Annotated in this window: 51 protein-coding genes (1 of these 51 running past the window's edge); 25 read left to right on the plus strand and 26 right to left on the minus strand. The window is 51.8% G+C overall.

Features of this window, described 5'->3' with window-relative positions; genetic code table 11:
- Both rplY and FDW94_RS09275 read right to left on the minus strand, forming a co-directional pair.
- Window positions 1-275, minus strand: a 275-nt coding sequence (rplY, locus tag FDW94_RS09270) for a 50S ribosomal protein L25 (protein ID WP_137345692.1), incomplete at its 3' end; no start/stop codon positions are given.
- A gap of 124 nt (window positions 276-399) precedes the next feature.
- A complete protein-coding gene (locus FDW94_RS09275) occupies window positions 400-2160 on the minus strand; it encodes a DEAD/DEAH box helicase (RefSeq protein WP_137377474.1) in 1761 nt (586 codons plus the stop codon).
- A 151-nt stretch (window positions 2161-2311) separates the two neighbouring features.
- Here FDW94_RS09275 and rsuA point away from each other — a divergent pair, with 151 nt between their 5' ends.
- The 3 genes from rsuA to FDW94_RS09290 all read left to right on the plus strand — a co-directional run bounded on the left by rsuA (window position 2312) and on the right by FDW94_RS09290 (window position 4903).
- A complete protein-coding gene (gene rsuA, locus FDW94_RS09280; protein ID WP_137377475.1) occupies window positions 2312-3019 on the plus strand; it encodes a 16S rRNA pseudouridine(516) synthase RsuA in 708 nt (235 codons plus the stop codon).
- 15 nt (window positions 3020-3034) lie between these two features.
- Complete coding sequence (locus FDW94_RS09285; protein WP_003834584.1) at window positions 3035-4225, plus strand: Bcr/CflA family multidrug efflux MFS transporter; 1191 nt, start codon at window positions 3035-3037, stop codon at window positions 4223-4225.
- Between the two features lie 333 nt (window positions 4226-4558).
- On the plus strand, window positions 4559-4903 hold the full coding sequence (locus FDW94_RS09290) for a YejG family protein (protein ID WP_085951589.1): 345 nt from the start codon (window positions 4559-4561) through the stop codon (window positions 4901-4903).
- Window positions 4904-4906: 3 nt separating this feature from the next.
- Here the strand turns inward: FDW94_RS09290 and yejF are convergent, their stop codons facing one another.
- From yejF to FDW94_RS09335, 9 genes are all read right to left on the minus strand, one after another.
- Window positions 4907-6496, minus strand: coding sequence for a microcin C ABC transporter ATP-binding protein YejF (gene yejF, locus FDW94_RS09295; RefSeq protein WP_137377476.1), 1590 nt, complete (start codon window positions 6494-6496; stop codon window positions 4907-4909).
- Between the two features lies 1 nt (window position 6497).
- Window positions 6498-7523, minus strand: coding sequence for an ABC transporter permease (locus FDW94_RS09300; RefSeq protein ID WP_003834577.1), 1026 nt, complete (start codon window positions 7521-7523; stop codon window positions 6498-6500).
- Window positions 7523-8617 (minus strand): microcin C ABC transporter permease YejB, encoded by a 1095-nt coding sequence (locus FDW94_RS09305; RefSeq protein ID WP_137377477.1) that lies wholly within the window; start codon window positions 8615-8617, stop codon window positions 7523-7525. Before FDW94_RS09305 ends, FDW94_RS09300 begins: the two co-directional genes overlap by 1 nt.
- Window positions 8618-10432 carry an extracellular solute-binding protein gene (locus FDW94_RS09310; protein ID WP_137377478.1) on the minus strand — a complete coding sequence of 605 codons (1815 nt, stop codon included), beginning with the start codon at window positions 10430-10432 and terminating at the stop codon, window positions 8618-8620.
- A gap of 100 nt (window positions 10433-10532) precedes the next feature.
- Window positions 10533-12092: a cyclic di-GMP phosphodiesterase gene (locus tag FDW94_RS09315; RefSeq protein WP_137377479.1), complete on the minus strand. Its 1560-nt coding sequence runs from the start codon at window positions 12090-12092 to the stop codon at window positions 10533-10535.
- A gap of 167 nt (window positions 12093-12259) precedes the next feature.
- Window positions 12260-12829 (minus strand): bifunctional murein DD-endopeptidase/murein LD-carboxypeptidase, encoded by a 570-nt coding sequence (gene mepS / locus FDW94_RS09320; RefSeq protein WP_003834567.1) that lies wholly within the window; start codon window positions 12827-12829, stop codon window positions 12260-12262.
- Window positions 12830-13242: 413 nt separating this feature from the next.
- Window positions 13243-13956: a phosphatase PAP2 family protein gene (locus FDW94_RS09325; RefSeq protein WP_137377480.1), complete on the minus strand. Its 714-nt coding sequence runs from the start codon at window positions 13954-13956 to the stop codon at window positions 13243-13245.
- Window positions 13957-13989: 33 nt separating this feature from the next.
- Complete coding sequence (locus tag FDW94_RS09330) at window positions 13990-14976, minus strand: GTP-binding protein (protein ID WP_003834563.1); 987 nt, start codon at window positions 14974-14976, stop codon at window positions 13990-13992.
- A gap of 119 nt (window positions 14977-15095) precedes the next feature.
- The gene (locus FDW94_RS09335; protein ID WP_128316799.1) at window positions 15096-16562 is read right to left on the minus strand and encodes a fructuronate reductase; all 1467 of its coding nucleotides are present in this window, start codon (window positions 16560-16562) and stop codon (window positions 15096-15098) included.
- A gap of 202 nt (window positions 16563-16764) precedes the next feature.
- Here FDW94_RS09335 and uxuA point away from each other — a divergent pair, with 202 nt between their 5' ends.
- On the plus strand, window positions 16765-17955 hold the full coding sequence (gene uxuA, locus FDW94_RS09340) for a mannonate dehydratase (protein WP_032944021.1): 1191 nt from the start codon (window positions 16765-16767) through the stop codon (window positions 17953-17955).
- A 45-nt stretch (window positions 17956-18000) separates the two neighbouring features.
- Here the strand turns inward: uxuA and FDW94_RS09345 are convergent, their stop codons facing one another.
- A complete protein-coding gene (locus FDW94_RS09345) occupies window positions 18001-19473 on the minus strand; it encodes a PLP-dependent aminotransferase family protein (RefSeq protein ID WP_060683525.1) in 1473 nt (490 codons plus the stop codon).
- A gap of 165 nt (window positions 19474-19638) precedes the next feature.
- On the opposite strand from FDW94_RS09345, the gene torC reads away from it, so the two are divergent.
- Genes torC through torD form a run of 3 tightly spaced genes read left to right on the plus strand, consistent with a single transcriptional unit; the run spans window position 19639 to window position 23902 of the window.
- Complete coding sequence (torC, locus tag FDW94_RS09350) at window positions 19639-20772, plus strand: pentaheme c-type cytochrome TorC (protein WP_137377481.1); 1134 nt, start codon at window positions 19639-19641, stop codon at window positions 20770-20772.
- Window positions 20773-20781: 9 nt separating this feature from the next.
- Window positions 20782-23280: a trimethylamine-N-oxide reductase TorA gene (gene torA, locus FDW94_RS09355; RefSeq protein WP_137377482.1), complete on the plus strand. Its 2499-nt coding sequence runs from the start codon at window positions 20782-20784 to the stop codon at window positions 23278-23280.
- Window positions 23270-23902, plus strand: a complete 633-nt coding sequence (gene torD, locus FDW94_RS09360) for a molecular chaperone TorD (RefSeq protein WP_137377483.1) — start codon at window positions 23270-23272, stop codon at window positions 23900-23902. The genes torA and torD overlap by 11 nt, the downstream gene beginning before the upstream one ends.
- Window positions 23903-24221: 319 nt before the next feature.
- Here the strand turns inward: torD and yeiP are convergent, their stop codons facing one another.
- A complete protein-coding gene (yeiP, locus tag FDW94_RS09370) occupies window positions 24222-24794 on the minus strand; it encodes an elongation factor P-like protein YeiP (protein WP_003027452.1) in 573 nt (190 codons plus the stop codon).
- A 157-nt stretch (window positions 24795-24951) separates the two neighbouring features.
- Here yeiP and FDW94_RS09375 point away from each other — a divergent pair, with 157 nt between their 5' ends.
- Window positions 24952-25206, plus strand: coding sequence for a YkgJ family cysteine cluster protein (locus tag FDW94_RS09375; RefSeq protein WP_008785278.1), 255 nt, complete (start codon window positions 24952-24954; stop codon window positions 25204-25206).
- Here the strand turns inward: FDW94_RS09375 and setB are convergent.
- Window positions 25203-26384, minus strand: a complete 1182-nt coding sequence (gene setB, locus FDW94_RS09380; protein ID WP_008785276.1) for a sugar efflux transporter SetB — start codon at window positions 26382-26384, stop codon at window positions 25203-25205. The genes FDW94_RS09375 and setB overlap by 4 nt on opposite strands.
- 368 nt (window positions 26385-26752) lie before the next feature.
- Between setB and fruB the strand changes: the two genes are divergently transcribed.
- From fruB to fruA, 3 genes are read left to right on the plus strand one after another with little or no spacing between them, the layout of a single operon-like run.
- Window positions 26753-27883, plus strand: coding sequence for a fused PTS fructose transporter subunit IIA/HPr protein (gene fruB / locus FDW94_RS09390; protein WP_137377484.1), 1131 nt, complete (start codon window positions 26753-26755; stop codon window positions 27881-27883).
- Window positions 27883-28821 carry a 1-phosphofructokinase gene (gene fruK / locus FDW94_RS09395; protein ID WP_003834544.1) on the plus strand — a complete coding sequence of 313 codons (939 nt, stop codon included), beginning with the start codon at window positions 27883-27885 and terminating at the stop codon, window positions 28819-28821. Before fruB ends, fruK begins: the two co-directional genes overlap by 1 nt.
- A gap of 16 nt (window positions 28822-28837) precedes the next feature.
- Window positions 28838-30526, plus strand: coding sequence for a PTS fructose transporter subunit IIBC (fruA, locus tag FDW94_RS09400; RefSeq protein ID WP_048215908.1), 1689 nt, complete (start codon window positions 28838-28840; stop codon window positions 30524-30526).
- A gap of 107 nt (window positions 30527-30633) precedes the next feature.
- Here fruA and FDW94_RS09405 read toward each other — a convergent pair whose 3' ends face one another.
- Window positions 30634-31932 carry an anaerobic C4-dicarboxylate transporter gene (locus FDW94_RS09405; RefSeq protein ID WP_008785273.1) on the minus strand — a complete coding sequence of 433 codons (1299 nt, stop codon included), beginning with the start codon at window positions 31930-31932 and terminating at the stop codon, window positions 30634-30636.
- A gap of 75 nt (window positions 31933-32007) precedes the next feature.
- Entirely contained in the window at window positions 32008-32727 is a 720-nt protein-coding gene (locus tag FDW94_RS09410; RefSeq protein WP_048234902.1) for an amino acid racemase, read from the minus strand.
- Between the two features lie 353 nt (window positions 32728-33080).
- Here FDW94_RS09410 and hypT point away from each other — a divergent pair, with 353 nt between their 5' ends.
- On the plus strand, window positions 33081-33992 hold the full coding sequence (gene hypT / locus FDW94_RS09420) for a hypochlorite stress DNA-binding transcriptional regulator HypT (RefSeq protein WP_020996669.1): 912 nt from the start codon (window positions 33081-33083) through the stop codon (window positions 33990-33992).
- Window positions 33993-34024: 32 nt separating this feature from the next.
- On the opposite strand, the gene nfo is transcribed toward hypT, so the two are convergent.
- On the minus strand, window positions 34025-34882 hold the full coding sequence (nfo, locus tag FDW94_RS09425) for a deoxyribonuclease IV (protein WP_032944004.1): 858 nt from the start codon (window positions 34880-34882) through the stop codon (window positions 34025-34027).
- 71 nt (window positions 34883-34953) lie between these two features.
- The gene (locus FDW94_RS09430) at window positions 34954-36003 is read right to left on the minus strand and encodes a YeiH family protein (protein WP_008785269.1); all 1050 of its coding nucleotides are present in this window, start codon (window positions 36001-36003) and stop codon (window positions 34954-34956) included.
- Between the two features lie 119 nt (window positions 36004-36122).
- On the opposite strand from FDW94_RS09430, the gene yieE reads away from it, so the two are divergent.
- Both yieE and lysP read left to right on the plus strand, forming a co-directional pair.
- Window positions 36123-37004 carry a DNA-binding transcriptional regulator YeiE gene (yieE, locus tag FDW94_RS09435; protein ID WP_003834519.1) on the plus strand — a complete coding sequence of 294 codons (882 nt, stop codon included), beginning with the start codon at window positions 36123-36125 and terminating at the stop codon, window positions 37002-37004.
- Window positions 37005-37199: 195 nt separating this feature from the next.
- Window positions 37200-38669, plus strand: a complete 1470-nt coding sequence (gene lysP / locus FDW94_RS09440; protein WP_003834517.1) for a lysine-specific permease — start codon at window positions 37200-37202, stop codon at window positions 38667-38669.
- 71 nt (window positions 38670-38740) lie between these two features.
- Here lysP and FDW94_RS09445 read toward each other — a convergent pair whose 3' ends face one another.
- A complete protein-coding gene (locus tag FDW94_RS09445; protein WP_103014201.1) occupies window positions 38741-40726 on the minus strand; it encodes a ligand-gated channel protein in 1986 nt (661 codons plus the stop codon).
- Between the two features lie 279 nt (window positions 40727-41005).
- Complete coding sequence (fghA, locus tag FDW94_RS09450; protein WP_008785267.1) at window positions 41006-41842, minus strand: S-formylglutathione hydrolase; 837 nt, start codon at window positions 41840-41842, stop codon at window positions 41006-41008.
- A 322-nt stretch (window positions 41843-42164) separates the two neighbouring features.
- Between fghA and folE the strand changes: the two genes are divergently transcribed.
- The 6 genes from folE to mglC all read left to right on the plus strand — a co-directional run bounded on the left by folE (window position 42165) and on the right by mglC (window position 49085).
- Entirely contained in the window at window positions 42165-42833 is a 669-nt protein-coding gene (gene folE, locus FDW94_RS09455; protein ID WP_003027410.1) for a GTP cyclohydrolase I FolE, read from the plus strand.
- Between the two features lie 14 nt (window positions 42834-42847).
- Window positions 42848-44005: a DUF418 domain-containing protein YeiB gene (gene yeiB, locus FDW94_RS09460; protein WP_137377486.1), complete on the plus strand. Its 1158-nt coding sequence runs from the start codon at window positions 42848-42850 to the stop codon at window positions 44003-44005.
- Between the two features lie 144 nt (window positions 44006-44149).
- A complete protein-coding gene (gene galS / locus FDW94_RS09465) occupies window positions 44150-45175 on the plus strand; it encodes an HTH-type transcriptional regulator GalS (protein WP_032943995.1) in 1026 nt (341 codons plus the stop codon).
- A gap of 293 nt (window positions 45176-45468) precedes the next feature.
- A complete protein-coding gene (mglB, locus tag FDW94_RS09470) occupies window positions 45469-46467 on the plus strand; it encodes a galactose/glucose ABC transporter substrate-binding protein MglB (RefSeq protein WP_003027399.1) in 999 nt (332 codons plus the stop codon).
- Between the two features lie 71 nt (window positions 46468-46538).
- Window positions 46539-48059: a galactose/methyl galactoside ABC transporter ATP-binding protein MglA gene (gene mglA, locus FDW94_RS09475; protein WP_003027396.1), complete on the plus strand. Its 1521-nt coding sequence runs from the start codon at window positions 46539-46541 to the stop codon at window positions 48057-48059.
- A gap of 15 nt (window positions 48060-48074) precedes the next feature.
- Window positions 48075-49085, plus strand: coding sequence for a galactose/methyl galactoside ABC transporter permease MglC (gene mglC / locus FDW94_RS09480; RefSeq protein ID WP_003027393.1), 1011 nt, complete (start codon window positions 48075-48077; stop codon window positions 49083-49085).
- A 50-nt stretch (window positions 49086-49135) separates the two neighbouring features.
- Here the strand turns inward: mglC and FDW94_RS09485 are convergent, their stop codons facing one another.
- The 6 genes from FDW94_RS09485 to FDW94_RS09510 all read right to left on the minus strand — a co-directional run bounded on the left by FDW94_RS09485 (window position 49136) and on the right by FDW94_RS09510 (window position 53430).
- The gene (locus FDW94_RS09485; RefSeq protein WP_003834502.1) at window positions 49136-49375 is read right to left on the minus strand and encodes a DUF2542 family protein; all 240 of its coding nucleotides are present in this window, start codon (window positions 49373-49375) and stop codon (window positions 49136-49138) included.
- 2 nt (window positions 49376-49377) lie between these two features.
- The gene (gene sanA / locus FDW94_RS09490) at window positions 49378-50097 is read right to left on the minus strand and encodes an outer membrane permeability protein SanA (RefSeq protein WP_003027383.1); all 720 of its coding nucleotides are present in this window, start codon (window positions 50095-50097) and stop codon (window positions 49378-49380) included.
- 163 nt (window positions 50098-50260) lie between these two features.
- Complete coding sequence (cdd, locus tag FDW94_RS09495) at window positions 50261-51145, minus strand: cytidine deaminase (protein ID WP_048234909.1); 885 nt, start codon at window positions 51143-51145, stop codon at window positions 50261-50263.
- Window positions 51146-51293: 148 nt separating this feature from the next.
- Window positions 51294-51989: a CidB/LrgB family autolysis modulator gene (locus FDW94_RS09500; RefSeq protein ID WP_003027380.1), complete on the minus strand. Its 696-nt coding sequence runs from the start codon at window positions 51987-51989 to the stop codon at window positions 51294-51296.
- The gene (locus FDW94_RS09505) at window positions 51986-52390 is read right to left on the minus strand and encodes a CidA/LrgA family protein (RefSeq protein ID WP_003834497.1); all 405 of its coding nucleotides are present in this window, start codon (window positions 52388-52390) and stop codon (window positions 51986-51988) included. Before FDW94_RS09505 ends, FDW94_RS09500 begins: the two co-directional genes overlap by 4 nt.
- Window positions 52391-52521: 131 nt before the next feature.
- Entirely contained in the window at window positions 52522-53430 is a 909-nt protein-coding gene (locus tag FDW94_RS09510) for a LysR substrate-binding domain-containing protein (protein ID WP_071444684.1), read from the minus strand.
- A 126-nt stretch (window positions 53431-53556) separates the two neighbouring features.
- On the opposite strand from FDW94_RS09510, the gene FDW94_RS09515 reads away from it, so the two are divergent.
- The 5 genes from FDW94_RS09515 to FDW94_RS09535 all read left to right on the plus strand — a co-directional run.
- On the plus strand, window positions 53557-54915 hold the full coding sequence (locus FDW94_RS09515; RefSeq protein WP_128611991.1) for an aromatic acid/H+ symport family MFS transporter: 1359 nt from the start codon (window positions 53557-53559) through the stop codon (window positions 54913-54915).
- A gap of 11 nt (window positions 54916-54926) precedes the next feature.
- The gene (gene gtdA / locus FDW94_RS09520; protein WP_048234914.1) at window positions 54927-55964 is read left to right on the plus strand and encodes a gentisate 1,2-dioxygenase; all 1038 of its coding nucleotides are present in this window, start codon (window positions 54927-54929) and stop codon (window positions 55962-55964) included.
- Window positions 55965-55979: 15 nt separating this feature from the next.
- Window positions 55980-56681: a fumarylacetoacetate hydrolase family protein gene (locus FDW94_RS09525; RefSeq protein WP_137377487.1), complete on the plus strand. Its 702-nt coding sequence runs from the start codon at window positions 55980-55982 to the stop codon at window positions 56679-56681.
- An 8-nt stretch (window positions 56682-56689) separates the two neighbouring features.
- The gene (gene maiA / locus FDW94_RS09530) at window positions 56690-57334 is read left to right on the plus strand and encodes a maleylacetoacetate isomerase (RefSeq protein ID WP_003834489.1); all 645 of its coding nucleotides are present in this window, start codon (window positions 56690-56692) and stop codon (window positions 57332-57334) included.
- Window positions 57335-57348: 14 nt separating this feature from the next.
- Window positions 57349-57671 carry part of the coding region annotated (locus tag FDW94_RS09535) for a 3-hydroxybenzoate 6-monooxygenase (RefSeq protein WP_249358373.1) on the plus strand (this coding region is incomplete at its 3' end). The annotated region continues 510 nt past the right edge of the window, so 323 of the 833 annotated nt are shown.

Genomic DNA, 57671 nt, shown 5'->3' on the forward strand with positions numbered 1-57671 from the left:
ACGAAGTCGATGTGGGACAGCTTCGGCTTGAACGGGTGACGCTGTACAGCCTGAGCTTTAACTTTAACTTCTTTACCGTCAACAACGATGGTCAGAACTTCGCTGTAGAATTCAGCTTTAGCTTGCATGTTCATAACTGCATCGTGATCCAGTTCGATAGCAATCGGGGCTTCTGCGCCACCGTAGATGATTGCCGGGAACTTGTTAGCGGCACGCAGGCGGCGGCTCGCACCCTTACCCTGCTCTTTACGTACTTCAGCGTTGATAGTAAACATTTAAATCTCTCTTTAATAATTCCTGCTACAGGCGACCCAGCAACAGGTAAGTGATCTGCTTTGCGTATGCAAAAGCGGGCGAGATTCTATACTCAAACGGCTGGTACATCAATCAAAAGTACGATTAACCGCGTAATTCATGTGCCCGACGAAAGCGTCCTTCATAATCGAAGACCTTTTCACGGACCTGCCAGTACTGACCTTTCATGCGCGCCACCACGAAATCAGGATGCCGTAACAACGCCTGCTGATTAAGGATATCGGCGGCGGTTATCCAGCGAAAGGGTATACCGGGTGTTCGGGTGTGTGGGCGAATAAACAGTTGTTCGAAGGCCGTACGCTGCGCGGGAGTGTGCAGGCGAAAGCGTTCGCTGACGTCAGCGCCATCTTCATCGTAATAGGTGATTTTCAGCCATTCGCCTTTTTCATCCTGGCCATTTTGTAACACCATACCGCTACAGCGCAGGACCAGCGCATCTTTGAGCCTGAGCGCGGCTTTCAGCATGTCATCCGGGTCAACCAGCACCGTGTCGCACTCCCGACAACGGCGGGCAGCAATGTCATTTTCCGCGTTGCACTGTGGACAGTTTTTAAAACGGAAACGAAAATCGCACTGTTCGCGATGGCCGTCATCATCTTCAAACCATCCCTGGCAGCGGCGGCCAAAATGTTCAATCAGCGTGCCGTCTGCCGTGGTTTTGCCCCAGAAGGTGTTTGCAAATCCGCAGGCAGGACAGAACACCTGTACCGGAACGTTGTCGCTTTTCCCTTTCGGAGCACCCACTTCCGGTGCGTACAGATCGTGCGGGTTGCCGGCGTAATCGAGGATCAGACAGTCGGTTTTACCCGGTGTAAGGCGCAACCCGCGACCGACAATTTGTTGGTAAAGGCTAACTGACTCTGTTGGGCGCAGAATAGCGATAAGGTCAACGTGCGGGGCATCGAAGCCGGTGGTCAGGACCGACACATTCACCAGATAGCGAAAGCGCTGGGCTTTGAACTCTTCAATCAGCGTGTCGCGCTCAGCGCCTGGTGTATCTCCAGTGATTAGCGCGGCGTCGTCAGCGGGCAGCAGGCCCAGAATTTCTTTGGCGTGCTCAACGGTAGCGGCGAAAATCATCACCCCTTTGCGGGTTTGGGCAAACTCGACAATCTGGCTGATGATATGCGGCGTTATTCGCTGCTGCTTTTTCAGCTCCTGATTCAGATCTGCTTCGCTAAACAGGCCGTTACTCTGCGCCTGCAGGCGGCTAAAGTCATACTGCACGACCGGCATGTCGAGGCGTTCTGGCGGCGTCAGGTAGCCGTGTTTAATCATGTAGCGCAGCGGTAATTCATAAATGCAGTCGCGAAACAGCGCTTTTTCATCGCCGCGCACCATACCATGATAATGAAAATGATAAATCCAGCCCTTGCCCAAACGAAAAGGCGTGGCGGTAAGCCCGAGCAGACGTAAGTGGGGATTTACTTTAGTCAGGTGAGTGAGGATTTGCTGATACTGACTCTCTTCATCATCGCCAATACGATGGCATTCATCGACGATCAGCAGTGAGAATTCTCCCTGAAAGGCCTCCAGATTACGCGCTACCGACTGTACGCTGCCAAAGACTACTTTCCCGTGGCTCTCTTTACGCTTCAGGCCTGCGGCAAAAATATCGGCTTCCAGCCCCAGCGCACAATATTTGGCATGGTTTTGTGCGACCAGTTCTTTGACGTGCGCCAGTACCAGTACGCGACCACGTGCCACGCGGGCCAGTTCTGCAATCACCAGACTTTTGCCCGCGCCGGTTGGCAGGACGATAACCGCCGGGGTGCGGTGGTGGCGAAAATGGTTGAGCGTGGCGTCCACGGCTTCTTTTTGGTACGGGCGAAGAGTAAAAATCATGAGCTCATTAAGGTAAACAGCAACAATGTATAGTATGCCATGAATCATTTCCCTTGAGGGATGGTGTAACACCGCTATACTGGGCGGATAATAGTCCCACTTTTCGGGCGTAAACCCGCTTCTCGTATTTTTACAGGCAAAAATCACACTCATGCGACTTGATAAATTTATCGCTCAGCAACTCGGCGTCAGCCGCGCTATTGCCGGGCGTGAGATCCGTGCTAACCGCGTTACCGTCGACGGTGAAATCGTTAAAAACAGTGCCTTTAAGCTGTTACCAGAACACGACGTCGAATATGACGGTAATTCCCTGGTTCAACAAAATGGCCCGCGCTATTTTATGCTGAATAAGCCTCAGGGTTATGTTTGCTCAACGGATGACCCGGATCATCCGACGGTGCTCTATTTCCTTGATGAACCGGTTGCCTACAAACTGCATGCGGCAGGGCGTCTGGATATCGACACCACCGGACTGGTACTGATGACCGATGACGGACAGTGGTCGCATCGTATCACCTCTCCTCGTCACCATTGTGAGAAAACCTATCTGGTGACGCTGGAGTCGCCAGTGGCAGACGATACCGCCGAGCAGTTTGCCCATGGCGTACAGTTGCATAATGAAAAAGACCTGACCAAACCGGCTGTTCTGGAGATCATTACGCCAACTCAGGTGCGATTGACCATCAGCGAAGGGCGCTATCATCAGGTAAAACGTATGTTTGCCGCGGTGGGTAACCACGTTGTGGAACTGCACCGTGAACGAATTGGTGACATCAGGCTTGATGACGATCTGGAGCCGGGTGAATACCGTCCATTGACCGAAGAAGAAATCGCCAGCGTTAACTTAACCCCGCGTTAATTTCAGGAGCTAAATGTGACCACCCGGCAGAACTCGTCAATTGCCATAGTCTTTATCCTTGGCTTGTTAGCCATGCTGATGCCGTTGTCGATTGATATGTATCTTCCGGCGCTACCTGTTATCTCAGAACAGTTTGGTGTGCCTGCGGGTAGCGCGCAGATGACCCTCAGTACCTATATTCTGGGGTTTGCAGTGGGGCAGTTGCTCTATGGCCCAATGGCTGACAGCATTGGGCGCAAGCCGGTGATTCTGGGCGGAACGCTGGTGTTTGCGGCGGCGGCAGTGGCCTGTGCCCTGGCGCAAACTATTGATCAACTGATCGTGATGCGTTTCTTCCACGGTCTGGCTGCCGCGGCGGCGAGCGTGGTTATCAACGCCCTGATGCGCGATATCTATCCGAAGGAAGAGTTTTCGCGCATGATGTCATTCGTCATGCTGGTGACCACAATTGCGCCTTTGTTGGCACCTATCGTGGGTGGTTGGGTGCTGGTATGGCTTAGCTGGCACTATATCTTTTGGATCCTCGCCATGGCGGCTGTTCTGGCGTCGGTGATGATCTTTACGCTGATCAAAGAGACCCTGCCTGTAGAGCGTCGCCAGCCGTTTCGCCTGCGTACCACTATTGGCAACTTTGCCTCGCTGTTTCGTCATAAACGAGTGCTGAGCTATATGCTGGCCAGTGGGTTCAGCTTTGCCGGGATGTTCTCGTTTCTGAGCGCCGGACCCTTTGTTTACATTGAGATCAACCACGTTTCACCGCAGCATTTCGGTTATTACTTCGCACTGAACATCGTATTCCTGTTCGTGATGACTATCATCAACAGTCGCTTTGTGCGTCGGGTTGGGGCATTGAATATGTTCCGTACCGGTCTGTGGATCCAGTTCGTGATGGCGGGATGGATGGTCTTTAGCGCACTGTTTGGGCTGGGGTTCTGGGCTCTGGTCGTTGGCGTTGCGGCGTTTGTTGGCTGTGTATCGATGGTGTCATCAAACGCCATGGCGGTTATTCTGGATGAATTTCCGCATATGGCGGGAACGGCGTCATCGCTGGCTGGGACATTCCGCTTTGGCATTGGCGCCATTGTCGGGGCCCTGTTGTCTCTGGCGACCTTTAACTCGGCCTGGCCAATGATATGGTCGATCGCATTTTGCGCTACCTGCTCAATTCTCTTCTATCTTTACGCCAGTCGCGCTCAAAAACGGTGATCTATTACACAACCTGGGGGCCATAAGGTCTCCAGAGTTGATGTACATCAACCGCAAATCTATCATTTCCCCCGCTTATGTTTATTTTATGTAAAATCAATTTATGTAAAAAGTCACATCATTGTAGTTAAAAAGGTTGAGTTAGATCGCAGAAACGAGTACATATAGCCCGGAAATATGCCAGAACCGTTGAATAAATTTAATTACTGGGTTCTGTAAGCAGCATAAGTACTGGATGTAAGCGTTTACCAACTGTCTAAAGACGTATTGTCAATGATGTGTTAATATTGATGTAAAATAATTGTGAAGTGATTGTGCTTCCAGGGAAAGAAAGTGATGACATTACAACTCTCAATCGTTCATCGTCTGCCGCAGAGCTATCGTTGGTCGGTGGGTTTCGCAGGTTCGAAAGTTGAACCGATTCCGCAAAACGGTCAGAGTAATGAGAACAGCCTGGTGGCACTCAAATTGCTCAGTCCTGATGGTGACAGCGCGTGGTCAGTCATGCATAAGCTCAGCCAGGCCCTCAGTGATATCGAGGTTCCTTGTTCCGTACTGGAATGTGAAGGGGAGCCGTGCCTGTTTGTGAATCGCCAGGACGAATTTGCCGCGACCTGCAGACTGAAAAACTTCGGCGTGGCTATCGCAGAACCGTTTTCAAACAACAATCCTTTTTGAGCGTCAGCTTAGCGCGAGCAGCTGACGCGTATAGGCCTGCTGTGGTGCGTTAAAGACGTGCTCGCATTGCCCTTGCTCCACGACCTCTCCCTGACGTAGCACAATAACCTGATGGCATAATGCGCGTACTACGTGCAAATCATGGCTGATAAAAATATAAGCCAGCCGATGCTTTTCCTGTAAGGATTTTAACAACGTCAGGATTTGCGCCTGTACGGTCCTGTCGAGCGACGATGTTGGTTCATCCAGAATGATCAGGGAAGGTTTGAGAATCAATGCTCTCGCAATAGCAATGCGTTGGCGTTGTCCGCCAGAAAACTCCGCAGGATAACGATGTCGCGTTTCGCTATCCAATCCCACTTCCGCCATTACCGCTTTCACCTGTGCCTCGCGTTGTTCGGCTGACAGGGTAGGCTGATGAACGCGCAACCCCTCCTCGATAATCTGTAGCACGCTCAGGCGTGGGTTCAGCGAGGAGTTGGGATCCTGAAATACCACCTGAATACGGTGACGGACCGGCAACAGCTGGCGTCGATTTAAGGTATGCAGTGCCAGACCATCGAACACAATGCTTCCCTGCGAGGTGATTAACCGCAGAAGCGCCAGTCCGGTAGTGCTTTTTCCGGAGCCTGACTCTCCAACCAGCCCCAGCGTTTCACCGGGCCGGAGGGAAAAACTGACGTCGTTAACGACGATGTTGTGGTCCACCACGCGTTTCAGGATACCTTTGCGGATAGGAAAGGCGACGCGGAGTTTTTCCACTTCCAGCAACGGAGCTTGCCCGACAGGCAAATGTACCGGGTCGCCGGAAGGTTCGCTGTTTAATAATTTCTTCGTGTAGGGATGCGTTGGCGCAGTGAGCAACTGTGCTGCTCTATTTTGCTCAATGCACTGGCCGTTTTGCATGACCGCCACGGTATCGGCCAGTTTTTTCACAATACTCAGGTTGTGGGTGATGAACAATAATCCCATGTTCAGCTCGCGCTGTAGTTCCCTCAGCAGTTGCAGGATCTGTGCCTGGACGGAAACGTCCAGCGCGGTAGTCGGTTCATCAGCAATAAGCAGCTCAGGTCGTGTCAGCAGTGCCATGGCGATCATCACACGCTGGCGTTCACCGCCGGACAGCTGGTGTGGGTAATCTGCGAGACGTTTGGCCGCCTGACGGATGCCAACGCGATCCAGGCAGGTCAGGATTTCTGCCCGCGCCGCCTCCCGACGCATTCCCCTATGCAGCGACAGCACTTCATAAAGCTGTTTTTCCAGATTGTGGAGCGGGTTCAGTGACACCATCGGCTCCTGGAAAATCATGGCGATTTTATTCCCCCGTACGCCGCGAAGCGTCTGCTCGTTGGCGTGAAGTAATGATTCACCGTGAAAACGGATGTCCCCGGAAGGGTAAACTACCGGAGGGGACGGTAACAACCGTAGGATAGAAAGCGCGGTCACGCTTTTCCCCGATCCAGACTCGCCCACCAGCGCTAGCGTTTGTCCGGCATCAACCCGTAGTGAGAGGGCATTGACTACGGTGCGCACGGTCTCTTGTTGACGAAAACCTACCGATAAATTCTCAATGGCTAACAGAGGTTGTGTCATTTTAAATCGCCTTGTTGGGATCAAACGCATCGCGTACCGCTTCACCAATAAAGATCAGTAGCGATAGTAGCAGGGCAACGGAGATGAACGCGGTGATGCCAAGCCACGGTGCCTGCAGGTTGTTTTTACCCTGTAACAGGAGTTCTCCCAGTGATGGCGAGCCAAGCGGTAAACCGAACCCAAGAAAATCCAGTGAGGTCAGAGTAGTTATCGAGGCGCATAAAATAAACGGTAAAAAAGTCAGGGCCGCGACCATCGCGTTAGGCAGCATATGACGCAGAATAATACTGCGATCGCTTACGCCTAGCGCTTGAGCGGCTCGAATGTAATCAAAGTTTCGGGTACGTAAAAATTCCGCGCGCACCACGCCAACCAGACTCATCCAGCCAAACAATACGGTAATGCCCAACAGCCACCAGAAGTTAGGCTGGACCACGCTCGACAATAGAATGATGAGAAACAGCGTTGGCATTCCTGACCAAACTTCAATGAATCGTTGCCCCCACAGGTCCACCTTGCCGCCATAATAGCCCTGAATTGCGCCAGCCATAATGCCCATCACGCTCGAACAGAGAGTGAGCATTAGACCAAACAAGACAGAAATACGTGTGCCGTAGAGGATGCGTGCCAGTACATCACCGCCGTTGGCGTCTGTTCCCAGCCAGTTTTGTGCGGAAGGCGGGGAAGGGAAGGGCTTATCGGTGGCAAAGTTAATGCTGGTGGCCCCAAAGCGTATTGGTGCCCACAGGATCCAGCCCTGGTTTTCCAGGCGCTGTTGTAGCCACGGGTCCTGATAATCAGCCTGAGTCGCCAGCGGTCCGCCGAAGTCGCTTTCACTGTAGTTTTTGAACAGGGGGAAATACCAGCTATTGTCGTAGCGCACCAGTAGCGGCTTATCATTGGCAATCAGTTCTGAACACAGGCTAAGACCGAACAGCACCAGAAAAATCCACAGCGACCAGTAGCCGCGACGGTTGTGGCGAAAGCGCGCCCAGCGGGCCTGATTGACGGGGCTTAATCGCGACATTAGCGTCCCTCAAAATCAATACGAGGATCGACCAGCGTATAGCTGATGTCGCTGAGGATATTCAGCAGCAGACCGATCAGGGTGAAGATATAAAGCGTGCCAAACATTACCGGGTAGTCGCGTGATACGGTGGATTCATAACCCAGCAATCCCAGGCCGTTAAGCGAAAACATCACTTCAATCAGCAGTGAGCCGGTAAAAAACATGCTGATAAACGTTGCCGGGAAGCCGGCGATCACCAGCAACATGGCATTGCGAAACACATGTTTCCACAGAATATTTTTCTCGCTGACCCCTTTAGCGCGTGCGGTGACGACATATTGTTTGCGCACCTCATCCAGAAATGAGTTCTTGGTCAGCATAGTCAGCGCGGCAAACCCACCAACCACCGTCGCCAGCACCGGCAGGGTAATATGCCAAAGGTAGTCGGTTACTTTCTGATACCAGGGCAGGGAGTCAAAATTGGCCGAAACCAGCCCGCAAAGCGGGAACAGGTCGTAGTAGCTTCCTCCGGCAAAAAAGACGATCAGCAAAATGGCAAACAGAAAGGCCGGTATGGCATAGCCGATAATAATAAATGCGCTGCTCCAGACATCAAACCGGCTGCCGTTATGCACCGCTTTGCGGATCCCAAGCGGTATCGACACCAGATAGATGATAAGCGTACTCCACAGCCCCAGCGTGACGGAAACAGGCAGGCTGTCTTTGATAAGCGTCAGCACCGAGGCGCTACGAAACAGGCTGTCACCGAAATCGAAACGAATGTAATCCCAGAGCATTTTGAAGTAACGCTCATGAATGGGCTTATCGAACCCATAGCGGCGAGTGATTTCGGCGATCACTTCCGGGTCCAGACCCCGTCCGCCTCGATAATTACTGTCGCTGATGTTACCAACGCCGGTTTGCGCGTGGCTGGCGCGAACGCCTTCGCTACCCGCGCCGGGTAATGCCCCGCTTTGCCCGAACTCAATGGCAGCGACGGCCTGTTCAACCGGGCCGCCTGGGGCAATTTGCACGATAAAAAAGTTGATGGTGATGATGGCCCAAAGCGTTGGGATCACCAGCAGTAGACGTCGAATCAGATACGCGCCCATTTATTCTCCCTGTCGTCTGGCTGCGGGCAGTTTCGCCGCTTTGTTGACGTCATACCACCAGTTGTCGAGGCCAATGGTGTAAATTGGGCGAATAGCAGGATGCGAAAATTTTTCCCACCAGGCGATGCGATCCTCTGCCATAAACCACATCGGCAACATGTAGTAGTTCCAGGTTAATACCCTGTCCAGTGCTCGGCCCAGTGGGATCAATTTGGCTTTATCACCTTGTGCCGCGATGATTTGGTCGATCAGTTTATCAATCACCGGGCTTTGTACGCCGGGGGCGTTGTAGCTGGAATCAATATATTGAGAGGCCCACAAAATTTGCAGGTCCGAACTCGGCCACGGCATCGCGCGATACAACCTCGGCATCATGTCATAGTCGCGACTGCGCAGGCGGTTCGTGATTTGTGAGTTATCCACCTGGCGGATATTCATGGTAATACCTAAGCGCTGCAGGTTGTGCTGGAACGGCAGCACCCATTGACTGTTGCTGCCCGCCGGGAGCAACAGTTCAAAGCTCAGTGGTTTACCGCTGGCGCTATTTACGCGCTGCTGACCCTTTAGTACCCACCCGGCCTGCTCCAGTAAGGTATCGGCTTTCAACAGGTTGTCGCGATCGTAGCCATCGCCTTTTGATTTTGGCGGCTGATAGATTTGGCTAAAGACCTCAGGGGGGAGATCTTTTTTCAAGGGCGCGAGTATCACCAGTTCATCTGCGTCGGGGTATTTTGTCGCGGCATATTCGGTATTCTGAAAATAGCTGTTGGTCCGGCTCCAGGCATTATAGAACAGCGCTTTATTCATCCATTCAAAATCAAAGGCCAGCGTGATGGCTTCCCGCACCCGTCGGTCGTTGAATACCGGGCGCTGAATATTAAATGCCAGCCAGCGGGTATCCTGCGCGGATTCGTTCTTTTGTTCATCTTTGATGATGTAGTGATTCGCGAAATTTTTCCCGGTATAGCGCGTCGCCCAGTTTTTGGCATCATTTTCAAGACGCAGATCAAACGCACCGGCCTTAAACGCTTCAAAGGCGACGTTATCATCCAGATAGTAGTCGTAGCGGATGGTATCAAAGTTCCAGCGTCCACGATTGACGGGCAGATTAGCGGCCCAATAATCTTTGACGCGCGAATAGACAATATACTGGCCCATCTTCCATTTCGTAATACGATAAGGGCCGCTGGCGAGCGGTGGCGATGATAAGGGATCGCTGAGCTTATGATCTTTCCAGTACTTCTCTGGCATCACGGGTAACGAAAACAGGCTGAGCATGTCCTCTTTACCCGGTTTGGCTAATTCAATGCGTACGGTTAATGGCGCGATGGCTTTTACCGTTGTTCCCTTGTAGACCAGACGAAACTGCGGCACGCCTTCAGTCATAAATTTGTGGAAGGTGAATGCGACGTCGCGGGCGGTAATGGGTGAGCCATCATGAAAACGCGCTCGTGGATTAATGGCAATTTCTACCCAGGAATAGTCGTCAGCATAGCGCGCGCTGTCGGCAATGAGCGGGTAATAGCTACCAGGTTCATCGTCAGAGGTCGTAAACAACGTATCGTAAAGCGTTTCGGTACGTGCGCCAGGGTTACCGCGCATCGCATAGCGGTTAAAGTTGTCAAATGTGCCAATGGCGGACAGGGTAATTTGACCCCCTTTAGGGGCTGCGGGATTCACATAATCGAAGTGATTAAAGTTAAATGCGTACTTCGGTTCACCCAGTACGGCAAAAGCATAGCTTTCTTTGATGGATTGCGCCTGGGCGCTAAACCCGATGAGGGTAATAAACAGAAGCAGTACGCGAGGGATCATATAAAAGCGATTTCCTTTTCCTGCCACAACCCGACGGGCATCATGCCTGAAAGATAAGGGATGTAGCGGCGAGTGAGAGTATATGAATCGCATACTGCGATCACCACGTCGGCTTATTGGGCTGTGCCATCCAACGCACAAAATCAGCAAGCTTTAATGGTCGGCTAATCCAGTATCCCTGGAAAAAATGCACCCCACGATCGCGCAGCCAACGGGCTTGCTCAGGAGTTTCTACCCCTTCCGCAACCGTCAGCATATTAAGACGTTTAGAAAGTGTCAACACGGCGTCCAGAACCGGAGAGGTCAGGGTTTCCGTCCCGATGGCGTTAATAAATCCGCGATCGATTTTCAGGTAGTCAACGGTAAAGCGTTCCAGATAAATAAGCGCGCTATGGCCGGTGCCAAAATCATCAATCGCAATTTCAAAACCTGCGGAATGCAGCCATTCAAATAGCTTTGTGGCCTCGTGCTGATTGAGCATATCTCGTTCAGTGATTTCCAGCACTATCTGAAAATAGTTTGCGGGAAGTGAAGCGTGCAGGTGCCGGATGTCGTCTTTAAATGTCTCGCCATGCAGATGCGATGGCGCGATATTGATCCCCAATTTTGCGCCAGCGGGTAACACTTTTTGCAGCGCCGGGGCATCCTGGGCGATCAACTTAAAGAGATGCTGAGTCAGCGGGACAATCATTTTCTGTGATTCAGCGTAATGAATAAAGGCATCCGGTGGGATCTCGCCCGTTGTTGGGTGATTCCAACGTAACAGGACCTCGACGCCTTTCACTTCCAGCGTTTGCATCTCTACGACGGGCTGGTACACCACATAAAACTGGTTATGCTTGATGGCGTTGAGGATATCTTTGCCTGGGCGTAAACGGATGCTGTAGATGTAGTACCAGAGGAGAAGGGCGGCAATAATCCCGGCCATACATCCCAACAAAATAGAATACCAGACGTCGGTATAGCTCCACTCTTGTGCGTATAAGCGAATTTTAAGCGGGATCCCTTCAAGAGCGGCCTGCCGCCAGGAGGTATGAGGAAGAGCGGAGACATCGATGATTCGCGATGAGAATGTCGAAATTGCGGTATTACCGACGATAATCGCAATACCGTCAAAATCATCCTGCCGGGCGGTATAGAGCAGATAAGGTGCCAGATTGATATTCAGTGAGGTAAATACGCCGCTATCATTGAACGACGCGTTTCGGTGCCAAATCATGATCGCTGGCTTATCCGGCATCATGGGCGTACCGGGAAGTAATTCCACATCAATATTTCTGCTGATATCGAGGTTTGGTATCAAATCCAAAATCGGAGTGAACATGGAACCTGTCGCGGAAGAGCAGAAAGCGATGCCGTCTTTTACCAGCAAGAAAGCGCGAACGTTCAGGCTAAATGCTGCACTGGAGGTCAGCTTAGCGCCGACTTGTTGGCAACTGTTGGCAACCAGCGGCTGAAGGGCATCGGTGGTGGTTTTGAGGTCGGTGAAGTAGCTGCTGACGTAATTCTGGATATCGGCAAGGAGCGTGTCGTACTTAACTTCTCGTTTATGCCAGGTGACGAAAAACTGCAGGGTACTCACGAGTATTGCGACGATAAGCCCCGTTAACATACAGGAAAGCAGGATTTTCCGACCGGATGAAGAAGAGCGTCTGAACATAGATCCTTATTTTACCTGATTTAACCGCTTACTCTGTATGAATATAACCTGAAATGACTCATGTTGTGAGATTTTTCTTAGTCGCAGGGGGAAACAAAAAAGCACCGCCGAAGCAGTGCTTTTGGAATGTCTCATCAGGATAGCCAAGGGATAGCTGCCAAACGAAACTAACTGCGGCTCAGAACCCGGCGAGCTTCGTTGTAGCGTTTTTTCCAGTAAGGCTCGTTCATGCTGGAAATGATAACGCCACTGCTGGTCGAGGCATGTACAAACTGGTTGTTACCGATATAAATACCGACGTGACGGCCAGTAGAACCAGCACGGAACAGAACCAGATCGCCTGTGCGCAGATTAGTGCGCGAAACGGATTTTCCCGTTTCCTGTTGTTCATAGGTTGAGCGCGGAAGCTCTAAACCAAATTGCTCGCGGAATGTACGCTGCACAAAGCTTGAGCAATCAATACCTTTTTTGGTGCTGCCGCCAAGGCGGTAACGCACGCCTTTCCAGTCAGCATATTGGTCCATAATACGTGATTTAACATCGATATTACGTACCATATTTTCAAATTCATCCTGAGAGGCTTGCAGTGAAGAGTTATCTCCATTGCCCACAGCATGCGTCTCAGAATGCATATTCTTGGCGGTGTTCGTTGTGCTACATGCAGAAAGCAGAACCGCAACTGCTATCGCGGGTATGCCCCGCAAGATATATCTCAAAATCGGTTGAGATTTGACCATTTTGTTTGTTTTCCCTTGAAGTCCTTAACGATAAATATCGTTATAAAAAATGCCAAACGTGACGAGACTAATTACCATCGCACGATGAGACAATTCCTTAAGGTCAAATCTGTGGCAGAACGCACAAATTTATTCTGAAAGGGAATAATTATCCCGCGAGGCAAAACGAGTTCGAGATTACCCGATCGTTCCGGTCAATGCGAGTGATTTTACGTGATTTCTTATAAGAAAAATTGATACAGAAAGTGAATAAACGGCATTGTCTAAATTAAGAACAATTAGGGTAAAAAATACGCAACCTACTCATTTTAAACATGAATAAGATGACAGGGGAATGACAATCAGAATGATGAAATATTGCCCGGCATCATCAGGGAATCAGAAGTATCCCTGATGATGTTAATTACTCTGCGTTATTTGTTTGAAAATTGTTTGTTTTTGCCGGGAAGATAATTCACGAACAGAGTGACTAATCGGTCGCTTAATGGCGTCATTAGCCACCAGGGAAGGCCAATCAAGACCACCGTCATGGAACCAACCACGATATCGGTGAGCCAGTGGGCGCCAATCATCACGCGCGGGAAGGCAAAAACCACAGCAATAATAAGGCCGATTATTCCTGCGACTTTTCCGAAATAACGCAGCATGAATGCGGAAAAAATAAGCAGCATCATGCCGTGATCGCCAGGAAAACTGTCTTTCGACGCATCTTTGGTCGGAATATGCAGCAGTTCGCTGACGCGATAAATATTATCCAGCATAAGCGTGGGGCTGGCGCGTTTAACGGGAATAAGCGCCTGGCCCAGCTGGTTTAATACCACTGCAGTGAGCAGCATAACCAAACCAATTGCCACAATGCGTCGGCGACCTTCCGACGTCTCTTTGAGCCAAAAGTGCAGCATCAATGCGCCCATAGCCAGCAATGAGCAGCCATCAAATGCCCGGTTATTGGTAATAGCAACAATCCACAGGAACAGCGGGCTTTCAATCAATTTGTGATTAAAAAATCGGAAGACGCCCGTATCGAGTGAAGACCAGAACCCATGCCCGGCTGGAATATACCAGGACAGAAACAGTGCCAGACCAGCAATATTAAGCAGGAGGATTAAAGGGTATCGGGTTTTCATCGTCGTTTACCATTGCTAAAAACGAAGGCAACCTTACGCGCTAGCGTCTAAACGAAGTCTCAACAACGCGCTCTGTAACGCATTCCAGTCGGTCTCGGTATCGGCGATGAGTTCAATACGGCTATCCGGTGGCGCGACGTTTTGCGTTTCTATATGCCAGTCGTCTCCCTGGCGGTTAATGCGTACCAGCCCTTCCTTAATACGCATTACCCCCTTCACACGCCCAACAGGAGCAAGACGCGACCATTCCAGCAGACCGATGGTATCGAACACCGTATCGGCGTCAAAAATCCAACCGCAGGCCTGATGGCCCTGACCGCTGTTCAGGCTACGCCGCCAACGCTGCTGTGCGGGTAAGCTCAACGCTGCCAGCCCCTTTTTGTTGGCATGGCTATGGGCGTGCTCCGCGCTTGCAGGAAGCTCCGCCAGGTTTAGTCGGGGCAAATCCAGTAGCTGACCGTCAATTTGCCCATGGTCGGCATGAACTAACTGGCGATTACCACCGTAGTGTTGCCACCAGCTTTGCAGGGCGTTTTCGCTTTCCGTCGTGGCACGGTCGGTTTTGTTGGCAACAATGATATCAGCAGCGGCCAGCTGATCGCGGAAATTGTCATTGGCGACGCTTTTCTCATCCAGTAACAGGCGAGGATCAAGGATACAGAGGGTTGCGCGCAGATCGATCCACGGCTCATAAACCGGTGCGGTGAGTAAATCCAGAATCTGTTTGGGATGCCCGAGGCCGGTGGGTTCAATCAGCAGGCGGTCGGGTTTCCCCTGACGCAGCAGCGTATTGAGGCCAACCTGCATTGGCAGACCGTTAACACAGCACATACAGCCGCCGGGGATCTCTTTTAGCAGCGCACCGCTGTCGGCCAGCAACGCGCCATCAATGCCAACTTCACCAAACTCATTAACCAGCACGGCCCACTTCTCAGCAGGATCTTTGTTTGCCAATAAATGAAGAATAGAGGTGGTTTTGCCACTGCCGAGAAAACCGGTGATGAGATTGGTTTTAGTCACATTTACTCCAGAATCATAAATTACCGTAATGGCATTTAACAATCCTGGCGAAAAACGGGGAAAAAGAGAAGGGGTGAGAGGACGAAGAGGCGCTTCGTCCTGCTTAATGGCAGAAATCGTTAACTTTTTAACGTCTCGATGACAGCCTGATGCGCACCGTATTGGGCAATGCGTTGCCAGGCCTGCTGAATGGCCGCGACAAACTGCGGATTCTGTACGAGATCGGTGGCGAAAATCTCGCGCAGCGAAAGCAGGGCGTTGACGCGTTCTGACTCTGTGCTCTGTTTAACCAGAGCGGCAATTTTTTCACTCAACGGGTCACGAACATCAATAGCGGTGCCTGAATCATCCACGCCACTCACATAACGCATCCAGCCTGCGACGCCGAGCGCCAGCAGTGGCCACTCGCTTTGGCGGGCTAAATGTACGCGGATCCCTTCCAACATGCGCTGGGGTAATTTCTGGCTACCGTCCATCGCGATTTGCCAGGTTTTATGTTTCAACGCTGGGTTGGCAAAACGCTCCAACAGGCTTAGGGCATACTGGTCTAAATCAACATCGGTAATTTGCAGCGTAGGTGCCTGTTCGTTGAGCATCAGGCGGTAAGCGGCTTCACGAAATGCGCTGTCCTGCATACAGTCGCTGATGTGCTGGAACCCGGCCAGATAGCCGAGATAAGCGAGAAACGAATGACTGCCGTTCAGCATCCGCAGTTTCATTTGTTCCCACGGCAACACATTTTCGACCATCTGGACGCCCGCCGTTTCCCATTGTGGGCGGCCACACACAAAATTATCTTCAATCACCCACTGGATAAACGGTTCGCAGCTGATTGCGCAAGGATCGGCAACCCCCAGCTCGCGGGCAATTTCGGCCAGTGACTCTTCAGTGGCGGCAGGGACAATGCGGTCGACCATGGTGCCTGGGAAACTGACATGCTCCTGAATCCAGGTTGCCAGTTCTGGCGAACGTTTCTCCGCCATTCCAAGGACGGCGTTTTTTACCACATGACCATTGTCCGGGATGTTATCGCAAGAGAGGACGGTAAACGGCTGTAGCCCGCGTTCACGTCGGCGGTGTAGGGCTTCAACAATAATTCCGGGGGCAGAGTGCGGTTCAGTCGGTGTTTGCAGATCGTGAGCAATACGTGGATTACTGAGGTCTAACGAACCTGTCGCCGGATCGATGCAGTAGCCTTTTTCTGTGATGGTTAGCGAGACAATAGCCACCTGAGGTTCGCAGAATTTTTCGATAATAGCCGCCAGCGAATCCAGCCTGGCGTTGAGACATTCGTTGACGGCGCCGATAACAATTGGCTGGTTGCCGGTGGCCCCTTTTTCCAGCACGGTAAATAAATGATCCTGTTCGCGCAGTTGGCTCATCAGTCGATCGCCGCTGAACAGACTGATCTCACAAATACCCCAGTCTCCACCCTGCGCATTCAGCACCCTGTCGGTTAGTAACGCCTGATGGGCGCGGTGAAAAGCACCGAAACCAAAATGCACAATCCGCGTTTTTAATTGCTGGCGGTCGTATTGCGGCATCATGACATTTTCCGCCAGTGGCGCTGAGGCAATAGTTTTCATTTAATACACCTGATTAACCATAAATTAACAATGGCAGTATAAAGTTATATGACAACAAATTGAATTGGTGTGCCTCATTTATCCGGGGAATGTGAGCTTGATCAACCAATCATCGGCAATGTGTTGATCAGTTGACGGATGCCTGTATGGTAGTCGTCATTAAGATGATTTGATTTGGTATAACAACTTGTGAGGTGAAACAATGGAACAAACCTGGCGTTGGTACGGACCTAACGATCCGGTATCGCTTGATGATGTGCGTCAGGCTGGCGCAACGGGTGTTGTGACCGCCTTGCACCATATTCCTAACGGTGAAGTGTGGCCGGTAGAAGAAATTCAGCAGCGTCAGGCCATTCTGGCTGAAAAAGGGCTGACCTGGTCGGTAGTGGAAAGTATCCCTGTCCACGAAGATATCAAAACGCGTTCAGGTCAATATCAAACGTGGATTGCCAACTATCAGCAGAGTATCCGTAATCTGGCGACCTGTGGTATCGATACGGTGTGCTATAACTTCATGCCGATCCTCGACTGGACGCGTACCGACCTCGAATATCAGCTGCCGGATGGTTCCAAAGCGCTGCGTTTTGACCAGATTGCTTTTGCGGCCTTTGAACTTCACATTCTGCAACGCCCGGGAGCTGAAGCGGATTATACCGCCGAAGAACAACGCCAGGCGATGGACTACTTCAATGCCATGAGTGATGCAGAAATTGAAAAACTGACCCGCAATATCATTGCTGGCCTGCCTGGTGCAGAAGAGGGCTATACGCTGGATCAGTTCCGTGCGCGTCTCGCTGAATACGACGGCATCAGCAAGGACGATCTGCGCGATAATATGGCGGTATTCCTGCGGGCGATTGTGCCAGTGGCAGAAGAAGTCGGCGTGCGTCTGGCCGTGCATCCTGACGATCCGCCGCGCCCGATCCTCGGCCTGCCGCGTATCGTTTCGACTATCGAAGATATGCAGTGGCTGAAAGAAACGGTCGATAGCATTAATAATGGTTTCACCATGTGCACCGGTTCTTACGGCGTGCGCGCTGATAACGATCTGGTGAAAATGATCGAAACCTTTGGCGATCGAATCCACTTCACGCACCTGCGCTCAACCTGTCGTGAAGATAACCCGAAAACCTTCCATGAAGGTGCGCACCTGCAGGGCGATGTGGATATGGTATCGGTGGTGGCTGCCATTTTGAGCGAAGAGCAGCGGCGTAAAAAAGCGGGCGACCTGCGTCCTATCCCGATGCGTCCGGATCATGGACACCAGATGCTTGACGATCTGCACAAGAAAACCAACCCGGGCTACTCTGCGATTGGTCGCCTGAAAGGCCTGGCAGAAGTCCGCGGCGTTGAGCTGGCGCTGAAACAAACGCAGTTCCGCGACCTGCTGTAAGTCTAACAACAGGGATTGCGCGACAGGCGCGATCCCTGTTTTTCATCAAGGCTGCGCGAGCGCCTGCTCCAGCACTGTCAGCACTTTATTGATCTGCTGTATCTGCAATCCACCAAATCCAAAAAACATAACAGCATCGCTGTTCTCTTTGCGCCATGCTGCTTCTGATCCATTTTCTATATCCGGCAGAGTGTCGAAACGGATCCCGGCCAACAGGCAGCATTGTTGCAACCTGGTGATGAATTCTGCGTGTCTGGCAATGCGTAATGAGAGGTGCAGACCTGCCGTTGCGCCAGCGATTTTCCCTTCGGGAAACAGAGTGGAAAGGCCATCGCGTAACAGGGTGAGGCGCGTCGCATAGCTGCAGGCCAGCTTGCTGATATGCGTATAAAACACCTGATTTTGCATCAGTTCGGCCAAAAATTGCTGCAACAACCACTGGCTGCCGTTGTTATTGAGCGCTTTCATATTCTGTACCGCCGGAAGCAATTCATCAGGGCAAATAAGATAGCCAAGCCGTGCGCCTGGCCCCAGCGTTTTAGAAAATGTCCCCATGTAGATAACCCGGTTGTGATAATCCATGGCTTTCAGCGCGGGAAGGGGATTTTCCCCATAGGTAAAAACGGCATCGTAATCATCTTCAATGATGTAAGCGCCGACGCGTTGCGCCCACGTTAATAATGACTGACGGCGCTCCAGTGAAAGCACGCTTCCCATCGGATACTGATGCGCTGGAGTAACATAACAAAGCTGGGTTTCATACTCGGGTAAATTATCTGTTTGCAGCCCGTGGTTATCTACGGCAATTGACGTAATGTCTGCACCGTAATAATTAAAAAGATGCCATGCGCCAGAATAACAAGGGGATTCGGTCACAATATGGCACTTTTTTTGCTGACTGACAGCATGATGAATAATAAATATTTGGCTGAGCAGTGATAATCCTTCCTGAATCCCGTTGGTAATGATGATGTTCTCTGCTCGGGTATTAATTCCGCGGGATAAATTAAGGTATCTGACCAATTGCTCACGCAGTGAAAATAATCCACTTGGTGAATGGTATCGGGTAAATAATTGTTCTTTAAGTATGCTTGGAGCATTATTCCATTTCCGCCAACTTGACCAGGGAAAAGCGTTGGGATCGGGGACGCCCATCCGACAGTAGCACTCTCGTCCAGGCTCGGCGTAAACATCGGTTGAGACTCCGGCAGCTTTAGGTTTTGTCGGCGGAGAACCCTGGGTAACGGGCACATGCGTTGGTGTTATACGTACAGGCGTGGTGAATATCACTTCATAGCCAATGCCGTGTCGGCTCTTGATTAACCCTGCAGCCATAAGCTTATCATAGGCCATCACTACCGTTATTTTGGCTACGTTCAATACCTGAGCCTGCTCGCGAATAGAGGGAAGCTTATCGCCACAAAGCAAATCTCCCCGCTGAATAGCCTGGAAATAAAATTGAAAAATTTGCAATTGCAGCGGAGTGCGGAGTTCTCTATTGAGCGTTAATGTAAGCATGAGGAATTCCTTATTAATATATAGCCACTATATTACGAATTTCTCGTTTTTACTATTTGATACACCTCATGGAGTAGCGGCTGTTCCTATAGCTTGCCATCGCTGTCTCTATTTTTGGTTTTTATTATCCCTTAGCGTGTCGCTATTAAAAAAATGGAGGCAAGCATGTCGTGGATAAGAAAGAACGCATTGTGGTGCGTATTGGCTGGGGCGGTGGCAATGGCCTTGGCTATTTGGGGAACGTGGCAAGGCGTTCATTACACCAGTACCACCGAATTTTGTTTATCGTGTCACTCGATGCGCACGGCTGGAGAGGAATATAAAACCAGCGTGCATTTTCGTAACGCATCTGGCGTGCGGGCTGAGTGTAAGGATTGTCATATCCCCCCGGGCGTTGTTCCAACGCTTATTCGTAAAACTGAAGCCTTAAACGACCTCTATCACACCTTTATTTCTCCTTCTATCGATACTCCTGAAAAGTTTGCTGCCAAACGCCCGGAGCTGGCCCAGCGGGAGTGGGCACGCATGAGCGCGAATAATTCAGCGGCGTGTAAATCCTGCCATAGCTATGAGGCAATGGATCATGGCAAGCAATCGGCAAACGCGGCGGCGCAAATGACCGCAGCGGCAGCAAAAGACAGTAACTGTATCGATTGTCACAAAGGAATAGCCCATCACAAACCCGATATGAGCAGCGGTTTTCGCGATCGCTATAAGCAGCTACAGCGTCAGGGAGATATGCCAACAGATGCGACCACACTGTTCTCATTAAGCGAAAAATCACTGGCGGCAACGGCAGGGAGTCCGGCCGGGAAGGCGCTGTTATTTCCTGCTACCGAGGTCAAGGTGCTGAAAAAAGAAGGCAGTAACGTGCAGCTCGAAATCACGGGCTGGCGAGAAAGCAAAGGGCGTGGACGGGTGATCACCCAGTATATGGGGAAACGCGTTTTCTCCGCCGTTCTCGATGAGCCCCTGATGGCGAACGTAAAAGTGCTACAAACCCAGGTCGATCCTGACTCACATCAGGAATGGCAGCAGGTGAGCGTCACCGCCTGGGCCACCGATCAGGACTTTATCAACACGCTTGCGCCAATTTGGGAGTACTCAGATCAAATGCTGCAATCCACCTGTAGCGCCTGTCATAGCACTCCTCCTACAACCCGATATACCGCTAACGGCTGGATCGCCGGACTGAAAGCCATGTCGACCTATTACCGGCTTAATCCGGTGGAGGAACGTACGTTGTTGAAATACCTCCAGACCCACGCCAGCGATGTGTCTGAAACCAACAAAAAGTAAGGATAATGTATGGATATTCATGACTTTAATCCGTCCCGTCGCCGTTTTCTCAACGGAATGCTGGCGGTGGGGGCTGCCAGTGCACTGGCGCCTAATCCGCTGATATCAAAAGTGTGGGCGGCGGGGGAAAATCCCGAACAGTGGATCCAATCTGGTTCGCACTATGGCGCTTTTGAAGCCAAAGTGGTCAACGGTGAGTGGACCGAAACCCGTCCGTTCAAACATGACAAATACCCCTGCGATATGCTGAACGCGGTGCGTGAAGTGGTCTACAACCCGTCGCGGGTGCGCTACCCGATGGTGCGTCTGGACTGGCTGCGTAAGCGTGAGAAGTCAGATCGCAGTCAGCGCGGAGATAACCGTTTTGTACGGGTCAGTTGGGATCAGGCGCTGGATCTGTTTTACGAAGAGCTGGAGAGGGTGCAAAAAACCTATGGCTCATCAGGCGTATTTACCGGGCTTGCCGACTGGCAAATGGTGGGCAAATACCATAAAGCGGGCGGGGCGATGGATCGGGGACTTGGCCTGCATGGTAGCTATGTGACAACCGTCGGCGACTATTCTGCGGCAGCGGCACAGGTCATTTTACCGCATGTGATTGGTTCGCTGGAAGTTTATGAGCAGCAGACGTCGCTTCCGCTGGTGATTCAAAACAGCAATACCATCGTGCTGTGGGGCTGCGATCCGATCAAGAACTTGCAGATCGAGTTTTTGGTTCCCGATCACGATGCGTTTGGCTACTGGCAGCAGATTAAAGAGGCGATAGCGCAGGGTAAGATGCGCGTTATCAGTGTTGATCCGGTGCGTAGCAAGTCGCAAAATTATCTTGGCTGCGAGCAGTTGGCGTTGCGGCCACAAACCGATGTGGCGTTAATGCTGGCGCTGGCGCATACCTTGTACGAAGAAAAACTGTACGACACGGCGTTTATTACCGATTACACCGTCGGCTTTGAGCAGTTTTTGCCGTATCTGCTGGGCGAAACCGATAAACAGCCGAAAAATGCCGAATGGGCGGCAGAAATCTGCGGCCTGACGGCAGAGCAGATCCGAGACTTCGCCCGCCTGTTGGTGAAAGGCCGGACACAGTTTATGGGCGGTTGGTGCGTACAACGCATGCACCATGGTGAGCAGTATCCGTGGATGCTGGTGGTGCTGGCCAGCATGGTCGGTCAAATTGGTTTGCCCGGCGGCGGGGTAGGATTTGGCTGGCACTACAACGGCGGTGGTACGGTAACATCCGCCGGGCCTGTGCTCTCTGGGCTGGGAGGGATCACGAATCCCCCGCAGGCAAAGTACAACGCGGATTTTCGCGGCGTATCGGAGCATATCCCCACTTCGCGTATCGTTGACTGCCTGCTTGAGCCGGGCAAAAAGGTTGCCTTTAACGGCGAGACGTTAACCTGGCCTGACATCAAAATGGCGATCTACAGCGCGGCGAATCCATTTCATGCGCAGCAGGACAGGAATCGCATGATCGACGCGTGGAAGAAGCTGGAAACCGTGGTGGTGTTGGATCACCAATGGACCGCGTCGTGCCGTTTTGCCGATATCGTCCTGCCCGTTACCACCCGCTTTGAACGTAACGATATTGAGCAGTTCGGTACGCATTCGAATAAAGGGTTGATGGCGTTGCATCAGATCGTCAAACCGCAATATGAAGCGCGACATGATTTTGATGTATTTGCCGGGCTGTGTAAGCGCTTTGACAAGGAAGCGGTGTACCGTGAAAACCGTGATGAAATGCAGTGGATACAGACGCTTTATGACGAAGGCGTGAAGATGGGGGCATCGCTCGGCGTCTCATTACCGGATTTCACAACGTTCTGGCAGGGTGACGGATATATTGAATATCCGCCGGGTCAGCCGTGGGTACGTCACGGCGAGTTTCGCGACCAGCCAGACCTGAATCCGCTGGGAACGCCATCAGGTCTGATTGAAATCTACAGCAAAACCATCGCGGGCTTTGCCTATGAGGATTGTCCGGGGCATCCGGTGTGGATGGAACCCTTTGAGCGTACCCATAGCGGCAAAAAAGATAAATACCCGCTGCATCTGCAATCCTGCCATCCGGACAAACGTCTGCATTCCCAACTGTGCTCTAGCGAGGCGTTTCGCAACACCTATGCGGTTGCCGGAAGAGAACCGCTTTATATCAGTGAACAGGATGCCACCGCTCGTGGCTTAAAAGCCGGTGATATCGCCCGCGTTTTTAACGCTCGTGGTCAGGTACTGGCTGGCGTAGTTGTCAGTCCGGATTTTTCCCCTGGCGTGGTCCGTATTCATGAAGGTGCATGGTACTCCCCGCAGGAAGGGGGGAAAGCCGGGACATTATGCACCTATGGCGACCCGAACGTGCTGAGCGCGGATATCGGTACTTCACAGCTGGCCCAGGGGCCTTCAGCGCATACCGTGCTGGTGGAGGTCGAGCGTTATCAGCAGAAAGCCCCGCAGGTGACGGCTTTCGGTGGTCCGCAGATTGTGAAAGAGGAGGGGACCAGTGCAGCATAAGCAAATTCATCAGCAGCGGGCAGCTGTGTACCAGTGGTTTTCGCAACTGCTATTTCGTGAACTGGATGAAAAACAGCTCGCCAGTCTGGAAAACGGCGATAGCCAGGCTTGGATTGCCTCACTGGCGGCGGTTCCTGGAGTGTCTGCCGAGGTTAAACGTTTTGAGCGCAGCCTGGGCCGGGTTTTGCGGCGCGACTCCCGACAGCTGGAGCTGGCAGCAGATTTTGCCTCGCTGTTTCTGCTGGCCCCGCCGGCAAGTGTTTCTCCCTATGCAGGGCACTATCCACACACGACAGCGGCAGAAGAACGTCGGCAAATGAATGTGCTGCTGATTGAGCAAGGTCTGGCAGCGCGAGAGAATGAACCCTCCGATCATATTGCTGTGCAGTTGGCATTAATGGCGAGGATGGTTGCTAAAGAGGAGAGGCTATCGGCGCAATATTACTTTTTGCATCATCATATTCTGTGCTGGGCACCGTTATTTCGCGACGCTTGTCTGGTGCGGGATAACGAGAGGTTTTATCCTCAGGCGGTGAATCTGATAGTGCGTTTTATGCAAGAGGATGAACAGTATCTGGAGTCATTGCTGATGGATGATTTTTATTTCAGCAGCCAGCGCTGAAAATGAAAAAAGGGACAGCCTGCGTTGTAATGCCAGTCAGTTAAGCATTATGGAGCATATTTTATTGCGGCATAGGGTTCCGTTCACCTCAGCGGAGTCATTTCTCTGAAGCGCAGATACCCGTGAACGTGCAAGGGAGGCTCACCGCCGCCTCCCTTGCAACCCTGGCTCCCGGCAGGATTGTTAAGGGTACGGCGATAGTACCCTTAACACGTTCACAGGCAGTATCGTTTCAGAGAAGTGATATCACTAAAGTGAACGGAACATTTTGCCAGAGACAACATGTCATTATCTTTGGTTCACCTGTAACGACAGGAGCTTAATCTGCACGGCCCATATAGCGACGTTCTTCGATATGAATACGGATTTTTTCACCCGCACTCAGATACTCAGGAACCTGGATCACCAGACCGGTGCTCAGGGTTGCTGGTTTGTTGCGCGCACTCGCTGAAGCACCTTTAATCCCCGGTGAAGTTTCAACGATTTCCAGGTCTACGGTCTGCGGCAGTTCAAGCGCCAGCAGTTGGCCGTCCCAGGTCAGTACCTGCATGTCCGGCATCCCGCCTTCCGGCATGAACAGCAGCTCTTCTTCAATCTGGTCTTTGGTGAAGGTATACGGGGTATAGTCTTCTTTATCCATAAAGATGTATTCGTTGCCATCGACGTAGGAGAAATCAACGCCACGACGGCTCAGAGTGACGGTATCCACGATATCGTCACCTTTGAAGCGCTCTTCAACTTTCAGACCGGTACGCACATCAGAAAAACGCATTTTGTACAGCGTGGCAGCACCACGTGCAGACGGTGATTGAATATCGATATCTTTTACAATCAGCAGTTTGCCGTTGTAGTTCAGTACCATACCTTTTTTAATTTCGTTCGCTCTTGGCATCGAAAAAATCCTGTAGTGAGGAGTGTCTAAAATATCGCGTAAAACTACTCGCGCCGGGGCATTCAGGCAAGCGGAATTCATGCTTTTGCTGGTGCAAAAAAGGTGGTACTGTGCCCTTCCCGCACAATCCGATGGTTTACGATAAAGAGAGTACTGTATGGAATGCCGTCCGGATTGTGGTGCATGCTGCACCGCGCCTTCAATCTCCAGTCCCATCCCCGGTATGCCTGATGGCAAGCCCGCTAATACGCCCTGCGTTCAGTTGGATGAATCCCTGCGTTGCAAAATTTTTGCGTCGCCGCTACGACCAAAGGTGTGCGGCGGTTTACAGCCCAGTGCGGAAATGTGTGGGCGGACGACGCACCAGGCCATGGTTTATCTCATCGAGCTTGAAGCGCTAACCGCGCCTTAAACGTCCTTGATGCGCACCAGGCACGCGACGGTGGCGACGATCATCACTAGTGCAAACCAGAACACCGCGTGATAGTTCCAAATTTCAGCGGCAATCCCCGCCAGCGATCCGGCAATAATCCAGCCCACGCGAATGGTATTCGTATAGAGGGTGGTGGCTGAACCTGCCTGTCCCGGCATCAGGTCCTGGAAATAGAGCATACCAATCCCGCCGAGAATACCGATGTAAATCGCGTTCAGCAGCTGTAAGCCAAGCAATATCGCCGGAGAGTGAGCCAGCAGCATACCGGCATAAAAGAAGAATCCGGCAACGACGGCAATTCTCATCAACAGACGTTTACCCAGACGCTTTGCAAAATAGCCAGCAATCAGCATGGTTGGGATTTCCAGTCCGGCTGCGGTGCCCATCATGATGCCAGCCAGTTTTTCTGGCAGATGCAGTTCGTTGATGATAAACAGCGGCATATTAATGATATAGAGACTATTGGTTCCCCACATTAATGTGCAGATAACAAACAGCAGCAACGTGTCGCGTCGATTGCGGCGCGGGGCCTCAACTGCGCCTGTCGCGAGAGGCACGTTTTTACTCATTGAGGGTAAAAACAGCCAGACCATTACACCGCAGACAACAAACGCCACCGCCGCGCTGAGATACATCACCGTAAAGCTGAATCCCATGGCCAGCGCGTAGGCCAGCGGCGGGCCAATTACCCAGGCCAGCGAAACCTGTGCGCGTAATATTGAGCTGAACATGACGGCTTCCCGACCTGTGCGGTCGGCGTGTTCACGGGCGAGAGCAAACATTTGCGGGTTGGCGGTCGATCCAAAGCTGCTGAGGAATACCCCGACAAAAAGCAAGATAAAATAATTACGGTTCCAGGCGAACAGCACGCAGGCCAGCATCCCCAGCACGCAGCAAAACACAATCAGGTTCTTGCGATCGCCTTTTCTATCTGAACGTCCGGCCAGAAACTGACTTACCAGAATACCGATCACAGCGCTACCGGTAAAAAAGAACCCGACCATGCCGGGACGGGCGTGGACTTCATCCGTCAGAAAAAGGCTGAGCGTTGGCGTCTGCAACGCGCCGGCGATACCCGTCAGAAATGCGACAAGCAGGAACGCCGAAGACGTTAAATCAAACGCCTTGGGTGTGGCGGCTACGGGGGTGTTATGCATGTTTTGATATCAATGATGTGAAGAGACGCGGAGTTTACGCCGCTTGTCAGAAAATAAACAGGGAGCCAAATCAAAATCGGCATCAAAAATCAAAATAGCATTTCAGTCAAAGAATGCTGTTTGCTGACGTTGCTGAATCTGACAAGCTGACGGCGTTTTTGCGTCAGCATTTTTTTCTCCTCCGCAGAGAAAATGTGCGTTATCTCTAAATTCAGCAAGTAATTTGTCAACTTTACTTGTGTGCTGAAGAAAAAAGAGCAAGACTTCTTGAAACGTTTCAGCGTCATCTTGCCTTAACTGATGGAGTCGGGTGACGCCTTTTTTCTCATGTTGGCTGAATCGTTTCAATTCAGCGGGAGAGGAGAATCATGTTCCAGTTATCTGTTCAGGATATTCACCCGGGCGAACAGGCCGGGAATAAAGAAGAGGCTATTCGCCAGGTTGCCGCTGCCTTAGTGCAGGCGGATAACGTCGCGGAAGGCTACGTCGATGGCATGCTGGCGCGCGAACAACAGACGTCCACGTTCCTCGGCAACGGTATTGCGATTCCTCACGGTACGACGGACACGCGCGATCAGGTACTGAAAACCGGTGTGCAGGTATTTCAGTTTCCACAGGGCGTGACCTGGGGCGAAGGGCAGGTTGCTTATGTGGCAATCGGTATAGCCGCAAGCTCTGATGAACACCTCGGTTTACTGCGTCAGCTGACACACGTGCTGAGCGATGACTCCGTCGCTGAACAGCTGAAGTCCGCGACCACGGCGGAAGAACTGCGTGCGCTGCTGATGGGTGAAAAGCAAAGTGAACAGCTGAAGCTTGATAACGAAACGCTGTCGCTGGATGTCGTGGCCAACTCGCTGGTGACGCTGCAGGCACTCAACGCGGCACGGCTGAAAGAAGTCGGTGCGGTTGATGCCACCTTTGTGGCCAGAGCAATCAATGAGCAGCCGATGAATCTTGGTCAGGGGATCTGGCTGAATGACTGTGCTGAAGGTAACGTGCGTAGCGCCGTTGCGGTCAGCCGTGCAGCAACAGCGTTCGATGTACAAGGTGAAGTTGCCGCCCTGTTGGTGACCGTCGCCATGAATGACGATCAACCGGTTGCTGTGCTGAAGCGCCTTGGCGATCTGCTGCTGAATAATAAAGCTGACCGTTTGTTGAAAGCTGATGCGGCAACGGTGCTGGCGCTGCTGACCAGCGATGACGCCTTAACTGATGATGTACTGAGCGCCGAATTTATTGTGCGCAATGAGCATGGTTTACATGCCCGCCCGGGCACCATGCTGGTGAATACGATTAAACAATTTAACAGTGAAATTACCGTGACAAATCTTGATGGAACCGGCAAGCCGGCGAATGGACGCAGTCTGATGAAAGTTGTGGCGTTAGGCGTGAAGAAAGGACATCACCTGCGCTTTACTGCACAGGGTGAAGATGCTGAACAGGCGCTGAAGGCGATTGGCGAAGCCATCGCGGCAGGTCTTGGGGAGGGCGCGTAATGAGCAGACGTGTTGCTACTATCACCCTTAACCCGGCCTACGACCTGGTGGGTTTCTGCCCAGAAATTGAACGCGGTGAAGTGAACCTGGTTAAAACCACCGGTCTGCATGCGGCAGGGAAAGGGATCAACGTCGCTAAGGTTTTGAAGGATTTAGGTATCGATGTCACTGTGGGCGGCTTCCTGGGTAAAGACAACCAGGATGGTTTTCAGCAGTTGTTCAGCGAGCTGGGCATTGCCAACCGTTTTCAGGTCGTGCAGGGCCGTACCCGTATTAACGTCAAGCTGACCGAAAAAGACGGTGAAGTATCTGACTTCAATTTCTCTGGTTTTGAAGTCACCCCGGCTGACTGGGAACGCTTTGTAAATGATTCGCTGAGCTGGCTGGGCCAGTTCGACATGGTGTGCGTCAGCGGCAGTTTGCCAACCGGCGTGAGCCCGGAAGCCTTCACCGACTGGATGACGCGCCTGCGTAGTCAGTGTCCTTGCATTATCTTTGATAGTAGTCGTGAAGCGTTGGTAGCAGGTCTGAAAGCGGCACCATGGCTGGTGAAGCCAAACCGTCGTGAGCTGGAAATCTGGGCCGGTCGTAAGCTGCCGGAAATGAAAGATGTGATTGAAGCGGCGCATGCGCTGCGTGAACAGGGGATCGCTCATGTGGTGATTTCACTCGGCGCGGAAGGTGCGCTGTGGGTTAACGCCTCAGGTGAGTGGATTGCTAAACCGCCGTCAGTTGAGGTGGTCAGCACCGTCGGCGCGGGTGATTCAATGGTTGGCGGTCTGATTTACGGTCTGCTGATGCGTGAGTCCAGCGAACATACCCTGCGTCTGGCGACGGCTGTTGCCGCCCTGGCGGTAAGCCAAAGTAATGTAGGCATTACCGATCGTCCTCAGTTGGCCGCAATGATGGCGCGTGTCGACTTAAAACCGTTTAACTGACAGCAGGAGAGGCATAATGAAAACGCTGCTGATTATTGACGCTAATCTCGGCCAGGCTCGCGCTTACATGGCGAAAACCCTGCTTGGAGCGGCGGCACAGAAAGCACATCTGGAAATTATTGATAATCCGAATGATGCCGAACTGGCAATTGTTCTGGGCGATACGCTTCCTGCCGACAGTTCGCTGAACGGCAAAAAAGTCTGGCTGGGCGACATTGGTCGTGCGGTTGCGCATCCTGAACTCTTCCTCAGCGAAGCTAAAGGCCATGCAAAACCCTACAGCGCCCCGGTTGCAACAGCACCTGTGGCCAGCAGTGGTCCAAAACGCGTGGTGGCGGTGACGGCGTGTCCGACCGGTGTTGCTCATACGTTTATGGCCGCTGAAGCGATTGAAACAGAAGCGAAAAAACGTGGCTGGTGGGTGAAGGTTGAAACCCGAGGTTCTGTTGGTGCAGGTAATGCCATTACGCCGGAAGAAGTGGCTCAGGCTGATCTGGTGATTGTGGCAGCTGACATTGAAGTTGATCTGGCGAAGTTTGCCGGCAAACCGATGTACCGCACCTCTACCGGTCTTGCGTTGAAGAAAACCAAGCAGGAGCTGGACAAAGCGCTGGAAGAAGCAACACCGTACCAGCCAACCGGTAAAGCGCAGACTTCAGCAACCGAAAGTAAGAAAGAGAGCGCGGGGGCGTATCGTCACCTGCTGACGGGCGTCTCTTACATGCTGCCGATGGTGGTTGCTGGCGGTCTGTGTATTGCACTCTCGTTCGCTTTTGGTATCGAAGCGTTTAAAGAGCAGGGGACGCTGGCGGCGGCGCTGATGCAGATTGGCGGTGGTTCAGCCTTCGCGCTGATGGTGCCGGTACTGGCAGGTTATATCGCGTTTTCCATCGCTGATCGTCCGGGTCTGACGCCGGGTCTTATCGGCGGTATGCTGGCGGTAAGCACCGGTTCCGGCTTTATTGGCGGGATTATTGCTGGTTTCCTTGCCGGTTATGTGGCGAAGCTTATCAGCACGAAGCTGAAACTCCCACAGAGTATGGAAGCGCTGAAACCGATCCTGATCATTCCGCTGTTCTCAAGCCTGGTGGTTGGTCTGGCCATGATTTACCTGATCGGCAAACCGGTGGCGGGTATTCTGGAAGGTTTGACTCACTGGCTGCAAACCATGGGTACGGCCAATGCGGTGCTGCTTGGCGCGATTCTTGGCGGCATGATGTGTACCGACATGGGTGGTCCGGTTAACAAGGCGGCGTATGCTTTCGGTGTGGGTCTGCTGAGTACGCAAACTTATGCGCCTATGGCAGCCATCATGGCTGCGGGTATGGTACCTCCGCTGGCTCTGGGTCTGGCAACTCTGGTTGCGCGTCGTAAGTTCGACAAAGCGCAGCAGGAAGGCGGTAAAGCTGCTCTGGTACTGGGCCTGTGCTTTATCACCGAAGGGGCAATCCCGTTCGCTGCCCGTGACCCAATGCGCGTTCTGCCTTGCTGTATCGTTGGTGGTGCGATTACCGGGGCTATCTCGATGGCGGTGGGTGCGAAGCTGATGGCGCCACACGGCGGGCTGTTTGTCCTGTTAATCCCAGGCGCAATCACGCCGGTGTTAGGATACCTGCTGGCAATTATTGCCGGTACGCTGGTAGCCGGTCTCTCCTACGCGGTGCTGAAGCGCCCGGAAGCTGAGGTTGTGGCAAAGGCGGCCTGATTTAACGTCAATACCAGGGGCAGAGAATTCTCTGCCCCTTTTTTTATGCATTTACCTATACCGTTGCAGCATCGCCACAATAATCCATCCAGCCTTAATAAAACGGGTCAGGCAATCATTGGCGCAATGATAAAACCAAAGGCAACGCCAGCAATGATCCCACCCAGTCCTGGCAGCATAAACGGATGGTTTAAGACATACTTGCCCACGCGCGTTGTCCCTGTGGTGTCGAACTCCATTGCCGCCAGCGAAGTCGGGTATGTTGGTAGAACAAACACCCCGGTTACCGCCACATAGGAGGCCAGAATTGCCCATGTAGGCACGCCGAGCGCAACGGCCAGAGGGATGATCAGCGGCGTGGTGGCACCTTGCGAGTAAAGAAGCGCGCAGGTACCAAACAGTACCAGTGCCAACAGCATAGGATAAGCCCGTAGGATATCGCCTGCGATATCCTTAATCTCCGCTAAGTGGGCATCAATAAAGGTCGTTCCCAGTGTAACAATCCCGAGAATGACCGCCAGTGAACTCATCCCTGATCGAAACGTGGATGTCAGGACAATAGCATCGGTTGATGTTTTGCATAACACCACCATCAGGCAAGCGGCAGCCAACATACAGATAATGATGATATCCCGGGTATTCATTGGGTTGCCTGCATCGAATCCAGGGCGTAGCTGCGGGCAGGCGGCAAGAATAACGATGACGACCGTTGCCAGCATAAACAGGGCGACTGAGAGTTTGGCACCCGGCGTAGTGCTGTTTTGCCCTTCATATTTACGCACTAATCCTTTTTGCAGGCGTTCCAGATAGACTTCATCATCCTGTAGCTCGCATCCCTGACGTGAGGCGATAAAAGCGGCGACCATCGCGGCGACAAACGAAGCTGGCAGACATACCGCCATGACCTGAATAAAAGTGATACCGTTGCCTTCCATAATGGTCAGCATAGCCGCCATTGCGGCACTGATCGGCGAACCGGATATCGCCACCTGAGAGGCGACTACGGATCCGGCGAGCGTACGAGAAGGGCGGATACCGGACTCTTTGGCGACTTCGGCAATCACTGGCAGGGTAGAAAATACAATGAACCCTGTTCCGGCCATAATGGTCATCGACCAGGTGATAATCGGTGCAATAATATTGATATATTTAGGGTTACGCCGCATGAAATTACCGGCAACGCGAACCAGATAATCCATACCTCCTGCGGCCTGTAGCGCCGATGCTGCCACGACAACTGTCATAATAATGAGGATAACGTCAACGGGTGGCGAGCCAATTTGCAGATCAAATCCCAACGTTAAAATAGCCAGCCCCAGACCACCGCATAAACCGATACCTATTCCGCCGAGGCGGATACCAAAAAATATTGCACCCAACACGACGATAATTTCTAACCAAACCATAATGGCCTCCGCCAGAGAATAATTTGTTATTAAAATAAGTGGTTGTTTAATGCTTTATTAATCTGGTGACGGCTGTTATTGCGCCAGAAGATGATGTTTGCCAACTCGTTTTTCGTACCATTTAATACCGGCGCGAACTAATGATCCGGTTGAGTCAATATATTTATCTGGAGACTTTCTGACTGCTTCGGCAAGAATGACGGGGACTTCAGTACATCCCAGTACAATGATTTGTGCGCCGCGTGAGAAGAGCACTTCAGCCTGTTCATTCATCAGCGTTTGTGCCCGCTTAAGGTCGCCGGCTTTTAAGCAATAAATACTTTCCATGACCTTTTCCTGACCGGATGAATCAGGACTGATGCAGGTTAAACCAAGAGATTCTATGCCTTTTTGGTAGAGTCCCATGTAAAGGGTGGCGTTAGTAGCAAGTAAACCGATACGTGATTTTCCGCAGTTTTTGACCTCATTCATGGTTGTTTCAACGATACTGAGTAACTCTGTATGACAGCACTCTTTTAATTCATTAAACCAAAAGTGGGCGGTATTACAGGGGATCACAATACACTCCGCACCAGCATCTTCCAGTTTGTGCATATAATCACGCATTGCCGGAAGTGGGGAATGACCATGATGCATTAACGCATCAGTTCGGTCTGGAATATCAGGGATGGATGAAATAATTAATGGAATATGTTCCTGATCGCGTTGCGCTGCGGTAAAGGTGACGAATTTATTAAAAAGATCGACGGTTGCAGCAGGCCCCATACCACCAAGTACGCCAATTAAACCTTTCACGATATATACCTCTAATTTACTGATATTTAATATTCAGAGCTGGTGTCTATCTGGTGCTTATGTTTAACAGCAGAGTGTCGTGAGGAGAAATGCAATAATGTTTGGTTCAATGCAAAAAACGCATGAGTGTGATGTCTTTTACCACCTCAGCAGGCCGGTAATCAGCCAGAGGCCCGACATTACGCGGTGGGTGAGCGGTCGTGGTCGATGGGTAAAGAAACATGTTAATGTCAAAAACGAAGGTATTATGCAAAAAATGAATCACCAGATGCTGATGTTGAATATCATCTCCGGGAATATTCAGGCATGATGCTTAAGACTAATCGACATATTTAAACATCCGCGTGACAGGCATGAAAAATATCGAGACAAAATGGTTATATGATTTTCTGACGCTGGAAGCGTGTCGTCATTTTTCTCAGGCCGCAGAGGAGCGCAACCTATCCCAACCGGCATTTAGTCGGCGGATCAAGGCGCTCGAATCCGCTGTTGGGGTGCTTCTGTTTGACCGTACGACAAGTCCACTGCAGCTGACGGAGGAGGGTAAGTTATTCCATTCGCAGACCCGTAGCCTGCTACAACAGCTGGAATGCAATTTAGATGAGCTAAGTGGTCACAACCTGCTTGGCGTTCCCAATATCAAAATAGCGGCGGCACATTCTCTGTCGCTGACGATGTTGCCCAGATTAGTACATTCAATGTCGGCATGGGGCGAAGAATTTGTTTACCACGTCGAAGCGATTGACGTAGTCCAGGCGGTGAATACGCTGCGCGAGGGGAAAAGTGATTTTATTATCTCCTTTCGCGATGAAGACTTAATGCAGTCACCGTTCTGCGGCTTGAAGGTTTTTGAGTCTGAGCTCTATCCCGTCTGTGCTGCGGATGCACAGGGTAAGGCGTTGTTTGATATCTATCAGCCGCAGGTGCCGATTCTGAACTATACCAGCACTTCCTACATGGGAAGATTGGTTAACCGTCACCTGGCGGAGGTGGGCAGTATTTCAGCGCGTACGCTGTTTATGTCTTCGATGAGTGAGCTATTGAAGAATATGGCATTGGATGGTCATGGTATCGCCTGGCTGCCAGCGTGGACGATCGTGAACGAACTACGGGATAAGCGCCTGGTTTGTCTGGACACGCCGGAGTTGATGGTGCCAATTCAGGCCTATATTTACCGAATGGATACCCGTTTGAATAAAACGGCTGAGCATTTCTGGCGGATTTTGTACAACCATATGCCAGAGGATCTGGTTACGCTCACTTGATACGCGCCAGCTTGTCTGGCGCGCGGGGATCGTTACGCCACTGCTTTTTCTGTTTGCTGGGCTTTCAGCCAGGCGATCTCTTCGGCCCATATATCCGGATTAATGGTTTCCAGTACCAGCGGAATACCGTCAAAACGATTATCCTGCATAATCCAACGGAAGGCATCATGGCCAATATTGCCTTCACCCAGGCTGTGGTGACGGTCAACGCGACTACCAAACGCGCTCTTGGCGTCGTTCAGGTGCATACCGCGTAGATACTTGAAACCGACAATGCGTTCAAATTCCGCAAACGTCTTTTCGCACTCTTCTGCGGAACGCAAATCGTAACCCGCCGCGAAAGCGTGGCAGGTATCAATACAAACGCCAACACGGGACTTATCTTCGACGCCGTCGATAATGGCGGCCAGGTGCTCAAACTTGAATCCCAGATTACTACCTTGTCCGGCGGTATTTTCGATAACTGCCGTAACGCCCTGGGTCTGAGCGAGGACGATGTTGATGGATTCGGCAATGCGCGCCAGGCATTCATCTTCCGGGATCTGCATCAAATGGCTGCCGGGGTGAAAGTTCAGCAGGGATAAGCCCAGCAGTTCACAGCGCTGCATTTCATCAAGAAACGCATCACGTGATTTTTCCAGCGCATCGCTGACCGGGTGACCGAGGTTAATCAGATAACTGTCGTGAGGCAGTATTTGTGCGGAGGTGTAGTGGTACTTCTCGCAGGCAGATTTGAAATCATCAATGATTTCGGTGGTTAGCGGCGCAGCACGCCACTGGCGCTGATTCTTGGTGAACAGGGCGAATGCGGTCGCTTCGATTTCTGCGGCTCGAATAGCGGCGTTAGCCAGACCGCCAGCGGCGCTTACGTGCGCTCCGATATATTTCATAAATTTAACCCGCCATACTCAAATACAAAAAGGGAGAGTATAGCGGGTTAATGGAGGTGAGTCGTGATCGTTTATGCCATCAGGGCGTGGACAGCGACGTTAATCGCACCACCACCGACAATCAGCCAGACAAACAGCAGCAGGGCCATCAGTAACGGTTTGGCACCGGCTTTTTTCAGTGCGCTAACGTGAGTGGTTAACCCCAGTGCAGCCATTGCCATTGCCAGCAAAATGGTATCCAGCGTTACCAGCATGTTCACAACCGACTGCGGCAGCAGGTGGAACGAGTTAAAAATCGCGACCACAATGAACAGGATGGCAAACCATGGAATAGTGATTTTGCTTTTCTCACCGCCCGTAGCCGGAGACAACTGTTTAACGCGTGCGGCCAGGAGGATGAGGAACGGTGCCAGCATCATGACACGCAGCATTTTGGCAATAACCGCGGCGTTTTCTGCATCCGGGTTAATGGCGTGCCCGGCAGCCACTACCTGTGCTACTTCATGCATGGTGGAACCAATGTAAATGCCGTAGGTTTCTGGGCTAAACCAGTGTGCCAGCAGCGGATACATTGCCGGATACAGGAAGATAGCGATGGTACCGAAGATCACCACGGTGGCAACAGCGACGGTTACCTTACTGGCTTCCGCTTTCACTACCGGCTCGGTTGCCAGCACGGCGGCGGCACCACAAATGCTGCTCCCCGCGCCAATCAGCCAACTGGTGTGGCGGTCCAGACCAAACACTTTCTGCCCCAGGAAGCAGGCAATCAAAAAGGTACTGCTCAGCGTTAACACATCAATCACGATACCGCTGACGCCGACGTCAGCAATTTGCGCGAAGGTGAGGCGGAAGCCGTAGAGGATGATCCCCAGACGTAATAAATGTTGTTTAGCAAACAGCACGCCGCCGTCACAGCTTTTCCAGATGTGCGGATAGACGGTGTTGCCGAGGACCATCCCCAACAAGATTGCTAAGGTGAGGGCGCTGAACCCGGCACCTGCGACGGCGGGAATGGATCCACCCCATAAGGCGACCCCAGTGATAACTGCACTTAGGGCAAGCCCCGGAATAAAATGCCACGCTGTACGACGATGAGTCTGCAAGGTGAGTTCTGTCATATCCTTCTCCTTTATCTGGGTAAAAGAGTACGGCGAAGTGGTTTAAAAATAAAATTGATTATATATTTATAATTAATCTCTATAAGTGGTAAGTAACGGATATCCGGTGGAAAACGACTATGCATATCACCTTGCGACAACTTGAAGTGTTTGCTGAGGTACTAAAAAGCGGTTCAACGACCCAGGCGTCTGTCATGCTGGCATTGTCGCAATCGGCGGTGAGTGCGGCACTTACCGATCTGGAAGGGCAGCTCGGCGTGCAACTGTTTGACCGCGTCGGAAAACGGCTAGTGGTCAACGAGCACGGGCGTTTGCTCTACCCGCGAGCGTTGGCGTTACTTGAGCAAACGACCGAAATCGAACAGCTTTTTCGCGAAGATAATGGTGCCATTCGGGTCTATGCCAGTAGCACCATTGGTAACTATATCTTGCCTGCTATGATCGCCCGCTATCGGCAGGATTTTCCTGATTTGCCGCTCGAGCTGAGCGTGGGTAACAGTCAGGATGTGATCAATGCGGTGCTGGATTTTAGGGTAGATATCGGACTGATCGAAGGGCCTTGTCACAGTACTGAAATTATCTCTGAACCGTGGCTGGAAGACGAGCTGGTGGTGTTTGCCGCACCGTCGTCACCACTCACAAAGGGGCCTGTTACGCTGGAACAGCTGGCGGCTTCGCCGTGGATCCTGCGTGAGCGAGGATCCGGTACGCGTGAACTGGTGGATTACCTGCTGTTGTCTCATCTGCCGAGATTTCAGATGGCAATGGAGTTGGGTAACTCAGAGGCCATTAAGCATGCGGTACGCCATGGTCTCGGGATCAGCTGCTTGTCGCGTCGGGTCATTGCGGAGCAGCTGCAGGCGGGAACGCTGAGCGAAGTTCCCGTGCCGCTGCCGCGTTTAGTCCGCACTCTCTGGCGCGTGCATCACAGGCAAAAACACATCTCCAATGCCATTACGCGATTTTTGCATTACAGCGACCAGGTCGAGCTGGGCGAATAGGGCGCTTACAGTCGTAAGGTCATCTCTTTATAGAACGGCGGTTATATCTTAACCGCTGTGCGCCGCAAATTTTCTGCTTTACTTATAATCCGCGGCCAGTCATGAAGGTCTCTTATAACAGCGTATTTGTGCCGGAAGAATGCCATTTCGTCTGCTACAATCGCGCCTCATTTTTTGGATGGATAGCATTTTCACATGGTTTCCGAAACTAAAACCACAGAAGCGCCCACGCTACGTCGTGAACTGAAGGCGCGTCACCTGACGATGATTGCCATTGGAGGCTCCATCGGTACAGGTCTTTTCGTTGCATCTGGTGCAACTATTTCTGCAGCGGGTCCAGGCGGCGCGTTGTTCTCTTATATATTGATCGGTCTGATGGTGTACTTCCTGATGACCAGCCTCGGTGAACTGGCTGCCTATATGCCGGTTTCCGGCTCGTTTTCCACATACGGTCAGAACTACGTAGAAGAGGGCTTTGGCTTCGCGCTGGGCTGGAACTACTGGTACAACTGGGCGGTAACGATTGCCGTTGACCTGGTGGCCGCACAGCTGGTGATGAGCTGGTGGTTCCCGGACACGCCAGGCTGGATCTGGAGCGCACTGTTCCTCGGCGTTATCTTCCTGCTGAACTACATTTCCGTTCGCGGATTTGGTGAAGCGGAATACTGGTTCTCACTGATCAAAGTTACCACCGTCATTATCTTCATCGTGGTTGGCGTGATGATGATTTTCGGTATCTTCAAAGGCGCTCAGCCGGTGGGCTGGAGTAACTGGACGACCGGTGATGCACCGTTTGCCGGTGGCTTTGCCGCGATGATTGGCGTGGCGATGATCGTCGGCTTCTCCTTCCAGGGGACAGAGCTTATCGGTATCGCGGCTGGCGAATCTGAAGATCCTGAAAAGAACATTCCACGTGCGGTACGTCAGGTATTCTGGCGAATCCTGCTGTTCTATGTGTTCGCGATTTTGATTATCAGCCTGATCATTCCGTACACCGATCCAAGCCTGCTGCGTAACGATGTAAAAGACATCAGCGTTAGCCCGTTCACGCTGGTATTCCAGCATGCGGGTCTGCTGTCTGCGGCAGCGGTGATGAACGCAGTTATCCTGACGGCGGTGCTGTCGGCAGGTAACTCCGGGATGTACGCCTCCACGCGTATGCTTTATACCCTGGCATGTGACGGTAAAGCACCGCGTATTTTCGGTAAACTGTCTCGTGGCGGCGTACCGCGTAACGCGCTGTATGCGACCACCGTGGTGGCGGGGCTGTGCTTCCTGACTTCAATGTTTGGTAACCAGACCGTGTATCTGTGGCTGCTGAATACTTCCGGGATGACGGGCTTTATCGCCTGGCTGGGGATCGCCATTAGCCACTATCGCTTCCGTCGTGGTTATGTGCTGCAGGGTCACGATGTGAAGGATTTGCCGTACCGTTCTGGCTTCTTCCCGTTGGGTCCGATCTTCGCCTTTGTGCTATGTCTGATTATCACTCTCGGCCAGAACTACGAAGCGTTCCTGAAAGACAGCATTGACTGGGGCGGCGTGATGGCTACCTATATCGGTATCCCGCTGTTCCTTATTATCTGGTTTGGCTATAAGCTGACCAAAGGAACCCGTTTTGTTCGCTACAGCGAAATGAAATTCCCGGGTCGCGTGAAGAAGTAATCTTAACCAGATACGGCAGAAAAAACAAAACCCCGGCATGATGAGTGCCGGGGTTTTTTATTGCGCCTAACTTAGAAGCTGTAAGTCATGCCAACCGTGTAACGACGTCCATCAAGGACGGTGTCGTAGGTATCGTAATCGATTTGTTTATCCAGCACGTTATACACGCCAGCGGTCATCAACAGATCCTTGGTAGCATAGTAACGTAAACCAACGTCGACCTGAGTATAGGACGGAGTGCCCTGTGCCATTGAGGTACGGCTCAGGTATTCAGACGTTTTCCCGCGCAGATTCAGACGGCTCCAGAAACCGAGATCCTGCGTAGCCTGCCAGTCCAGCGTCGTGTTAAACATATGCTTCGGCATTTTGTTCAACGGCTGGCCAGAGAACTGACCGCTTTTCTGCTCAGATTCCGTGTAGGTGTAGTTCGCGGTCCAGTTGACGTCGGAGGTTATTTTCCAGCCGAAGGTGGATTCTACGCCGCGCATATTGGCTTTATCGACGTTAACGCGATCGCTGACGAAGTCATAAGTAGTATTGCCGATGGTGCAGGCCGGATCGGAACTGCTGTTACAACGGCGAACTTCGGTGATTTTGTTTTTAAAGTCGGTATTGAACAGCGTAACGCCTGCGTTGAGGTCGTTGCCGTTATCCCACAGTAAACCGATCTCTTCGCTGAGGCTTTTCTCTGGCTTCAGATCCGGGTTGCCGACAATGATTCCGTTCAGACGGCCACCGCCGGTAACCTGTCCCCAACTGGCAGAAGACTGGCGCAGATCCGGTGCACGATAGCCCGCGGAAACGCCACCTTTTAAGGTCCACTGATCGCTCAGATGCCATACGCCATAGCCGCGCGGCGTCCAGTTGTCACCGTAGTTTTCATCCTTATCCATACGCAGACCGCCGGTCAGCGTGAAGGTATCGGTAACGGCCCATTCATCTTCAGCAAACAGCGCCCAGCTCCAGCGGGTCAGTTTGTTCAGTCCATCAGCCGCTTGCAGCTGGTTGCCGTTATCGCGTAGTTTTTCATAACGGTATTGCCCGCCTAGCGTCAGGGTGTGTGCCCCAAGGAAGACCTGGTTCTGGTTATTGAAAATCGTGTTGTAAGACTTCATCTGGCGACCGGGGTTATCGGTCTCTTCCTGCTGGACATAACTGGTGGAGTTGAAGTCGTCGTAATAACCGCTGTGGGTTATTGAGTACGTGGTGTGCACATACTTGTTTTCGCTTTTACTGTTGGGCTTACAGCTTCCGTTACGGCAGTTTTCCTCTGCCATGGATTTGCCTGGCGTACTGTCGCGATCCTGCAATTCACGTGCGTAATCGAAATCGATGTCGTTTTTATCATCTGGCGTAAAGTTCAGGGTTAATCCCCCGCTACGCATACGCTGTTCATTGTAGCCATTTACGATTTCATCTTCCGCGCGGTGGGAGAATAATCCGGTCACCTTCGCGCCAAGTAATCCGTCAATCAGTGGTCCAGACGCATAGGCGTTGGTCTGGTAAATATCGCCGGAGTCTCTGTCTTCCTGGAAAGTGGCATCGCCGTGCAAAGAGCCGGTCCAGGCTTTAGTATTCGATACTTTTTTGGTGATGACGTTAATGACGCCGCCCATCGCATCAGAGCCATAGAGGGACGACATCGGGCCGCGGATTACCTCGATACGCTCGATGGATTCCAGCGGCGGCAGCCAACCTTGCTCAATACCTGAGTTGTCGCTGTTAGGACGTGTACCGCGGGTGCTGATGCGTTTACCGTTGACCAGGAAGAGTGTGTATTGCGAAGCCATACCGCGAATACTGATATCGCTACTGCTCCCCCCGCCAGTGACAACGACGCCAGGGACATCTTTTAGCGCATCGGTGACATCTCGATAGGCTTTGTCCTCAATCTGCTGCTTGGTAATAACAGATATTGAAGCCGGGGCATCCTGAATTTTCTGCTCGAAACCGGTAGCGGTAACGACCACGGTGTCTTGTTCAGCGGCATGGCCGAGTGATGGGAGGCAGGCGACGCATACTGCGGCAGCTACAGCCTTAACGTGAGGTATAGTCATTTGTATCATTCCATTTAAATGAATCAAACTGCGCGTCATGTGAAAGGCCATGACAATTGTATGTATTTGTCTTTTAAGGACTCTTTTCAGTAAAGAAGCGGGGGGATTGTACAAAAGTATGAATATTTGTAAACACAAATGATAATAGAAATCATTTGTGTTTGATATGGTTTGGAGTGAAATGCTTTTTTAATCAATAAGATAGTGGGGGAAGAAAAAAGGAGAAAAAGTGAAGGAATGATGGAGAAATGAAGAGGGCTTCCGCCCTCAACTCAGGAATTACTTCAGCAAATACTGGGCGTGGAAGCGCAGGTGATCCTCAATAAACGACGCAATGAAGTAATAGCTGTGGTCGTAACCAGGCTGGATGCGTAGCGTCATTGGCCATGCGGTCTGACGGGCAGTTTCGGCCAGTACCGCGGGCTGCAACTGATCGGCAAGAAACTGATCGCTGTCTCCCTGATCGATTAACGTCGGGATCGCGTCTGCGGGTTTGCTGGCCAGCATTAACGCGCAGCTATCCCACTCTGCCCACTGTGTTTTATCTTCGCCCAGATAAGCGCTAAAAGCCTTCTCACCCCACGGAACGCGACAAGGGTTTACGATCGGCGCAAAGGCGGAAACGCTGGTGTATCTCCCGGGATTTTTCAGCGCCATAATCAATGCGCCGTGGCCGCCCATGGAGTGTCCGCTGATGGCGCAGCGATCGCTGACGTTAAACTGCGACTGAATCAGTGCCGGAAGCTCATCACGCAGATAGTCATACATACGAAAATGCGTTGCCCACGGCTGCTGGGTGGCATTGAGGTAAAATCCGGCCCCTTGACCTAAATCGTAGCCATCATCGTTGGCAACCTGCTCGCCGCGCGGGCTGGTGTCCGGCATCACGAGAACAATACCCAGCTCAGCTGCAATGCGCTGCGCGCCTGCTTTGGTAGTGAAGTTTTCATCATTACAGGTCAGGCCCGACAGCCAGTACAGCACCGGAGGCGCGGCGTTATCACGGGGTGGTGGAAGAAAAATACTGAAGGTCATGGCGCAATTTAACGTGGCGGAGTCGTGACGCCAGCGTTGCTGCCAGCCTTCAAAACAGCGGTGCTCTTCAAGCATTTCCATGCGTGGCTCCTTGTTGTGTTGAACCTGAATGTGTTTGCGAACTCATCATAATACAGATTATTCATAGCACTGTGAGTAACTTTCACTTCCGCATTGAGCAAACATACTTCATCATCTATATAACTTTACATTAACACTCGACGTCACCGGGCTGAACGACAAGTGAAATCAGCAATGCTGAAAGGCTGTGCCAATTTCAATAATTATCACGGTGAATACTGGATTATGTGCGCCGCCTCACGCACAATGTTCTGGCTGTGACACAGCCTAAAAACTTTGCCCCATGCAGGGCAGAGGCGCCCCACCTGCAGGAGAAGAAGAAATGTCATCACTCAGTAAAGAAGCGGCACTGGTTCATGAAGCGCTGGTTGCGCGTGGTCTCGAAACCCCGCTGCGCCCGCCCGTGCAAGAGATGGATAACGAAACACGCAAACGTCTTATCTCTGGCCATATGACCGAGATTATGCAATTGCTCAATCTCGATTTGAGCGATGACAGTCTGATGGAAACTCCGCATCGCATTGCGAAAATGTATGTCGATGAGATTTTCTCCGGCCTCGATTACGCCAACTTCCCGAAAATCACCGTCATTGAAAACAAAATGAAGGTGGACGAGATGGTCACGGTTCGTGATATCACGCTGACCAGCACCTGCGAACACCACTTTGTCACTATCGATGGCAAAGCGACGGTGGCGTATATTCCGAAAGATTCGGTCATTGGTCTGTCGAAGATTAACCGCATTGTGCAGTTCTTTGCACAGCGTCCGCAGGTACAGGAACGTCTGACCCAGCAAATTCTCACCGCGCTGCAAACGCTGCTCGGGACGAATAATGTGGCGGTATCGATTGATGCGGTGCATTACTGTGTGAAAGCGCGCGGCATTCGCGATGCGACCAGTGCGACCACCACCACTTCTCTTGGCGGATTGTTTAAGTCCAGCCAGAACACGCGTCAGGAATTTCTGCGCGCAGTACGTCATCACAACTGATTAGGGCAGGAACCATGGAGCGTAATGTCACGCTGGATTTTATTCGTGGCGTCGCCATTCTTGGTATCCTGCTTCTCAATATTAGCGCCTTTGGCTTGCCAAAGGCGGCATACCTCAATCCCGCCTGGTATGGCAACATCACCTTATCCGACGCCTGGACCTGGGCGCTGCTCGATCTCTTCGCGCAGGTAAAATTCCTCACGCTGTTTGCGCTACTGTTCGGTGCCGGTCTGCAAATGCTGCTCCCGCGTGGTAAACGCTGGATCCAGTCGCGGCTTACGTTGCTGGTGCTGTTGGGTTTTATTCACGGTTTACTCTTCTGGGATGGCGATATCCTGCTGGCATATGGCTTGATCGGCCTGATTTGTTGGCGGCTGATCCGGGATGCGCCGTCGGTAAAAAGCTTATTTAACACCGGTGTGCTGCTGTATCTGGTGGGCGTTGGCGTACTGCTGCTGCTGGGAGTGATCTCCGGGAGCGAAACCAGCCGCGCCTGGACACCGGATGCTTCAGCGTTGCTGTATGAAAAATACTGGAAAGTGAACGGCGGAATGGAAGCAATCAGCAATCGCGTGGATATGATGTCCAATAGCTTGCTGGCGCTGGGTGCGCAATATGGCTGGCAACTGGCGGGAATGATGCTGCTCGGCGCGGCATTAATGCGTAGCGGCTGGCTAAAAGGGCAGTACAGTTTGCAGCATTATCGACGCACTGGCGTTTTGCTGGTTATTATCGGCATGGCGATTAACCTGCCTGCTATCGTCGCCCAGTGGCAACTGGACTGGTCCTACCGCTGGTGTGCCTTCCTGTTACAAGCCCCGCGAGAGTTGGGTGCGCCTTTGCAAACCATTGGTTATGCCGCGCTGATGTTTGGTTTCTTGCCGCAGCTTAGTCGCTTCAAATGGGTCATTGCTATCGCCTGTGTGGGGCGCATGGCATTAACCAACTATCTGTTACAAACCTTAATCTGCACCACGTTGTTTTATCAGGCCGGTTTATTTATGAAATTTGACCGGCTGGAGCTGCTGTTTTTCGTCATCCCGGTCTGGGCGATTAACTTACTTTTCTCTGTCATATGGCTGCGTTTTTACCGCCAGGGCCCGGTGGAATGGCTGTGGCGTCAATTAACCCTGCGTGCTGCGGGGACATCATTACCGCGAACATCCAGATAACGATCTGGATCACATTCATTAACAAAATGGATGTAAGCGCTTTCATTCCTGTGACATCACTCACGCAGTCCGTTTCATTGTGCTGACAAAATACCCAGCCTGGGGTGTCTGCGGGCAGCCGCAATCTAAAACAGGGCAGTGAATATGGTAACCATTCGTGATGTGGCACGGCAGTCTGGCGTTTCTGTAGCGACCGTTTCCCGCGTACTGAACAACAGTGCGCTGGTGAGTCCCGATACGCGTGAAGCGGTAATGAAGGCAGTCACTCAGCTTGGCTATCGACCTAATGCCAACGCACAAGCGCTGGCGACGCAGGTTAGCGACACGATTGGTGTTGTCGTCATGGATGTATCAGATGCGTTTTTTGGCGCGCTGGTAAAAGCCGTGGATATGGTTGCCCAGCAGCATCAGAAGTATGTCCTGATTGGCAACAGCTACCATGAGGCGGAAAAAGAACGTCATGCCATTGAGGTGTTGATTCGCCAACGTTGTAACGCGCTGATTGTACACTCTAAAGCACTGAGCGATCGGGAGCTGGCCGAGTTTATGGATCAAATTCCCGGCATGGTTCTGATCAACCGCCTTGTTCCTGGCTACGCACACCGTTGCGTCTGCCTGGATAACATCAGCGGTGCCAAAATGGCTACCCGAATGCTGCTAAATAATGGTCATCAACGCATCGGTTATCTGGCATCAAGCCACCGTATTGAAGATGATGCCATGCGCAAAGAAGGGTGGTTAACTGCCCTGAAAGAGCAGGGGATTGTTGCGGCAGAAAGCTGGGTCGGCACTGGTTCGCCCGATATGCAGGGCGGAGAGTCCGCGATGGTGGAATTGCTGGGGCGTAACTTACAACTGACGGCGGTCTTCGCTTATAACGACAATATGGCAGCCGGCGCACTGACCGCGCTAAAAGATAACGGCATCGCTATTCCATTACACCTTTCTATCATTGGCTTCGATGATATTCCCATCGCGCGTTACACCGATCCGCAGCTTACCACTGTGCGCTATCCCATTGCCTCAATGGCAAAAATGGCGACGGAGCTTGCGCTACAGGGTGCGGCTGGCACGTTGGATCCGCAGGCGTCGCATTGTTTTATGCCAACGCTGGTGCGTCGTCATTCAGTAGCGCTGCGGCAGAATGCGGCACCGATCACTAACTCATAACGTTGCGCGATGTAACCGCTTTCAATATGTGAGTAAATTCACAGTATATTAACAATGCGATAGCTATGATGACACTGTTTGTTGCGCTGTAACTACTATGTAACGGTGAATAATCACTTTCATCGAGGTATAGGTGCCTTAAACAAAAATTAAAGCCTGTTTTTGGAGCGTTGCCAGACACGGAAGAAATATTTTTTAAAAGTGAGCTTCGGCGTTCAGTAACACTTCAGTAACGTTCTGCCTGCCGAGCATTTATCTCAAGTACTACCCTGCATAATAAAACCGGAGATACCATGAATAAGAAGGTGTTGACCCTGTCTGCTGTAATGGCAAGCATGTTATTCGGCGCGGCTGCGCACGCTGCTGATACCCGCATTGGTGTGACTATCTATAAGTATGACGATAACTTTATGTCTGTAGTACGTAAGGCTATTGAAAAAGATGCCAAAGCGGCACCAGATGTACAACTGCTGATGAACGACTCGCAGAACGACCAGTCCAAACAAAACGATCAGATCGACGTGCTGCTGGCAAAAGGCGTTAAAGCACTGGCGATTAACCTGGTTGACCCGGCAGCTGCTGGCACGGTCATTGAAAAAGCACGCGGACAGAACGTACCGATCGTATTCTTCAACAAAGAACCTTCTCGTAAAGCGCTGGACAGCTATGACAAAGCGTATTACGTCGGTACCGACTCTAAAGAGTCCGGCATTATTCAGGGTGATTTGATTGCCAAACACTGGGCAGCTAACCCGAACTGGGACCTGAACAAAGACGGTAAAATTCAGTTTGTTCTGCTGAAAGGCGAACCGGGACACCCGGATGCTGAAGCACGTACCACTTACGTGATTAAAGAGCTGAACGACAAAGGCATTAAAACTGAGCAGCTGCAGTTAGATACTGCAATGTGGGATACCGCTCAGGCGAAAGATAAGATGGATGCGTGGATGTCTGGTCCAAACGCGAACAAAATTGAAGTGGTTATCGCTAACAACGATGCGATGGCAATGGGTGCAGTTGAAGCGCTGAAAGCGCACAACAAAACCAGCGTACCAGTATTTGGTGTGGATGCGCTGCCTGAAGCGCTGGCTCTGGTGAAATCTGGCGCCATGGCCGGTACCGTGCTGAACGATGCCAACAACCAGGCGAAAGCCACCTTCGATCTGGCGAAAAACCTGGCTGACGGCAAAGGTGCGGCAGATGGCACTAACTGGAAAATTGAGAACAAGATTGTTCGCGTTCCGTACGTAGGTGTCGATAAAGATAATCTGGCAGAGTTCACCAACAAATAAATACTCCGTATGTGGGCGCAATTTCATTGCGCCCTTAATAACGCACTCTGCAAGGCCAACAAGGTATAATTATGGTCAGCACACATACTCAGTCGTCAGGCGAATACTTGTTGGAAATGACCGGCATCAACAAGTCCTTCCCCGGCGTTAAGGCGCTTGATAATGTCAATTTAAAAGTTCGCCCGCATTCTATTCACGCCCTCATGGGAGAGAATGGCGCGGGGAAATCAACATTATTGAAATGTCTTTTCGGCATCTATCAAAAAGATTCCGGCAGTATTTTATTTCAGGGTAAAGAAATCGATTTTCATTCTGCGAAAGAAGCTCTTGAAAATGGTATTTCGATGGTACACCAGGAATTAAACCTGGTATTACAACGTTCTGTAATGGACAACATGTGGCTGGGACGCTATCCCACCAAAGGCATGTTTGTCGATCAGGAAAAAATGTACCGCGATACCAAAGCGATATTTGATGAACTGGATATTGATATCGATCCGCGTGCGCGTGTCGGCACATTATCCGTTTCACAAATGCAGATGATTGAAATTGCGAAAGCATTCTCCTATGACGCCAAAATCGTCATCATGGATGAGCCAACTTCATCGTTAACTGAAAAAGAAGTTAACCATCTGTTCACCATCATCCGTAAGCTGAAAGAGCGTGGATGCGGTATTGTTTATATCTCTCACAAAATGGAAGAAATCTTCCAGCTGTGCGATGAAATTACCGTACTACGTGACGGCCAGTGGATTGCGACCCAGCCGCTGGAAGGGCTGGATATGGATAAGATCATCGCCATGATGGTCGGACGTTCACTGAACCAACGTTTTCCGGATAAAGAAAACAAACCTGGTGAAGTCATTCTGCAAGTGCGTAACCTGACCTCGCTGCGCCAGCCGTCGATTCGTGATATCTCGTTTGATTTGCACAAAGGGGAGATTCTTGGGATTGCAGGTCTGGTAGGCGCAAAACGCACGGATATCGTTGAAACGCTTTTTGGTATTCGTGAGAAATCATCAGGTACGATTACGCTACACGGCAAAAAAATTAATAACCACAGTGCAAATGAAGCCATCAACCATGGTTTTGCGCTGGTCACGGAAGAGCGCCGCTCAACCGGTATTTATGCGTATCTGGACATTGGTTTTAACTCGTTAATTTCTAATATCCAAAATTACAAAAACAAAGTCGGTCTGCTGGATAATTCCCGCATGAAGAGTGATACCCAGTGGGTAATTGACTCTATGAGGGTAAAAACGCCGGGTCATCGTACGCAAATCGGTTCACTTTCTGGCGGTAATCAGCAAAAGGTGGTTATTGGTCGTTGGTTATTAACCCAGCCAGAAATTCTGATGCTGGATGAACCGACGCGCGGAATCGATGTTGGTGCGAAATTTGAAATTTATCAGTTGATTGCCGAACTCGCGAAAAAGGATAAGGGGATTATTATTATTTCCTCTGAAATGCCGGAGCTGCTGGGTATTACCGATCGTATTCTGGTGATGAGCAATGGTCTCGTTGCTGGAATTGTTGACACTAAAACAACAACGCAAAACGAAATCCTCCGTCTTGCGTCTTTGCACCTTTAAGATTAGGGGCTCCTCATGAGTGCGTTAAATAAGAAAAGTTTTCTTACTTACCTGAAAGAAGGCGGAATTTACGTTGTTCTTTTGGTTTTGCTGGCGATTATTATTTTCCAGGATCCCACTTTCTTAAGCTTACTGAACCTGAGTAATATTCTCACGCAATCCTCGGTGCGTATTATTATCGCATTGGGTGTGGCTGGACTGATTGTTACCCAAGGGACCGACCTGTCGGCAGGGCGTCAGGTTGGCCTGGCGGCAGTGGTGGCGGCAACTCTGTTGCAGTCGATGGAGAATGCCAACAAGGTGTTCCCGGAAATGGCGACGATGCCGATCATTGTAGTGGTGCTGATTGTCTGCGTGATTGGCGCCATTATAGGTCTGGTGAACGGTATTATCATTGCTTATCTGAACGTAACGCCGTTTATTACCACACTGGGTACGATGATTATCGTTTACGGGATCAACTCCCTGTACTACGACTTCGTCGGCGCATCGCCAATTTCTGGCTTTGACAGTGGATTCTCAACCTTTGCGCAGGGCTTTATTGCACTGGGCAGTTTCCGACTCTCCTACATCACATTCTATGCGCTGATTGCGGTGGCCTTTGTGTGGGTGCTGTGGAACAAGACCCGCTTCGGTAAAAACATTTTCGCCATCGGCGGAAACCCGGAAGCTGCGAAAGTGTCCGGTGTAAACGTTGCGCTGAACCTGCTGATTATTTATGCGTTGTCTGGCGTGTTCTATGCCTTCGGTGGTTTGCTGGAAGCAGGGCGTATCGGCTCTGCGACCAACAACCTCGGCTTTATGTATGAGCTGGATGCGATTGCGGCGTGCGTGGTTGGTGGCGTGTCGTTCAGCGGCGGGGTAGGTACCGTGTTTGGCGTAGTGACCGGTGTGATTATCTTCACCGTCATCAACTACGGTTTGACCTACATCGGCGTGAACCCTTACTGGCAGTATATTATCAAAGGCGGCATTATCATCTTCGCGGTCGCGCTGGACTCACTGAAGTACGCGCGTAAGAAGTAATCTGGGAAGAGAAAATAAAACCGGTGCAGAGGCATTCTGCATCGGTTTTTTTATTTGATAAAGAGTAACCAGATACCAGTGAACAGTGCACCAATGGCCATACCGAAATAGACGATGATATAGCTCCAGTAAGTGCTGGGTTCTTTAGCGCGAGAAATGATCATTGGCGTCTGCGAACCTTTCACTGTTTTCTCGACGATACCGGAACGCAGTCCCTTCAGGCCTTCTCTGCACGTCCAGAGAACAATCATCAGTACGCCAATAACGATAAAGATCGTTTTTCCTTCCATGCTTATTTTCCTTGTTTCTTTTGTAATTCGAGTAATTGTTCAGGCGTGACCGCCGGATACCCCTGCGCATCGTCCGGTACCTGATGCATGGTAGGGATGGGCACCAGCGGTCCTAAAAAACGAGGCTCACGTTTGAAAATGTAGAGATCGGCGAGTGCGCCAAAACGCGCACCAAATTCACGTACCCGCACGGTGAGCATATCTTTTGGCGAAGGCACCGCATAGCACTGAGCCTGAATACCCATATGCAGCGCAATAAACAAGGCGCGCTCACAGTGGAATCGTTGAGTAATAATGATGAAATCGTTGGTATCGAATACTTTACGCGTACGCACGATGGAGTCGAGCGTGCGGAACCCGGCGTAATCAAGCACGATGTCAGCGGGATCAACGCCTGCGGCAATCAGATCCTTACGCATCGTCATGGGTTCGTTGTAGCTTTGCTGGGCATTGTCGCCGCTTAACAGCAGATAGTTTACCTTCCCGCTGTTATAGGCGTTCAATGCGCCCTGAATGCGGTAGCGGTAATACTGATTGATGACGCCGGTGCGGTAATACTTCGCCGTGCCCAGAACCACACCGACCTGGCGGTAGGGTAAATCCTGCAGTTCGTCGTAAATGTAGGGAGCAGTCTTCCAGCTCATCCAGCGATCGAGTCCAAGCACAGTCAAAAGCAGCAAGCCTAACAGGACTAACAGGCTGTAAAACACGCGCTTTAACATGCAGAAAACTCGTTATTTGGATGGAATTTCAATCAGGCTACTGTACCGGAAGACGTAGCGCAAGAAACAGCAGTCTGATTGAGGGGATTTTAGGCATTCTGCATAGTGCCGGATGGCGGTGTAAACACCTTATCCGGCCTACGAACTGGCGTTATTGAGTCGATTAACCCAAGAGAACGCGCTCAATATTATTGCAGCCCAGTGCTTTCAGCGTGGCGGAGGTCGCATCCCACTGAATCAACGGCGCGTCGGCTTTTTCAGCCAGCACGGCGCGTTGGATATCTGGATAATCATAACCGTTCAGATTCAACAGGTTTAACGCGCCCTGCAGCGGTGGCAGGGTCGGGTTAAAGGCGGCATTTTCAGCATAGCTGCCGCTAAAAATACGGCCATCTTTACACTCCAGCGCCACGCCGCTTGGGGATTTGCTGTACGGCATATGACATCTGTTGGCAGCAGTGATTGCCGCTTGGGTCAACGCATCGCCTTGCAGCGCGAAGCCGTGATCCTGCTCGTCCATCAGCAGCGTTTTAATCTCCAGATCTTTCGGGCCGAAGGCATCTGGCAGGTAATCACGCAGCACGTGTGGTGCACGTCCCGGCAGATGAATCCGTAAATCCAGTCCGCTGTTCAGTTCGTTCATAAACTGGCGACAGTGGCCGCACGGCGTGTAGTTGACGGTGATGGCGGCGAGCCCTTTTTCACCGCGCAGCCAGGCGTGGCTGATAGCGCTTTGCTCGGCATGAACAGTTTGCTGCATGGTCGCGCCCAGGAACTCCATGTTCCCACCGAAGTACCAGTTGCCGCTGATGCCGCGAGAAATTGCCCCAACGTTGAAGTTGGACAGCGGAGTACGTGCGCAGGCCGCAGCCAGCGGCAGCAGAGCGAATGCCAGCGCGTCTTCGTCCAGTCCCGATTCGCGTTTCAGCAAAGAGACCTGCTCAGCAGTTAGCATGGCGGGGAAATGTGCATCCGCCAGAACAGGGGCCAGGGCTGATTGCAAGTTATCCGCGAGTTGGGCAAAAGCAGTTTGAAAACGTGGATGCATGGCGATGCCTCATAACAATGTAATGGAATCGTAGTTTACGGGCCTGTTATGGCTTTATATGTGATCCAAATCTCATTGTGTGTGCAACTTATGAAACTTAAATGAAAAATGTGCAACGCATCGCAAATAAATAGCTAAAAAATGAAGATTAACCCACCACTGCCAGAATAATCGGGAACAGGAACGGGGCTACCAGCGAGGTAATAATGCCGCAGATGACCAGCGCCAGTGAGCTAAACGCACCTTCCTGATAGTCCAGTTCCGCACAGCGTGCGGTGCCCAGGGCGTGCGACGCGGTGCCCATTGCCAGCCCACGAGCGGCCTTAGTGCGAATACGCATGGCATTGAGTAACGTATGTCCAAATACCGCCCCGAGAATGCCGACAAAAATGACGCATACGGCGCTGATCGCCGGAATGCCGCCAATACTGCCTCCCACGGCCATAGCGATAGGCGTGGTGACCGATTTTGGCATGATAGACGCGGCAATTTGCGGCGATGCGCCCATCAACAAGGCGATTGTTGTACCTGTTACCATCGCCACAACGCTCCCGGCAAAACAGATAGCAATGATTGATTTCCAGCGGGCGCGAATCTGGTGCAACTGTTCGTATAACGGATAGGCCAGCGCGACCACGGCAGGTTGCAGCAAATCGTTCAGCACTTCGCTGCCTTTGAAATAGTGATCGTAGGGAATACCTGTCAGCAGCAGAATGGGAATGATCACCACCATGGCAACAAGCAGCGGATTCAGCAAAGGCATTTTAAAGCGAGCTGCCAGCTTACGTGCGCCAAAAAATACCGCCAGCGTAAGAGGTAACGACCACCAGATATACGACATCATTTTTTTGCTTTAGCCTCTTTTTGCCCAACGATTTTGCGCTCACCGTGCACAATGTGCGAGCTCCAGCTCACCACCAGGAAAACGACCAGCGTACTGATGGTACAAGACACCACCACCGGACCAAATTGCGCGCGCAGCAGGTCAAAGTACTGCATGATCCCCACGCCAATCGGGACAAACAACAGGGCCATATAGCGAATCAGCACGTAGCAGCCGGGGTTAACCCATTTTGCCGGTAACACCTGCAAAGCCAGTAAAACAAACAGAATCAGCATGCCGATAATGCTGCCCGGAATGGTGATGGGGAGTAGCGATGCAAGAAAAATACCTGCATAGAGGCAGGCATAAATCAGGACGAATGCGCGCAAATATTGCCAGATAACGTTCAGTGCTTTGCTCATAGTTGAAACCCTTGACGAGACTGATTCATCATACAATTAAACTTAAAAACGTGCTACCGATCACATCATGAATTCTAAGCATAGAGGAAATAGATATCTGGAACATCGGGCGATGGCCCTAACTCTCCGCGCTAAACTTGTGCCAGGTAGTACAGAAAACGATTCAGGGCGGTAGTAGGCGTTTCGTTGTTGCGCCAGAATACGCCGACGCTGCCTTTTTGTTCAATCTTCGGCAGATTCAGGATAACCAGTTGTCCCTGGGCGGCATACCGTTGTGCCAGCCGTAGAGAAAGAATAGAGATCATGTCGCTACTTTGCAGCAGGTTGGTACTGACGTTGATTGATGCCGATTCAATGATGTTTTCCGGCAACATTACGCCGTTATCAACCAGCGCGTTATCAATGCTTATCCGGATAGGGGTTCCTGTCGGCCAGACAATCCAGCGCCAGTTAGCCAGATCGTGCCAGGTGAGCAGGGGATATTTTGCCAAGGGATGATCGGGGCGGGCGACGAAACAGACCGGCTCGGTATACAGCACTTGATAATTGAGCGGCAACTGAAGCGCCCGACCGCCGACCCGACCGACGACGACATCCACCGAACCCGCGAGCAGATCGTGCAGTAGCGGGGTCATCACTTTCTCTTCAATATTTAGATGCAGGGTTGGCAGTTCTGTGAGCAAACCCAGTATTGCCTGTGAAACACAGTCGGTCGCTACCGGCGAGCAGCCAATCTTCAGACTCCCTACAAGGCCGCCTTGCTTAAAACGGGCGATTTCATACTGCGAACGCTCCATATCATTGATCAGGCGTTGGGCATGTTGCAGTAGCAACTTGCCGCCTTCGGAAGGGCGCAAGCCTTTACTGTGACGTTCAAAGAGCGTGATGCCAATCTCATCTTCGAGCTGTGATAACCATTTCGACAACGCGGGCTGGGTGATATTCATCATCCGGGCGACGTGCGTCAGATTTCCCTGTTCGCCCAGCGCGATAAGCGTTTGCAGGTGTTGCAACTTCAGTTTCTGCGCCCAGTTTGCCATTTGCTATAACCTCCAGGTTATGCCTCTGCATGAAAAGCCATTGTACATTTCATCTCCAAACATACAAAGTCGCAACATACCTAAAACAAAACAGACATCTACTCTACCTGCACTGAGGCATTCACTATGACTCAACAACGTGATCTACAAGCACTGATCGATTCCGCCCCCGTCGGTAAGACCCAGTGGCGCGTTATCATCTGCTGTTTTCTGGTTGTCATGCTTGACGGATTTGATACCGCGGCGATTGGTTTTATCGCACCCGATATTCGCACTCACTGGCAGCTGACTGCTGGCGATCTGGCACCGCTGTTTGGTGCAGGTCTGCTGGGGCTGACCGCTGGCGCGCTGCTCTGTGGCCCGCTGTCCGACCGTTTTGGCCGCAAACGAGTGATAGAACTCTGCGTGGCGCTGTTCGGTGCGCTCAGTCTAATTTCGGCTTTTTCACCCGATCTGCAAACGCTGGTTATTTTGCGCTTTCTTACCGGCTTAGGGCTGGGCGGGGCAATGCCGAATACCATTACTATGACTTCGGAATACCTGCCCGCGCGTCGGCGTGGCGCACTGGTCACCATGATGTTCTGTGGCTTTACTCTGGGATCGGCAATGGGCGGTATCGTCAGCGCACAGCTGGTGCCGGTGATTGGTTGGCACGGCATTCTGGTGCTGGGAGGCGTTCTACCGCTAATGCTGTTTGTTGCTCTGCTGTTTGCGCTACCGGAATCCCCGCGCTGGCAGGTTCGTCGTCAACTGCCGCAAAACGTGATTGCCAGAACCGTCAGTGCCATCACCCGGGAACGTTATGACAATACCCATTTTTATCTCAACGAGGGTGCCGCAATTGCTAAAGGCAGCATTCGCCAGCTGTTCGTTGGGCGACAGCTGCCTATTACCCTGATGCTATGGGTAGTGTTCTTTATGAGCCTGCTGATTATTTATCTGCTCTCCAGCTGGATGCCAACGCTGCTTAACCATCGTGGAATTGATCTGCAGCATGCCTCCTGGGTAACTGCCGCCTTCCAGATTGGAGGAACGCTGGGGGCACTGGCGCTGGGCGTGCTGATGGACAAATACAATCCTTTCCGCGTGCTGGCCGTGAGTTATGCGCTGGGCGCAGTGTGTATCGTCATGATTGGCCTGAGCGAAAACGGTCTGTGGCTGATGGCACTGGCTATTTTTGGCACCGGCATCGGCATCAGCGGTTCTCAGGTTGGTCTTAATGCGTTAACCGCCACGCTTTATCCGACACAAAGCCGGGCGACGGGCGTCAGCTGGTCTAATGCAGTGGGGCGCTGCGGCGCGATTGTCGGCTCGCTTTCCGGCGGGGTGATGATGGCGATGAATTTCTCATTCGATAACCTGTTTTTCATTATTGCCGTCCCGGCGGCCATCAGCGCGGTAATGCTTACGCTGCTGACGGTTGTTATCCGCCAGTCGGCCTCTGCCTCAAATACTCTGCCACGCGCAGGTGTTGTGAATGAATAAGGAGAATCCCTATGTCTGAACTGAATCAGGACGTTAAGAACAGCCGTCAGCAGTTTTACCAGCATATTTCCGGGCAGAATCTGACCCCGCTGTGGGAGTCGCTGCACCGCCTGGTGCCGCCAACACCGAACGCACATTGCGCGCCTGCGTACTGGAACTATCAGGAGATCCGCCCGCTGCTGCTGGAAAGTGGCGATCTGATTGGCGCGAAAGAGGCGATTCGCCGCGTGCTGGTGCTGGAAAACCCAATGCTGCGTGGACAGTCTTCAATCACCCCAACGCTGTACGCGGGATTGCAGTTAATTATGCCGGGCGAGGTTGCGCCGAGTCATCGTCATAATCAGTCTGCGCTGCGCTTTATTGTCGAAGGGAAAGGGGCATTTACCGCTGTGGACGGTGAGCGCACCCAGATGCATGAAGGCGATTTTATTCTGACGCCGCAGTGGCGCTGGCACGATCACGGCAACCCGGGCAGTGAACCGGTGGTGTGGCTGGACGGTCTGGACCTGCCGTTGGTGAACCTGCTGGGCTGTGGCTTTGCGGAAGACTACCCGGAAGATCAGCAGCCGGTCACGCGCAAGGAGGGGGATTACTTGCCGCGCTACGCGGCCAATATGCTGCCGCTGCGTCATCAGAAAGGTAACTCATCGCCGATTTTTAACTATCGCTACGATCGCAGCCGTGAAGCACTGCATGACCTGACGCGCATGGGCGACGCCGATGAGTGGGACGGTTACAAGATGCGTTACGTCAACCCGGTAACCGGCGGTTATCCCATGCCTTCGATGGGAACCTTCCTGCAACTGTTGCCGCAGGGCTTTTCCTCACGAATGGCGCGTACCACCGACAGCACTATCTACCACGTGGTGGAAGGAAGTGGGCAGGTCACCATTGGTAACGAGACCTTCAACTTTTCGCCAAAAGATATCTTTGTGGTGCCGACCTGGCACGGCGTGTCGTTCCAGACCCACGAAGATACCGTCTTATTCAGTTTTTCGGACAGACCGGTTCAGGAAGCACTGGGGTTGTTCCGCGAAGCACGCTATTAATTTGGGAGAGAGAAAATGACGCAATACGTATTTGAACCACAAGCGCCTGTTACCGTTCCGGTTGTTGGCTGTGATGAACAATTTCCTGTGCGCCGTGTTTACTGCGTGGGCCGTAACTATGCCGCCCATGCCCGTGAAATGGGCTTTGATCCGGATCGCGAACCGCCGTTCTTTTTCTGTAAACCTGCCGATGCGGTAGTCCCGGTGGCGGCTGGTCAGATCCTCGAACTGCCGTACCCATCGCAAACCGATAACTATCACTATGAGATAGAGCTGGTGGTGGCGATTGGCAAAAAGGGCAGCGATATTCCGCTGGAAAAAGCGCACGAATATATCTGGGGCTATGCCACCGGTCTGGATATGACCCGCCGTGATCGGCAGATGGAGATGCGCCAGATGGGGCGTCCGTGGGAAATTGGCAAAGCGTTTGATCTCTCCGCACCCATCGCGCCGCTGCATAAAGCCAGCGAAAGTGTGGATGTTAACAATGCGCCAATCTGGTTGCAGGTCAACGGCGACGATCATCAGCGTAGCGATATTCGCCACCTCATCTGGTCTGTGAATGAAACCATCAGCTATCTGTCTGGTTTCTTTGAACTGCAGCCGGGCGATCTGATCTACACCGGTACCCCAGAAGGCGTGGGGGCGGTAGTTAAAGAGGATGTGATCACCGGAAACGTAGACGGTTTAACCCCCATCGCCGTGAAGATTGTCTGAGGTGGATGATGAAGCTGTACAGTTTCTTTAATAGCTCGGCGTCATATCGGGTGCGCATTGCGCTGGCGCTGAAGGGGCTGGATTACCAGACGGTGGGCGTCAACATTCGCATCGGTCAGCAGAACGAACTGGCCTACCGACGGATGAACCCGGTGGGACTGGTGCCGACTCTGGTGACCGATGACGGAGAATCACTTGGGCAGTCGCTGGCAATAATTGACTGGCTGGATGGCCACTTTCCGCAAACGCCACTGCTGCCTGCCGACTTCCCGGTGCGCAGTAAGGTGCTGGAAATTGTCTATGCTATCGCCTGTGATATCCACCCGGTGAATAACATGCGGGTACTGCGCTACCTGAGCGAAGAGTTAAAGGTCAGTGAAGAAGATAAAAAACGCTGGTATGCACACTGGATCCAGCAAGGGTTAAGCGCGGTGGAACAGATGCTGCGCCAGAGTCATTCGGGGAAGTTCTGCGTGGGTGATGCGCCGACGCTGGCGGATTGCTGTCTGATCCCACAGTGGGCGAATGCGTTACGTATGGGGTGCGATCTGAGCGGATATCCGCGCTGTAAGGCGGTATATGATGCCTGTACTCAGCTTCCGGCGTTTATCGCCGCCGCGCCCGAGAATCAACAAGATAAAATTCCAGCCTGATAAGGAGAACGACAATGGCTAAAGTGACACGCGCAATTATCGTGGGTGGCGGGATTGGCGGCGCGGCGACCGCGCTATCGCTGGCTCGTCAGGGCATTAAAGTGATGTTGCTGGAGAAAGCGCACGAGATTGGTGAAATTGGCGCGGGTATTCAGCTCGGGCCGAATGCATTCTCTGCTCTGGACAGCCTTGGCGTGGGGGAAGTCGCCCGTCAGCGCGCCGTTTTCACCGACCACATTACGATGATGGATGCGGTAAACGCAAAAGAGGTGGTCCGCATTGAAACCGGCCAGGCGTTCCGCGATCACTTTGGCGGTCCTTATGCGGTTATCCATCG

Source organism: Citrobacter sp. wls757, from assembly GCF_005280935.1.
GTDB lineage: Bacteria > Pseudomonadota > Gammaproteobacteria > Enterobacterales > Enterobacteriaceae > Citrobacter > Citrobacter portucalensis.

Bases quoted from the DNA above. Each gene is read 5' to 3' on its own strand.
- FDW94_RS09275 (WP_137377474.1), bottom strand. From the start codon at position 2,160: ATGATTTTTACTCTTCGCCCGTACCAAAAAGAAGCCGTGGACGCCACG.
- rsuA (WP_137377475.1), top strand. From the start codon at position 2,312: ATGCGACTTGATAAATTTATCGCTCAGCAACTCGGCGTCAGCCGCGCT.
- yejF (WP_137377476.1), bottom strand. From the start codon at position 6,496: ATGACACAACCTCTGTTAGCCATTGAGAATTTATCGGTAGGTTTTCGT.
- FDW94_RS09300 (WP_003834577.1), bottom strand. From the start codon at position 7,523: ATGTCGCGATTAAGCCCCGTCAATCAGGCCCGCTGGGCGCGCTTTCGC.
- FDW94_RS09305 (WP_137377477.1), bottom strand. From the start codon at position 8,617: ATGGGCGCGTATCTGATTCGACGTCTACTGCTGGTGATCCCAACGCTT.
- FDW94_RS09310 (WP_137377478.1), bottom strand. From the start codon at position 10,432: ATGATCCCTCGCGTACTGCTTCTGTTTATTACCCTCATCGGGTTTAGC.
- FDW94_RS09315 (WP_137377479.1), bottom strand. From the start codon at position 12,092: ATGTTCAGACGCTCTTCTTCATCCGGTCGGAAAATCCTGCTTTCCTGT.
- mepS (WP_003834567.1), bottom strand. From the start codon at position 12,829: ATGGTCAAATCTCAACCGATTTTGAGATATATCTTGCGGGGCATACCC.
- FDW94_RS09325 (WP_137377480.1), bottom strand. From the start codon at position 13,956: ATGAAAACCCGATACCCTTTAATCCTCCTGCTTAATATTGCTGGTCTG.
- FDW94_RS09335 (WP_128316799.1), bottom strand. From the start codon at position 16,562: ATGAAAACTATTGCCTCAGCGCCACTGGCGGAAAATGTCATGATGCCG.
- uxuA (WP_032944021.1), top strand. From the start codon at position 16,765: ATGGAACAAACCTGGCGTTGGTACGGACCTAACGATCCGGTATCGCTT.
- FDW94_RS09345 (WP_060683525.1), bottom strand. From the start codon at position 19,473: ATGCTTACATTAACGCTCAATAGAGAACTCCGCACTCCGCTGCAATTG.
- torC (WP_137377481.1), top strand. From the start codon at position 19,639: ATGTCGTGGATAAGAAAGAACGCATTGTGGTGCGTATTGGCTGGGGCG.
- torA (WP_137377482.1), top strand. From the start codon at position 20,782: ATGGATATTCATGACTTTAATCCGTCCCGTCGCCGTTTTCTCAACGGA.
- yeiP (WP_003027452.1), bottom strand. From the start codon at position 24,794: ATGCCAAGAGCGAACGAAATTAAAAAAGGTATGGTACTGAACTACAAC.
- FDW94_RS09375 (WP_008785278.1), top strand. From the start codon at position 24,952: ATGGAATGCCGTCCGGATTGTGGTGCATGCTGCACCGCGCCTTCAATC.
- setB (WP_008785276.1), bottom strand. From the start codon at position 26,384: ATGCATAACACCCCCGTAGCCGCCACACCCAAGGCGTTTGATTTAACG.
- fruB (WP_137377484.1), top strand. From the start codon at position 26,753: ATGTTCCAGTTATCTGTTCAGGATATTCACCCGGGCGAACAGGCCGGG.
- fruK (WP_003834544.1), top strand. From the start codon at position 27,883: ATGAGCAGACGTGTTGCTACTATCACCCTTAACCCGGCCTACGACCTG.
- fruA (WP_048215908.1), top strand. From the start codon at position 28,838: ATGAAAACGCTGCTGATTATTGACGCTAATCTCGGCCAGGCTCGCGCT.
- FDW94_RS09405 (WP_008785273.1), bottom strand. From the start codon at position 31,932: ATGGTTTGGTTAGAAATTATCGTCGTGTTGGGTGCAATATTTTTTGGT.
- hypT (WP_020996669.1), top strand. From the start codon at position 33,081: ATGAAAAATATCGAGACAAAATGGTTATATGATTTTCTGACGCTGGAA.
- nfo (WP_032944004.1), bottom strand. From the start codon at position 34,882: ATGAAATATATCGGAGCGCACGTAAGCGCCGCTGGCGGTCTGGCTAAC.
- FDW94_RS09430 (WP_008785269.1), bottom strand. From the start codon at position 36,003: ATGACAGAACTCACCTTGCAGACTCATCGTCGTACAGCGTGGCATTTT.
- yieE (WP_003834519.1), top strand. From the start codon at position 36,123: ATGCATATCACCTTGCGACAACTTGAAGTGTTTGCTGAGGTACTAAAA.
- lysP (WP_003834517.1), top strand. From the start codon at position 37,200: ATGGTTTCCGAAACTAAAACCACAGAAGCGCCCACGCTACGTCGTGAA.
- FDW94_RS09445 (WP_103014201.1), bottom strand. From the start codon at position 40,726: ATGACTATACCTCACGTTAAGGCTGTAGCTGCCGCAGTATGCGTCGCC.
- fghA (WP_008785267.1), bottom strand. From the start codon at position 41,842: ATGGAAATGCTTGAAGAGCACCGCTGTTTTGAAGGCTGGCAGCAACGC.
- folE (WP_003027410.1), top strand. From the start codon at position 42,165: ATGTCATCACTCAGTAAAGAAGCGGCACTGGTTCATGAAGCGCTGGTT.
- yeiB (WP_137377486.1), top strand. From the start codon at position 42,848: ATGGAGCGTAATGTCACGCTGGATTTTATTCGTGGCGTCGCCATTCTT.
- galS (WP_032943995.1), top strand. From the start codon at position 44,150: ATGGTAACCATTCGTGATGTGGCACGGCAGTCTGGCGTTTCTGTAGCG.
- mglB (WP_003027399.1), top strand. From the start codon at position 45,469: ATGAATAAGAAGGTGTTGACCCTGTCTGCTGTAATGGCAAGCATGTTA.
- mglA (WP_003027396.1), top strand. From the start codon at position 46,539: ATGGTCAGCACACATACTCAGTCGTCAGGCGAATACTTGTTGGAAATG.
- mglC (WP_003027393.1), top strand. From the start codon at position 48,075: ATGAGTGCGTTAAATAAGAAAAGTTTTCTTACTTACCTGAAAGAAGGC.
- FDW94_RS09485 (WP_003834502.1), bottom strand. From the start codon at position 49,375: ATGGAAGGAAAAACGATCTTTATCGTTATTGGCGTACTGATGATTGTT.
- sanA (WP_003027383.1), bottom strand. From the start codon at position 50,097: ATGTTAAAGCGCGTGTTTTACAGCCTGTTAGTCCTGTTAGGCTTGCTG.
- cdd (WP_048234909.1), bottom strand. From the start codon at position 51,145: ATGCATCCACGTTTTCAAACTGCTTTTGCCCAACTCGCGGATAACTTG.
- FDW94_RS09500 (WP_003027380.1), bottom strand. From the start codon at position 51,989: ATGATGTCGTATATCTGGTGGTCGTTACCTCTTACGCTGGCGGTATTT.
- FDW94_RS09505 (WP_003834497.1), bottom strand. From the start codon at position 52,390: ATGAGCAAAGCACTGAACGTTATCTGGCAATATTTGCGCGCATTCGTC.
- FDW94_RS09510 (WP_071444684.1), bottom strand. From the start codon at position 53,430: ATGGCAAACTGGGCGCAGAAACTGAAGTTGCAACACCTGCAAACGCTT.
- FDW94_RS09515 (WP_128611991.1), top strand. From the start codon at position 53,557: ATGACTCAACAACGTGATCTACAAGCACTGATCGATTCCGCCCCCGTC.
- gtdA (WP_048234914.1), top strand. From the start codon at position 54,927: ATGTCTGAACTGAATCAGGACGTTAAGAACAGCCGTCAGCAGTTTTAC.
- FDW94_RS09525 (WP_137377487.1), top strand. From the start codon at position 55,980: ATGACGCAATACGTATTTGAACCACAAGCGCCTGTTACCGTTCCGGTT.
- maiA (WP_003834489.1), top strand. From the start codon at position 56,690: ATGAAGCTGTACAGTTTCTTTAATAGCTCGGCGTCATATCGGGTGCGC.